This window comes from Pseudomonas azadiae (genome assembly GCF_019145355.1).
In the GTDB taxonomy this organism is placed as follows: domain Bacteria; phylum Pseudomonadota; class Gammaproteobacteria; order Pseudomonadales; family Pseudomonadaceae; genus Aquipseudomonas; species Aquipseudomonas azadiae.
Genome location: NZ_JAHSTY010000001.1, coordinates 3,549,892 through 3,606,239, shown reverse-complemented (window position 1 = coordinate 3,606,239; position 56,348 = coordinate 3,549,892). Strand labels below are relative to the sequence as shown.

The 56,348-nt window shown below is 62.3% G+C and carries 54 protein-coding genes (2 of these 54 only partly in view); 35 read left to right on the top strand and 19 right to left on the bottom strand.

The window, feature by feature from the left end:
• The 4 genes from purH to KVG91_RS16305 form a co-directional block, all read left to right on the top strand.
• Positions 1-492, top strand: the end of a protein-coding gene (gene purH, locus KVG91_RS16320; protein WP_169378796.1) for a bifunctional phosphoribosylaminoimidazolecarboxamide formyltransferase/IMP cyclohydrolase. Its footprint begins 1,116 nt before the window's first position; the window shows 492 of its 1,608 coding nt (coding positions 1,117-1,608); the start codon falls outside the window, past its left edge; the stop codon is at positions 490-492.
• Between the two features lie 168 nt (positions 493-660).
• A complete protein-coding gene (purD, locus tag KVG91_RS16315) occupies positions 661-1,953 on the top strand; it encodes a phosphoribosylamine--glycine ligase (protein WP_169378797.1) in 1,293 nt (430 codons plus the stop codon).
• 113 nt (positions 1,954-2,066) lie between these two features.
• Positions 2,067-4,838: a hybrid sensor histidine kinase/response regulator gene (locus tag KVG91_RS16310; RefSeq protein WP_169378798.1), complete on the top strand. Its 2,772-nt coding sequence runs from the start codon at positions 2,067-2,069 to the stop codon at positions 4,836-4,838.
• A gap of 269 nt (positions 4,839-5,107) precedes the next feature.
• A complete protein-coding gene (locus KVG91_RS16305; RefSeq protein ID WP_003171467.1) occupies positions 5,108-5,704 on the top strand; it encodes a MarC family protein in 597 nt (198 codons plus the stop codon).
• Here KVG91_RS16305 and KVG91_RS16300 read toward each other — a convergent pair.
• The 5 genes from KVG91_RS16300 to cobG all read right to left on the bottom strand — a co-directional run bounded on the left by KVG91_RS16300 (position 5,701) and on the right by cobG (position 11,051).
• The gene (locus KVG91_RS16300; protein WP_169378636.1) at positions 5,701-6,480 is read right to left on the bottom strand and encodes a hypothetical protein; all 780 of its coding nucleotides are present in this window, start codon (positions 6,478-6,480) and stop codon (positions 5,701-5,703) included. The genes KVG91_RS16305 and KVG91_RS16300 overlap by 4 nt on opposite strands.
• 237 nt (positions 6,481-6,717) lie before the next feature.
• The gene (cobJ, locus tag KVG91_RS16295) at positions 6,718-8,355 is read right to left on the bottom strand and encodes a precorrin-3B C(17)-methyltransferase (protein WP_169378635.1); all 1,638 of its coding nucleotides are present in this window, start codon (positions 8,353-8,355) and stop codon (positions 6,718-6,720) included.
• Positions 8,355-9,086 carry a precorrin-2 C(20)-methyltransferase gene (locus KVG91_RS16290; RefSeq protein ID WP_169378637.1) on the bottom strand — a complete coding sequence of 244 codons (732 nt, stop codon included), beginning with the start codon at positions 9,084-9,086 and terminating at the stop codon, positions 8,355-8,357. Before KVG91_RS16290 ends, cobJ begins: the two co-directional genes overlap by 1 nt.
• Positions 9,086-9,712: a precorrin-8X methylmutase gene (locus KVG91_RS16285; RefSeq protein WP_169378634.1), complete on the bottom strand. Its 627-nt coding sequence runs from the start codon at positions 9,710-9,712 to the stop codon at positions 9,086-9,088. Before KVG91_RS16285 ends, KVG91_RS16290 begins: the two co-directional genes overlap by 1 nt.
• The gene (gene cobG / locus KVG91_RS16280; RefSeq protein WP_169378633.1) at positions 9,705-11,051 is read right to left on the bottom strand and encodes a precorrin-3B synthase; all 1,347 of its coding nucleotides are present in this window, start codon (positions 11,049-11,051) and stop codon (positions 9,705-9,707) included. Before cobG ends, KVG91_RS16285 begins: the two co-directional genes overlap by 8 nt.
• A gap of 38 nt (positions 11,052-11,089) precedes the next feature.
• On the opposite strand from cobG, the gene cbiE reads away from it, so the two are divergent.
• Complete coding sequence (gene cbiE / locus KVG91_RS16275; protein ID WP_169378632.1) at positions 11,090-12,295, top strand: precorrin-6y C5,15-methyltransferase (decarboxylating) subunit CbiE; 1,206 nt, start codon at positions 11,090-11,092, stop codon at positions 12,293-12,295.
• Positions 12,292-13,023, top strand: coding sequence for a cobalt-precorrin-6A reductase (locus KVG91_RS16270; RefSeq protein ID WP_169378631.1), 732 nt, complete (start codon positions 12,292-12,294; stop codon positions 13,021-13,023). Before cbiE ends, KVG91_RS16270 begins: the two co-directional genes overlap by 4 nt.
• Before the next feature lie 105 nt (positions 13,024-13,128).
• On the opposite strand, the gene KVG91_RS16265 is transcribed toward KVG91_RS16270, so the two are convergent.
• The gene (locus tag KVG91_RS16265) at positions 13,129-13,380 is read right to left on the bottom strand and encodes a DUF6124 family protein (protein ID WP_169378630.1); all 252 of its coding nucleotides are present in this window, start codon (positions 13,378-13,380) and stop codon (positions 13,129-13,131) included.
• Positions 13,381-13,879: 499 nt separating this feature from the next.
• Here KVG91_RS16265 and KVG91_RS16260 point away from each other — a divergent pair, with 499 nt between their 5' ends.
• The 7 genes from KVG91_RS16260 to KVG91_RS16230 all read left to right on the top strand — a co-directional run bounded on the left by KVG91_RS16260 (position 13,880) and on the right by KVG91_RS16230 (position 19,482).
• Complete coding sequence (locus tag KVG91_RS16260) at positions 13,880-14,182, top strand: type II toxin-antitoxin system RelE/ParE family toxin (protein ID WP_169378629.1); 303 nt, start codon at positions 13,880-13,882, stop codon at positions 14,180-14,182.
• 3 nt (positions 14,183-14,185) lie between these two features.
• A complete protein-coding gene (locus KVG91_RS16255) occupies positions 14,186-14,473 on the top strand; it encodes an addiction module antidote protein (protein ID WP_076954520.1) in 288 nt (95 codons plus the stop codon).
• Positions 14,474-14,569: 96 nt separating this feature from the next.
• The gene (locus KVG91_RS16250) at positions 14,570-14,962 is read left to right on the top strand and encodes a DUF2946 domain-containing protein (RefSeq protein ID WP_169378628.1); all 393 of its coding nucleotides are present in this window, start codon (positions 14,570-14,572) and stop codon (positions 14,960-14,962) included.
• A 46-nt stretch (positions 14,963-15,008) separates the two neighbouring features.
• Positions 15,009-15,491, top strand: a complete 483-nt coding sequence (locus KVG91_RS16245; protein WP_169378627.1) for a copper chaperone PCu(A)C — start codon at positions 15,009-15,011, stop codon at positions 15,489-15,491.
• 11 nt (positions 15,492-15,502) lie between these two features.
• Positions 15,503-15,892 (top strand): DUF2946 domain-containing protein, encoded by a 390-nt coding sequence (locus KVG91_RS16240; protein WP_169378626.1) that lies wholly within the window; start codon positions 15,503-15,505, stop codon positions 15,890-15,892.
• A gap of 92 nt (positions 15,893-15,984) precedes the next feature.
• Positions 15,985-18,018, top strand: coding sequence for a TonB-dependent copper receptor (locus tag KVG91_RS16235; RefSeq protein WP_217894903.1), 2,034 nt, complete (start codon positions 15,985-15,987; stop codon positions 18,016-18,018).
• A gap of 114 nt (positions 18,019-18,132) precedes the next feature.
• Positions 18,133-19,482 (top strand): PepSY-associated TM helix domain-containing protein, encoded by a 1,350-nt coding sequence (locus tag KVG91_RS16230; RefSeq protein WP_169378663.1) that lies wholly within the window; start codon positions 18,133-18,135, stop codon positions 19,480-19,482.
• Here the strand turns inward: KVG91_RS16230 and KVG91_RS16225 are convergent.
• Positions 19,479-24,023, bottom strand: coding sequence for a DUF4329 domain-containing protein (locus tag KVG91_RS16225; protein WP_169378662.1), 4,545 nt, complete (start codon positions 24,021-24,023; stop codon positions 19,479-19,481). The two genes, KVG91_RS16230 and KVG91_RS16225, sit on opposite strands and share 4 nt — an antisense overlap.
• Positions 24,024-24,326: 303 nt before the next feature.
• Here KVG91_RS16225 and urtA point away from each other — a divergent pair, with 303 nt between their 5' ends.
• The 11 genes from urtA (at position 24,327) to ureC (ending at position 34,621) form a co-directional block, all read left to right on the top strand.
• Positions 24,327-25,592, top strand: a complete 1,266-nt coding sequence (urtA, locus tag KVG91_RS16220) for an urea ABC transporter substrate-binding protein (protein ID WP_169378661.1) — start codon at positions 24,327-24,329, stop codon at positions 25,590-25,592.
• 151 nt (positions 25,593-25,743) lie between these two features.
• A complete protein-coding gene (gene urtB / locus KVG91_RS16215; RefSeq protein ID WP_169378660.1) occupies positions 25,744-27,246 on the top strand; it encodes an urea ABC transporter permease subunit UrtB in 1,503 nt (500 codons plus the stop codon).
• Positions 27,246-28,313 carry an urea ABC transporter permease subunit UrtC gene (gene urtC / locus KVG91_RS16210; RefSeq protein ID WP_169378659.1) on the top strand — a complete coding sequence of 356 codons (1,068 nt, stop codon included), beginning with the start codon at positions 27,246-27,248 and terminating at the stop codon, positions 28,311-28,313. Before urtB ends, urtC begins: the two co-directional genes overlap by 1 nt.
• The gene (urtD, locus tag KVG91_RS16205; protein ID WP_169378658.1) at positions 28,310-29,143 is read left to right on the top strand and encodes an urea ABC transporter ATP-binding protein UrtD; all 834 of its coding nucleotides are present in this window, start codon (positions 28,310-28,312) and stop codon (positions 29,141-29,143) included. Before urtC ends, urtD begins: the two co-directional genes overlap by 4 nt.
• Positions 29,144-29,481: 338 nt before the next feature.
• Entirely contained in the window at positions 29,482-30,180 is a 699-nt protein-coding gene (gene urtE / locus KVG91_RS16200; protein ID WP_169376636.1) for an urea ABC transporter ATP-binding subunit UrtE, read from the top strand.
• 30 nt (positions 30,181-30,210) lie between these two features.
• The gene (locus KVG91_RS16195) at positions 30,211-31,050 is read left to right on the top strand and encodes an urease accessory protein UreD (protein ID WP_169376637.1); all 840 of its coding nucleotides are present in this window, start codon (positions 30,211-30,213) and stop codon (positions 31,048-31,050) included.
• Positions 31,051-31,134: 84 nt separating this feature from the next.
• A complete protein-coding gene (gene ureA / locus KVG91_RS16190) occupies positions 31,135-31,437 on the top strand; it encodes an urease subunit gamma (RefSeq protein WP_003171437.1) in 303 nt (100 codons plus the stop codon).
• A gap of 9 nt (positions 31,438-31,446) precedes the next feature.
• On the top strand, positions 31,447-31,959 hold the full coding sequence (locus KVG91_RS16185; protein ID WP_169376638.1) for a GNAT family N-acetyltransferase: 513 nt from the start codon (positions 31,447-31,449) through the stop codon (positions 31,957-31,959).
• A 5-nt stretch (positions 31,960-31,964) separates the two neighbouring features.
• A complete protein-coding gene (locus tag KVG91_RS16180; RefSeq protein WP_169376639.1) occupies positions 31,965-32,498 on the top strand; it encodes a GNAT family N-acetyltransferase in 534 nt (177 codons plus the stop codon).
• Positions 32,495-32,800, top strand: coding sequence for an urease subunit beta (locus KVG91_RS16175; protein WP_169376640.1), 306 nt, complete (start codon positions 32,495-32,497; stop codon positions 32,798-32,800). The genes KVG91_RS16180 and KVG91_RS16175 overlap by 4 nt, the downstream gene beginning before the upstream one ends.
• A 120-nt stretch (positions 32,801-32,920) precedes the next feature.
• Positions 32,921-34,621 (top strand): urease subunit alpha, encoded by a 1,701-nt coding sequence (gene ureC / locus KVG91_RS16170; protein WP_169376641.1) that lies wholly within the window; start codon positions 32,921-32,923, stop codon positions 34,619-34,621.
• A 47-nt stretch (positions 34,622-34,668) separates the two neighbouring features.
• Here the strand turns inward: ureC and KVG91_RS16165 are convergent, their stop codons facing one another.
• On the bottom strand, positions 34,669-35,607 hold the full coding sequence (locus KVG91_RS16165; protein WP_169376642.1) for a DnaJ C-terminal domain-containing protein: 939 nt from the start codon (positions 35,605-35,607) through the stop codon (positions 34,669-34,671).
• A 238-nt stretch (positions 35,608-35,845) separates the two neighbouring features.
• On the opposite strand from KVG91_RS16165, the gene KVG91_RS16160 reads away from it, so the two are divergent.
• Complete coding sequence (locus KVG91_RS16160) at positions 35,846-37,114, top strand: Hsp70 family protein (protein WP_217894902.1); 1,269 nt, start codon at positions 35,846-35,848, stop codon at positions 37,112-37,114.
• Between the two features lie 518 nt (positions 37,115-37,632).
• Positions 37,633-37,902: a hypothetical protein gene (locus KVG91_RS16155; protein ID WP_178115225.1), complete on the top strand. Its 270-nt coding sequence runs from the start codon at positions 37,633-37,635 to the stop codon at positions 37,900-37,902.
• A 43-nt stretch (positions 37,903-37,945) separates the two neighbouring features.
• On the opposite strand, the gene KVG91_RS16150 is transcribed toward KVG91_RS16155, so the two are convergent.
• The 3 genes from KVG91_RS16150 to KVG91_RS16140 all read right to left on the bottom strand — a co-directional run bounded on the left by KVG91_RS16150 (position 37,946) and on the right by KVG91_RS16140 (position 40,093).
• On the bottom strand, positions 37,946-38,524 hold the full coding sequence (locus tag KVG91_RS16150; protein ID WP_169377788.1) for a hypothetical protein: 579 nt from the start codon (positions 38,522-38,524) through the stop codon (positions 37,946-37,948).
• A 58-nt stretch (positions 38,525-38,582) separates the two neighbouring features.
• The gene (locus KVG91_RS16145; RefSeq protein ID WP_027607720.1) at positions 38,583-39,596 is read right to left on the bottom strand and encodes an AI-2E family transporter; all 1,014 of its coding nucleotides are present in this window, start codon (positions 39,594-39,596) and stop codon (positions 38,583-38,585) included.
• A gap of 194 nt (positions 39,597-39,790) precedes the next feature.
• Positions 39,791-40,093 carry a PsiF family protein gene (locus KVG91_RS16140; RefSeq protein ID WP_169377789.1) on the bottom strand — a complete coding sequence of 101 codons (303 nt, stop codon included), beginning with the start codon at positions 40,091-40,093 and terminating at the stop codon, positions 39,791-39,793.
• A gap of 122 nt (positions 40,094-40,215) precedes the next feature.
• Between KVG91_RS16140 and KVG91_RS16135 the strand changes: the two genes are divergently transcribed.
• Positions 40,216-41,103, top strand: coding sequence for a DMT family transporter (locus KVG91_RS16135; protein WP_169377790.1), 888 nt, complete (start codon positions 40,216-40,218; stop codon positions 41,101-41,103).
• 129 nt (positions 41,104-41,232) lie between these two features.
• Here the strand turns inward: KVG91_RS16135 and KVG91_RS16130 are convergent, their stop codons facing one another.
• Positions 41,233-42,123 carry an esterase/lipase family protein gene (locus tag KVG91_RS16130; protein ID WP_169377791.1) on the bottom strand — a complete coding sequence of 297 codons (891 nt, stop codon included), beginning with the start codon at positions 42,121-42,123 and terminating at the stop codon, positions 41,233-41,235.
• 176 nt (positions 42,124-42,299) lie between these two features.
• Here KVG91_RS16130 and KVG91_RS16125 point away from each other — a divergent pair, with 176 nt between their 5' ends.
• Complete coding sequence (locus tag KVG91_RS16125) at positions 42,300-42,830, top strand: ferritin-like domain-containing protein (protein ID WP_076954546.1); 531 nt, start codon at positions 42,300-42,302, stop codon at positions 42,828-42,830.
• A 140-nt stretch (positions 42,831-42,970) separates the two neighbouring features.
• Here KVG91_RS16125 and KVG91_RS16120 read toward each other — a convergent pair whose 3' ends face one another.
• A complete protein-coding gene (locus tag KVG91_RS16120; RefSeq protein WP_169377792.1) occupies positions 42,971-45,040 on the bottom strand; it encodes an AsmA family protein in 2,070 nt (689 codons plus the stop codon).
• A gap of 359 nt (positions 45,041-45,399) precedes the next feature.
• On the opposite strand from KVG91_RS16120, the gene KVG91_RS16115 reads away from it, so the two are divergent.
• Positions 45,400-45,771, top strand: coding sequence for a hypothetical protein (locus KVG91_RS16115; protein ID WP_169377793.1), 372 nt, complete (start codon positions 45,400-45,402; stop codon positions 45,769-45,771).
• 184 nt (positions 45,772-45,955) lie between these two features.
• Positions 45,956-46,588 (top strand): TetR family transcriptional regulator, encoded by a 633-nt coding sequence (locus tag KVG91_RS16110; protein WP_169377794.1) that lies wholly within the window; start codon positions 45,956-45,958, stop codon positions 46,586-46,588.
• Positions 46,589-46,593: 5 nt separating this feature from the next.
• Here the strand turns inward: KVG91_RS16110 and KVG91_RS16105 are convergent, their stop codons facing one another.
• On the bottom strand, positions 46,594-47,091 hold the full coding sequence (locus tag KVG91_RS16105) for a C40 family peptidase (RefSeq protein WP_169377795.1): 498 nt from the start codon (positions 47,089-47,091) through the stop codon (positions 46,594-46,596).
• Positions 47,092-47,367: 276 nt separating this feature from the next.
• On the opposite strand from KVG91_RS16105, the gene ureE reads away from it, so the two are divergent.
• The 5 genes from ureE to KVG91_RS16080 all read left to right on the top strand — a co-directional run bounded on the left by ureE (position 47,368) and on the right by KVG91_RS16080 (position 51,051).
• Positions 47,368-47,868 (top strand): urease accessory protein UreE, encoded by a 501-nt coding sequence (gene ureE / locus KVG91_RS16100; RefSeq protein WP_169377796.1) that lies wholly within the window; start codon positions 47,368-47,370, stop codon positions 47,866-47,868.
• Positions 47,865-48,539: an urease accessory protein UreF gene (locus KVG91_RS16095; protein ID WP_169377797.1), complete on the top strand. Its 675-nt coding sequence runs from the start codon at positions 47,865-47,867 to the stop codon at positions 48,537-48,539. The genes ureE and KVG91_RS16095 overlap by 4 nt, the downstream gene beginning before the upstream one ends.
• A gap of 10 nt (positions 48,540-48,549) precedes the next feature.
• Entirely contained in the window at positions 48,550-49,164 is a 615-nt protein-coding gene (gene ureG, locus KVG91_RS16090; protein WP_169377798.1) for an urease accessory protein UreG, read from the top strand.
• A 22-nt stretch (positions 49,165-49,186) separates the two neighbouring features.
• A complete protein-coding gene (locus tag KVG91_RS16085; protein ID WP_169377799.1) occupies positions 49,187-49,759 on the top strand; it encodes a HupE/UreJ family protein in 573 nt (190 codons plus the stop codon).
• Positions 49,760-49,941: 182 nt separating this feature from the next.
• Positions 49,942-51,051, top strand: coding sequence for an AGE family epimerase/isomerase (locus KVG91_RS16080; RefSeq protein WP_169377800.1), 1,110 nt, complete (start codon positions 49,942-49,944; stop codon positions 51,049-51,051).
• Between the two features lie 175 nt (positions 51,052-51,226).
• Here the strand turns inward: KVG91_RS16080 and KVG91_RS16075 are convergent, their stop codons facing one another.
• From KVG91_RS16075 to KVG91_RS16055, 5 genes are all read right to left on the bottom strand, one after another.
• Positions 51,227-51,994: an SDR family oxidoreductase gene (locus KVG91_RS16075; protein ID WP_169377801.1), complete on the bottom strand. Its 768-nt coding sequence runs from the start codon at positions 51,992-51,994 to the stop codon at positions 51,227-51,229.
• An 824-nt stretch (positions 51,995-52,818) separates the two neighbouring features.
• Entirely contained in the window at positions 52,819-53,535 is a 717-nt protein-coding gene (locus tag KVG91_RS16070) for an ABC transporter ATP-binding protein (protein WP_169377802.1), read from the bottom strand.
• On the bottom strand, positions 53,532-54,407 hold the full coding sequence (locus tag KVG91_RS16065) for an ABC transporter ATP-binding protein (protein ID WP_169377803.1): 876 nt from the start codon (positions 54,405-54,407) through the stop codon (positions 53,532-53,534). The genes KVG91_RS16070 and KVG91_RS16065 overlap by 4 nt, the downstream gene beginning before the upstream one ends.
• Positions 54,404-55,696, bottom strand: a complete 1,293-nt coding sequence (livM, locus tag KVG91_RS16060; RefSeq protein ID WP_169377804.1) for a high-affinity branched-chain amino acid ABC transporter permease LivM — start codon at positions 55,694-55,696, stop codon at positions 54,404-54,406. Before livM ends, KVG91_RS16065 begins: the two co-directional genes overlap by 4 nt.
• Before the next feature lie 3 nt (positions 55,697-55,699).
• Positions 55,700-56,348, bottom strand: partial view of an ABC transporter permease subunit gene (locus KVG91_RS16055; RefSeq protein ID WP_048727385.1) — the 3' portion only. It continues 266 nt past the right edge of the window; only the last 649 of its 915 coding nucleotides appear in the window; its start codon lies beyond the right edge, outside the window — the gene reads right to left on this strand; it ends in the stop codon at positions 55,700-55,702.

Below are 56,348 nucleotides of genomic sequence, written 5' to 3'. Positions count from 1 at the left end.
GGCGAGTGGTCGGCCGACCGTGCGGCTGCCTGGGACTACAAGCGCGTCAACGGCGGCTTGCTGGTACAGAGCCGCGACACCGGCATGATCGGCAGCGATGACCTGAAAGTCGTGACCCAGCGCGCCCCGACCGAGCAAGAGATCAACGACCTGATCTTCGCCTGGAAAGTGGCCAAGTACGTCAAATCCAATGCCATCGTCTACGCCAAGAACCGCCAGACCATCGGCGTCGGCGCCGGCCAGATGAGCCGCGTGAACTCGGCGCGTATCGCCGCGATCAAGGCTGAACACGCCGGCTTGCAGGTGGTGGGTTCGGTGATGGCATCCGATGCGTTCTTCCCGTTCCGCGATGGCCTGGACAACGCCGCGAAAGCTGGCGTGACCGCCGTGATCCAGCCGGGTGGTTCGATGCGTGATGCTGAAGTCATCGCCGCCGCCGATGAAGCTGGCATCGCCATGGTCTTTACCGGCATGCGCCACTTCCGCCACTGATCCAACATGGCCTGATGGGCGCTGGCTTTATGTGGGAGCTGGCTTGCCTGCGATAGCATCACCTCGGTGCACCAGATACACCGAGGCGCCAGCATCGCAGGCAAGCCAGCTCCCACAAAAAAGCAGCCTGCAGTGTTTCCAAGAATTGCGTCATCCGAGGTTTTTGAAATGAATGTTTTGATCATTGGCAGCGGTGGCCGTGAACACGCTCTGGCCTGGAAAGTTGCCCAGGACCCGCGCGTCCAGAAAGTCTTCGTCGCCCCCGGCAACGCCGGTACCGCCACTGAAGCCAAGTGCGAGAACGTTGCCATCGACGTACTGGCGCTCAAGCAGTTGGCCGATTTCGCCGAAAAGAATGTCTCCCTGACCATCGTCGGTCCGGAAGTCCCGTTGGTTGCCGGTGTGGTCGACCTGTTCCGCAGCCGTGGCCTGGACTGCTTCGGCCCCACCGCCGGTGCTGCTCAGCTGGAAGGCTCCAAGGCATTTACCAAGGATTTCCTGGCGCGCCACAAGATCCCGACCGCCGACTACCAGAACTTCACCGAGATCGAGCCGGCCCTGGCTTACCTGCGTGAAAAAGGCGCGCCGATCGTGATCAAGGCCGACGGCCTGGCCGCCGGCAAAGGCGTGATCGTGGCGATGACCCTGCAGGAAGCCGAAGATGCCGTGCGCGACATGCTCGCCGGCAACGCATTTGGTGACGCCGGTTCGCGCGTGGTGATCGAGGAATTCCTCGACGGCGAAGAAGCCAGCTTTATCGTGATGGTCGACGGCAAGAACGTCTTGCCGATGGCCACCAGCCAGGACCACAAACGCGTCGGCGACGGCGACACCGGCCCCAATACCGGCGGCATGGGTGCCTACTCCCCGGCCCCGGTGGTCACCAGCGAGGTGCACCAGCGCGTGATGGACCTGGTGATCTGGCCGACCGTGCGTGGCATGGCCGATGAAGGCAATGTGTACACCGGTTTCCTGTACGCTGGCCTGATGATCGACAAAGCCGGTAACCCTAAGGTAATCGAGTTCAACTGCCGCTTCGGCGACCCGGAAACCCAACCGGTGATGCTGCGCCTGCAATCGAGCCTGGTGCTGTTGGTGGAAGCCGCGCTGGCCCAGGCCCTGGACAAGGTTGAAGCGCAGTGGGATCCACGTCCGAGCGTCGGCATTGTGCTGGCCGCCGGTGGCTACCCTGCCGACTACGCCAAGGGTGACGTCATTGAAGGCCTCGACGCCGCCGCCAAGCTGGAAGGCAAGGTGTTCCACGCGGGCACCGCGCTCGAGGATGGCCAGGTCGTGACCGCCGGTGGCCGTGTGTTGTGCGCCACCGCCATGGGTGCCAGTGTCGACGCCGCGCAGCAACAGGCGTACGAACTGGCCTCGAAGATCGATTGGCAGGGCTGCTTCTACCGCAAGGACATCGGCTATCGGGCCATTGCCCGTGAGCGTGGCGAAAACAGCTGATCCGCCGACGTCAGTGCTATCCGTTCGGCCAGGCAGGGGCCCATGGCCCTTGCCGTATACAGGCCTCCCCGCGCATAGTTAACGCGTGCATCAACCTACGAAGGGATTTCGCCGTGCGCTGGCTCAGGATCGCCATAGGTTTTACTGTCAGCCTGCTGACACTGCTCTGTTTGCTCCCGGCCCAGGCCGCGGCGCAAGGCAGTGGCTGGGCAGTATTGCTCGATGAACAGGCTGACCTGCAACTGAGCGACATCCGCTCCTCGCGCTACACCAATCAATTCAGCCCCACCGAACTGGACCGCATTACCGCAGCGACGCCGGATGGCGCGTTGTGGGTACGTTTCAAGCTTCAACCCGGCAAGCACGAGCAAGTGCTGCGGATATTCGCCCCGGATCTGTCGCACCTGAGCCTCTATGTACTGGACGGCGATACCCTGGTGGAACAACAGAGCACCGGCACACGCCAACCGCAGGCTGAACGACCACTGCCCAGCAGCGACTTCATGCTGCCGATGCCCCAGAGCCAGAAGCCACTCGACGTCTACCTGCGCCTGGTCTCGGAACACGAACTGCGCCCTTACATCACCCTGGAACCGGCCGTGCTCGCCGCGGCCGACCAGACCCAGACGCTGATCTACGGGCTGCTGTTCGGTTGCCTGCTGATGCTGATCCTGCACAACCTCACCCGCTTCGCCTATCACCGTTCGCGCAGCAGCCTGTGGTTGGCGGCCTGCGAAGTGTTGTTGATGCTCAGCCTGGCGCTGCTGCTGAACCTGGTGGGCCCGTGGCTGCCGAACTGGCACGCGGTCCAGACCCCGGGCGCCTACCTGGCGCTGCTGCTGACCGCGCCGTGCGGGCTGATGTTTGCCTACCGCTTCTTCATGCCCCTGGGGCCGCATCCCCTGAACAAGCTGTTGATGGCCGACATCCTGTTCATCGTGTTGTGCGGCTTGCTGCTGTTGTTCGTCAATACCCTGCCCCTGAACATCATCACCTACGTCCTGGTGGCCCTGGCCGGCTTGAGCATGCTGTTTGTCTCGGCCTATCACTGGCAGCAGGGCTACCGCCCGGCCCGTCTGTTCGTGGCGGCGATGGTGGTGTTCAACATCGGTACGCTGATCATCCTGCCGGCGTTGCTGGGCCTGACAATGGTGTCGCCCCAGGGCCTGATCGTCACGCTGCTGGCGTTTATCTGCCTCAGCGGCCTGTTGATGAGCCTGGCGCTGGGCGAGCGCCAACGGGCGCTGGTCGAGGCGCGTTTCAGCCTCAGCCGCGACCTGGCGGCGAGCAATGCCGAGATCGCCGCCAAGGCCGAGTTCCTGGCCAAGATCAGCCACGAGATCCGCACGCCCATGAATGGTGTGCTGGGCATGACCGAGCTGCTGCTGGGCACCCCGCTGTCAGTGAAACAGCGCGACTACGTGCAGACCATCCACAGCGCGGGTAATGAGTTGCTTACCCTGATCAACGAAATCCTCGATATCTCCAAGCTGGAATCCGGCCAGATCGAGTTGGATGACGTGCAGTTCGACCTCAATGCGCTGATCGAGGACTGCCTGAGTATCTTCCGCGCCAAGGCCGAACAGCAGAACGTCGAACTGATCAGCTTTATCCAGCCCCAGGTGCCGCGCGTGATCAGCGGCGACCCGACGCGCCTGCGCCAGGCCATGTTGAGCCTGCTGGAGAACGCTCTGCAAAAAACCGATGAAGGCGAAGTGCTGATCGTGGTCGCCCTGGACGATCGCAGCACCCAGCCACGCCTGCGCATTGCCGTACAAGACAGCGGCGTGCCGATGGAAGCGGCCGAACGCGACGCCCTGCTGCACAGCGAACTGCACAGTAAGAATTTCTTCTCGGCCACCCGCTTGAACGGCCACCTGGGTCTGGTCATCGCCCGCCAGTTGATCCTGTTGATGAACGGCGAATTCGGGATCAAGAGCGGCAGCCATCAGGGCAGCACCCTGTGGCTGACCCTGCCGCTGGACCCGGAACGCCTGGAGCACCCGACCTCCGACCTCGACGGCCCGCTCAAAGGCGCTCGGGTGCTGGTGGTGGACGACAACGACACCTGCCGCAAAGTCCTGGTGCAGCAATGCTCGGCCTGGGGCCTTAACGTCAGCGCCGTGCCGTCCGGCAAGGAAGCCCTGGCGCTGCTGCGCACCAAGGCGCACTTGCGTGATTACTTCGACGTGGTGCTGCTGGACCAGAACATGCCCGGGATGACCGGCATGCAGCTGGCGGCGAAGATCAAAGAAGACCCGAGCCTGAACCACGATATCCTGCTGATCATGCTCACCGGCATCAGCAATGCCCCCAGCAAGATCATCGCGCGCAACTGCGGGATCAAGCGCATCCTCGCCAAACCCGTGGCCGGGTACACGCTCAAGACCACCCTGGCCGACGAACTGACCCAGCGCAGCAAGGGCAACGTAACGCCTCGCGCGGTGCCCGGCGCACCGACAGCCGTCACCGTACCCAGCGATTTCCGCATCCTGGTGGCCGAAGACAACAGCATTTCCACCAAAGTGATCCGCGGCATGCTCGGCAAACTCAACCTCGACCCGGACACCGCCAGCAATGGCGAAGAAGCGTTGGAAGCAATGAAGGCCCAGCGCTATGACCTGGTGTTGATGGACTGCGAAATGCCGATCCTCGATGGCTTCTCGGCCACGCAACAACTGCGCGCCTGGGAAGTCAGCCACCAGCGCATCCGCACGCCGGTGGTGGCGCTGACGGCGCATATCCTGTCGGAACACAAGGAGCGGGCACGACAAGCCGGGATGGACGGGCACATGGCCAAGCCGGTGGAGTTGTCGCAGCTGCGTGAACTGGTGGAATTCTGGGTGGCGCAGCGTCAGCAGAAGCTGGAACACGCCCCTTCCTGACTTGAAATACGATCTCCTGTGGGAGCTGGCTTGCCTGCGATAGCGGTGTGTAGTGAGCGGGCTTGCCCCGCGCTGGGTGGCGAAGCCGCCCCAAACCAGGCGACTCGGTTCTACCTGGAGGTCGGAGGTGTCTTTATTGGGGCCGCTTCGCCACCCAGCGCGGGGCAAGCCCGCTCACTACACACCGCATTCGCGAGCAAGCCAGCTCCCACATTTGACCGGTTTCGCCTGATAGACTCGACCCATCTCCCCTGCCGCGAGCCACCTCCATGCTCCACGTGTTATTCAGCGTCTACCTGAAAATGCTCGTGCTCTACAGCCCGTTCTTCGTGCTGTCCTGCTTTATCAGCCTCACCCGTGGCTACTCCAGCAAAGAGCGGCGGCGCCTGGCCTGGAAGGTAGCGCTGGCAACCTTGGTCTCGAGCGTTTTGCTCTACCTCTTCGGCCGGGTGATTTTCAGTGTGTTCGGCATCACCGTGGACGCCTTTCGCATCGGCGCCGGCAGTGTGCTGTTTATCTCCGCCCTGGGGATGGCGCAGGGCAAGTCGGCCGTGCAGACCGACAACGTGCAGCAGGACGTGACCATCGTGCCGCTGACCATTCCCCTCACCGTCGGCCCCGGCACCATCGGGGCACTGTTGGTGATGGGTGTAAGCCAGCCACACTGGGACGACAAGCTCACCGCCATCCTCAGCATCGCCCTGGCCAGCCTCACGGTCGGCGTGGTGCTGTACCTGTCCAACCGTATCGAGCGTATTCTCGGCGACCAAGGCTTGCAGATTGTCAGTCGGTTGATGGGGTTGTTCGTGTGCGCCTTGGCCGCGCAAATCATCTTTACCGGCGTACGTGGCTACCTGGTGCCCTAGATCCGGTACTTGGCGATGGCCAGTTGCACTTTGTCACCTGCGCTCTCGCGCATCAGTTGCAGGGTTTTATCGTTGATCAGCGAAGTGTTCAGGACCAGGCACGTCTGCCCACTGAAAGCTTCGAACGAAGAGCTGTCCCACTCCAGAAATGGCAGCCCGACCTGCTTGCTCACGCTGTGTGTGCTGTAGGTCACCAGCACCATCATCAATTCGCCCTCCAGTTCGGCACAAGACGCCAGGCCGAAATCGCCGCCCTGGTGCACCGTGCTGTTGCGCTTGAACAGTTCGAACGTCGCCGGCGTCTGCTTCAACGCCTCCAAGGCATCAGCCGCCAACTTCGGCAGGGCCGCAAGCAACGGCACAGACAAGGACGTCGACGCCAGCAGGGCGGCGATGATGCCCAGCACCTGCGACTGCACGGTCAGCCCCTTGCCTGAACGTGACACCCGCTCGAAGCGGCTGCGCACCGGCAGCCAACCCAACCCGGTCATCACCTTGATGAACTCTTCGTACCACCCCTCGGTGCCGCGCTGGATGTTCAACACATCGCTGACGTAGCTGCTGGCCAGCAGATAGCTTTTGCGGATGTATTCGCGGTTTCGACCCGACAGGCCCTCGGCAAACGAGATCACGCCGTTGTTGACCACCGCCGCGTTGAAGTCGTCTTCGGTGTCCGACGCTGAAGCCTTAAGCAATCCGGGCGCTCCGGGCAACTTGTAGGCGGCAATCAACTTGCGCCTTTTGGTCGTGTTGATCCTTCTATGATGTCGCTCCATTTTGATTCTCCACAAGCACCCCGCATTCGGGGCTTGTGTTCACCCTAGTCCACCCGCCGACGAGCTTGCCAGACCACAAACATGCCTTAAGGCAGCACGTCAAACCGCAGTGCCCAGCGATCACGCGGGGTCGCTGGCAAGCGTGCAGAAGTCTTCGCAAAAAAAAGAAAAAGCCCCGGACAACGCCAGGAAATTCCCCGGGTCGTTCGGAGCTTTCCGGCGCCTGGCGGGCCGGTTTCAGCCGGCGGGCTTCTCGCCGTACCAGCGCGGCGTGTACACCCACTCACCGCCACCGGCGCGGGGGAATGTGCAGGTGGTGGACGAGCCGATCAGCACCATGGTGCGCATGTCCACCTGCTCCGGCGTCAGTTGCCCGAGCGTGGTGACACGCAGGGTCTGCCCCGGGCGGCCGACATCGCGGCCCAACACGACCGGCGTCTGCGGCGTGCGATGCACTGCGACTATTTCCAGCGCCCTTCCCAGTTGCCACGGCCGCGAACGGGAGATCGGGTTGTAGAACGCCAGCGCCAGGTCGGCCTGGGACGCCAGGTCCAGGCGCTTTTCGATGATCGACCAGGGCTTGAGGTTGTCCGACAGCGACATCACGCAGAAGTCATGGCCCAGCGGAGCGCCGGCCTGGGCGGCCGTGGCCAGGGAGGCCGAGACGCCGGGCAGGATTTGCAGGTCAACCTGATGCCAGGCCGGGTCGCTGGACTCATGCAAGGCCTCGAGCACCGCCGCAGCCATGGCGAATACGCCGGGGTCGCCGGACGACACCACCACCACCGAACGGCCTTGCGCGGCCAGTTCGAAAGCATGGCGCGCACGCTGCATTTCTTCGCGGTTGTCGGTGCAGTGCTGCACCTGATCGTCGCGAAACGGCCCGGCCATGCGCACATAGGTTTCGTAGCCCAGCACATCGGTGCAGCGCGCCAGTTCGACCTTGACCGCCGGCACCATCAACTCGGCGGCGCCCGGGCCCAGGCCGATCACAGCGAGGCGGCCACGGGCGCGACCGACTTGCGACAGGTCCAAGGGCTGCTCGGCGACGCTGACGACGATATCGGCGTCCTGAGCGAGATCACTGAAACGCAGCGGCACGCCCAGTTCCAACGCGGCTTCATGCAACGACGCTTCGGCCATCTGCGTGTCACTGGCCAGCAGGCAGGCCAGGGATTGCACGGCGATACCCGCGTCATGCAACGCAGCCCGCACACGCTCCGCCAAGTGCGCGCCAGGCTTGCACGCCACGCACACCGTCTTCGGATAGATCAGCAATTCGTCGGCCGCAGGTACCCGCTTGGCACTGCCCACATGAATGGCCAGGCGCGCCTGTTGATCCTGCGGCAGGTTGGCTTGCTCCAGCCACGGCGCCACGCCTTCGATGCGCACGCTCTCGCCGGCCAGCAAGTCCGAGACAAAGCGCTTGCCCAACTCCAGATCTGCCAACGCGTAACCCGCGGGCGGGTTGAGCAGGCAGGTGCCGAAACGCAACTCGCCGCTGGTGGTAATGGCAGCCGCCACGCCCAGCGCAGCGGCAATTTCACGCGCCATCACATTCACGCCGCCCAGGCCGCCGAGCAGCGGCACCACGGCGCTGCCGTCTTCGGCCACGGCGAGCACAGCGGGCTCTTCGCCCTTTTCCAGCAGCAGCGGCGCCAGCGTGCGGATCACAATGCCGGCGGCACACAGCGCAATCAGCGGTGTGCCTTGCTGGTAGAGCTGACGCAGTGTGGCGCCGAATTCGATGTAGGCGTGGTCAGCGCCTTCGACCCGTGCGGCCAAACCGTGGATCGCAGCACCGGGGTACAGCTGCCGGATCTTGCGCGCAGTGGCCAGGCTGCCCTGGCCGAGGATGACAATCGCCGGGCGCATCAACCTTGCCACCGAACGCCGGGCACGATGATCAGCGAGAAGTACGGCGACGACATCGGCTCCACCTGGTCCAGCGGCACGATTTTCTGGTTGGCCATGGTCGCGCGCTCCACGTACAGCGCGCGCTCGGCGAGGCCAAGTTCTTCAAGGACCTGGCGCACCTTCGGGAAATTGCGCCCCAGCTTCATGATCACCGCCGCGTCGGCGTCCGCCAAACGGCGCTTGAGGTCTTCATGGGGCAATACGCCGGAGAGCACCGACAGGCTCTGGTTGCGATACACCAGCGGCGCGCCCAGCACCGAGGCACCGCCGAGCATCGAGCACACGCCGGGGATCACCTGGGCTTCGTACCGTTCGGCCAGACGGTCATGCAGGTACATGTAGGAACCGTAGAAGAACGGGTCGCCTTCGCAGATCACCGCCACATCGCGGCCCGCATCCAGATGTGCGGCCACATCGACGCTGGCGGTGTCGTAGAAATCGCTGATCACCTGTTCGTAGGACAGCGGTGCAGGCAATGCCTCGGTGGTCACCGGGTACACCAGCGGCATCAGGGTTTGTTGCGCCACCAAGTGGTCTTCGATGATGCCAAAGGCATTGCCCTTCTTGCCCTTGGCCACGAAGTACGCCACCACCGGCGACTCACGCAGCAAGCGCAGGGCCTTGAGGGTGATCAGTTCGGGGTCGCCGGGGCCCACGCCGAGGCCGATCAAACGTCCGCGTGCGTGCATCATTCGACCTCCGTGGCCAGGGCATTCACCGCGGCGGCGGCCATCGCGCTGCCGCCCAGGCGGCCCTGCATGATCACGAACGGCACGCCACGACTGTCGGCCGCCAGCATCGCCTTGGATTCGGCGGCCCCCACGAACCCCACCGGGAAGCCAAGGATCAACGCCGGTTTCGGCGCGCCGGCATCCAGCATTTCGAGCAGGTAAAACAACGCAGTCGGCGCGTTGCCGATCACCACTACGCTGCCTTCCAGGTGCGGGCGCCACAGCTCCAGCGCGGCGGCGGAACGGGTGTTACCCAGTTGCCGCGCCAGCTCGGGCACGCTGTCGTCGCGCAAGGTGCAGATCACCGGGTTATTGGCCGGCAGGCGCGCACGGGTCACGCCTTCGGAGACCATCCGCGCATCGCACAGGATCGGCGCGCCAGCGGCCAGGGCATCGCGGCCGGCCTTGCCGGCGCCTGCGGAAAATTGCAGGCCGTCGATGGCATCGACCATGCCGCAGGCGTGAATCACCCGCACCGCGAGTTTTTCCAGGTCGGCCGGGATACGCTCCAACCTGGCTTCCGCGCGAATAATGGCGAAGGAGTTGCGATAGATCTCCTGACCGTCGCGGATGTAATCAATCATCGGTGTTGCTCCGTGGGCGAGCGCGCAGCAGGGCGCCCGCCGCTTCAATAGAAAGGTTGCGCGCGTGCAGCCGGCCGAAACCTGGCTGGGCTGCCTCGCGAAAATAGAGGTCGTAGTGGCCGGGGCTCACCGCCAGCAAAGTGACCGGCGCGGTGTGCGCGGCGGCACAGGAGCGCGGGCAGCCGGACAGGTGAACGTCGTGGTCGGTATGCAGAGCGGCGAGTTGCGCCGCATCGGCCTTGGTGTCGGCCAGGCCTTTGGCGCAGCCGCTGGAACCGGTGCAGGCGGTCATGCGCGCCAGGGGCTGGTCGGCGGAGCAGAGAAAGCCCAGTTGCGTCAGGCGTTCGGTCACGACGCCAGTTTTTTCAACATTGGGCAGCAGCACGCCTTGCCAAGGGGTGAAGCGCAAGGTGCCGTCGCCATAGTCGTCGGCGAGCTGCGCGGCGCCCTTGAGCATCGTCGAATCCAGGCGGCCCAGGGGCGCAACGGCCGCGACATAGAACTGATTCTTTTGCGGCTGTGGATAAGTGCCCATGTGCAGCGAAGCGCCACTGGCAGGACGTTTGAAGCCATTCGCGGACAGCAGCGACAGGCTCAGGCGGCTCAGCACTTTATCCACAACCAGGTGGCGCATGCGTGTTTGTTCCGGCGTAGCCACGTCGAGAAAGGCTTCCAGCACCGCAGTTACCAGCGCATGGCCCTGCTCCAATCGAACGGCGCCCAACGGCGCATCCAGGCCCGGGCAACCCGCCAGGCCGAACGCGAGCAGCGTGTCGCCATTGCGCACGAATGCCGACAGCCACAGGTCATGGTGATGTTCGAGCATTGCCAGGGCTTCACCGCCGTCCAGTTGCACGGCGAACTTGGCCGACAGCTCATGAAAGCGCGGGTTATTTTCCAGCGTGGCAAGGATCTGTCCGGCCAGCGGGCGCGTGTCGAACAGCATCTGCTCGTCGATCCCGGCGCTAGGGCTGAGCATCAAGTTGCGCACGTCATCACCGGCGGCGTTGCTCGGGCCCAGGCCTGCGGCCAGCAGCAGGGCGATCAATGCGTCTTCTTCGGCGCCTATCCCGCGGATCTGCAGATTGGCGCGGTTGGTTGCCTCGATCACCCCGCCGGCATAGGCCTGGGCCGCATCCGCCACCACGTGGGCCTGGGCGGCGCTGATCGAGCCACCGGCCAATTTGATCCGGCAAATCCCGCCGTCCAACGCCTGGACAATACGCAGCAACCCCGGACAAGCCGAGGGGCGCAAGGTATTCACAGCGGGCGTCTGGTTCACAGGGCTACCGGTTGACGGGTAAAGGCGCGGTATTATGCCTGCTTTGTCCGGCGGCATGAAAAGCCTGCCCGTCGGATGTCGTTCAAGGAATGGTTATGTCGCCCTGGCTGACGGTTGTAGGCATCGGTGAAGACGGCTTCAAGGGGCTGGGCAGGAATGCCCGGCACGCCCTGTTGCGCGCCACGCGGATTATAGGTGCTCAGCGCCAGTTGGACTTGTTGCCGGCGTGTATTCGGGGCGAGCGTGAGCTGTGGCCGAGTCCGTTTTCACTGGCGCCGCTGCTGGCAAGGCGCGGTACGCCGGTGTGTGTGCTGGCCAGCGGCGACCCGATGTTCTATGGCGTCGGGGCCAGTCTGGCGCGTCAGGTCGCCGCCGATGAGTTGCTGATCCTGCCGGCGCCGTCATCGGTGTCATTGGCGGCGGCGCGGTTGGGCTGGCCGTTGCAGGACGCGGTGACGCTGTCCGTGGTGGCACGGCCGTTGGCGGCGCTCAATGCGCACCTGGCCAGCGGCGTGCGCTTGCTGGTGTTGAGCAATGACGGCAGCAGTCCTGCGTCGATTGCCTCGCTGCTGGCTGAGTCTGGGTTCGGGCCCAGCCGGTTGACGGTGTTTGAACATCTGGGCGGCGCGCATGAGCGGCGTATCGACGGTCTGGCTGCGGATTGGCAGCACGCTCGGGTCGCCGACCTGAATCTGGTGGCCATCGATTGCCTGGCGTCTATCGACACCCAGCCTCTGTCGCGCCTGGCCGGCCTGCCGGACTCGGCGTTCAAGCACGATGGCCAACTGACCAAACGCGATGTGCGCGCCATGACCCTCGCCCGCCTCGCGCCGATGCCCGGCGAGCTGCTGTGGGACGTGGGCGCGGGCAGCGGTTCCATCGGTATCGAGTGGATGCGTGCGCATCCGAGCTGCCGCGCCATGGCGATTGAAGCCGACGCAGGCCGCCAGGGCCTGATCGAACACAACCGCGACGCCCTCGGCGTGCCCGGCCTGCAACTGATTCGCGGCAAAGCCCCCGACGCGTTGCACGGCCTGGAGGCGCCGGACGCCGTCTTCATCGGCGGCGGCGTCACTCGCGACGGCGTGCTCGACACCTGCTGGCAGCACCTGCGCCCCGGCGGCCGACTGGTCGCCAACGCCGTGACCCTGCAAAGCGAAATGACCCTGATGAACTGGCGCGCGCAGCATGGCGGCGAACTGACCCGCATCCATGTGGCCCAGGCGCAGCCATTGGGGGAGTTTGATACCTGGCGCCAGGCGCTGCCGATCACGCTGCTGGAAGTGGTCAAGCCGCTATGAAAAGAATCCTGCTGCTGGGTGGCGTAACTGAAGCGCTGGCCATTGCGCGGACCTTGGGGCCGGAGCACGTCTACAGTTTGGCGGGGGTGGGCCGCGTGCCTACCGATCTCACCTGCCAGGTACGTGTCGGCGGTTATGGTGGCGCTGAAGGATTGGCGCAGTATGTTCGCGATGAGCGGATCAGTTTGATCCTCGACGCGACCCATCCGTATGCGGCGCAGATCAGCCAGAACGCGGCCCAGGCGGCGCAGCTATGCGGCGTGCCGTGCTGGGCGTTGCGCCGCGCCGCGTGGCAGCCCCAGGCGGGGGATGATTGGCGTGAAGTCGGTGATTGGGCCTCGCTGATTGAAGCATTGAAACCCTTCAAGCGCCCCCTCTTCACCTTGGGCCGCGAGCCGTTGCAGCACCTCGATGAAATCCCCGCCAACCAATTCTGGACGTTGCGGGCGCTGGATGTTTATCCCGGGAACGAGCGCTGTGAAGTAATCGGCGCGCGTGGGCCGTTTCTGATCGAGGACGAGCGAGCGTTGTTTGAGCGCCGGCAGATTGATGTGTTGATCAGCAAAAACAGCGGCAGCACGGCGACGGAGCCGAAGCTGGAAGTGGCAAGGGAGCGAGGCGTGCCGGTGTTGGTGTTGAAGCGGCCGGTGTTGGCTGCGGTAGATCGAGAATTCACCACCGTAGCTGCGGTGCTACAGGCAATCACCGCTCTCTCTAGACACCACTGACTCCATGTGTGCGGGCTTGCTCGCGAAGGCGGTGGATCAGTTATATATCCGGCGCCTGACACACCGTATTCGCGAGCAAGCCCGCTCCCACATTTTAGAGCGGCGTCATCCAGCTGTTGCTGTCGCCTGTCCTACGCCATCTTGCACACGATCAGCCAGCAACTGCGCCAGCTCTATCAACTGCGCAACGCCGAGCAATTCCTCTCGTTTCGGGCCTTCCAAATCAAACGCCAGGTCGCAACTCAGCGCATTGGCCGAGGCGAGTGTTTCGCTGAGGTTGACCAGCAGGTCTTCGGTGCTGAATCCGTCGGCTACGGTGAATAGCCGGATGGGGGGATTGGGGGTGGGTTTAATCATTGTAGATTTCCTTAATCTAAGTGGAGCTGCCAACTAATCGCCGCGATGCGATGAGGGGTGGCAGCTGTGCGCAGGTTCGCGGACCGGAGATTAAGGAAGCCGGCATACCCGAAGGTATCCCGCGCACAGCCACCATAGCGCCCACAGTAGACGATAAAAAAGCGTCAACTGAAAGGAGGCAGTACTTAATCAATACGAGCCGCGACGCCCGACCGCTGAGTTTGCAGCGGTGTACGGAGACTAGAGATTGAGTGTCCTAGGGACAACCTCAAAGACTTGTCGGAAATTTCTATTTATACGGATAACCAGTCCTATCAGGCTTCACCACCGAAAGCCGAATCCCCCTACAAACACTTCCGAACAAGCTGGCTGGCTCAGCCAAAAGCCCCCGCCCTAACCTCCCCTCTCGCGGTTTTGCTCCGGCGCACGCGATGGGGATGCGCTGCTTTTGCAGCGCGTCACAACTTGCCAATATGTATCCCAAGGAATACGATCCGAGATGATTCACTTCAAGAGATCTGATGAGTTTCAGGAATGGCTTTATTCGCTACGCAGTAAACCCGCCCATGGACGCGTGCTGACAAGATTGGATAACGCAGGAATGGGCAATTTTGGAGACTGCGAAAACGTCGGAAATGGCGTATCCGAAATGCGCATCCACTATGGCCCTGGATACCGGGTGTACTTCAAGCGTATAGGTGAAGTGGTTTACCTACTGTTGATAGGTGGCGATAAATCAACGCAAAAACGCGACATCGAGCGCGCTAAAGAAATTGCCGATGAATTTGAAAAAAAGGAGTGACCCATGACTCAATTTAAAGATTTCGACATAGCCGAGCATCTGACGACCCCTGAGGACATGGCGGAGTATCTCGAAGCTTCTTTCGAAGAAGACTCCGGTGACGGATTGCTGATTCGCTCAGCGCTCAACAATATCGCCCGCGCCCAAGGCATGACCCAAATAGCCCGCGACGCCGGCCTCGGACGAGAAAGTCTGTACAAAGCCCTCTCCAGCACTGGCAATCCCGAATTCGCGACTATCATGAAAGTCATGAAAGCTCTGGGCCTCAAGCTTCACGCCACGGCGGTCTGACTCACTGCGACACCAAACCACACCGCCCTTTTTTACTTATCCCCCCCGATCAGGCTAAATACCCGCCTGATCGTTTAACCCTACGGATTGTCCGCCATGGCCCGTCAACGCTTCGCAATCGCCTGGATCGCCTGCCTTGCAGTGTTGTTCAACGCCTTTGCCATGCCGCTGGCCGGTGCGATGCAGCAGGCCGATGACCCGGTCAAGCGCTTGCTGTGGGGCAGTTTCTGTTCCTCCAACGGCGCCAGCCTCAAGGCGATGGCCCTGGGTAAGCTGGAGATTCCGGCGTCGCAGGATGATCACTCCGCCATGCAGCATTGCTGGTGTTGCTCCGGCTCAGCGTCGCTGGTGGCGTTGCCGGGGCATGTGCCGCAGTTGTATGTCACACGGTTCGCGGCGGTGCAGAGCCTGCCGCCAACCCGACGGCAAAACCCAACCCCGCGCCAGCAATGGCCGAGCCTCAACCCCCGCGCCTCTCCGACGGTCTGATTTCTTCGCAAGTGAACTGCGTTTAGAACCGTTCTGGAGAACTGCCATGCTCAAATCTTCCCTGCTTCTGGCGGCGTTGCTGCTGCCGGTGTTCAGTGCCGCCAATGCAGAAGACTACAAGGCCGGCGACTTGCTGGTCAGCGATCCCTGGTCCCAGGAGTTGCCGCCCAACGCGCCCACCGTCGCGGCGTATTTCGTGATTCATAACACCGGTGCCACCCCGGACCGCCTGCTCAGCGCCGACACGCCGCTGGCGGAAAAAGCGCAGCTGCATGAGCACGTGATGCAAGGCGACCTGATGAAGATGCAGCAAGTGCCCAGTGTCGCGGTCCCGGCCAAGGGTGAACTGACCTTCGCGCCGATGGCTTACCACGTGATGCTGCTAGGCCTCAAAGACCGCAGCCTGTTGGCCGACGGCAAGCAATTCCCGCTGACCCTGACCTTTGAAAAAGCCGGCAAGGTCGAGGTGCAAGTGTCGGTACAAAAGGTACCGCCGATGGCCGCCCACGCGCATAAGCACGCCCAGTAGGCGGTTACTCGATGGGCGCCCCACGCGCCAGGTTCTCTCCACACTCGCGCGTGAGACGCGGCAGTTGGATCAGCCTGTTCGCCATGCTGATGATCTTTATCGGTCCGCTGATTTCCCAGGCGATGCCGATGGACCATCACGTCGGTATGTCGATGAGCATGCCGATGGACCACGGCGATGCTCATCACCAAAAAGCGCCTGACGAACACCACGCCCTCTGGTCCAAGTGCGGCTATTGCGATCTGCTTTACAGCTGCCCTGCCCTGCCTGGCGGTATTCCAACGCTCACCCTGAGCAGCCCGCCACCGGTTAACGCCCTAAAGCCCGCCACCCGCCTGGGCCATGCCCGGCAGAGCATCTTCCCGGGCGCCCGCAGCCGCGCGCCGCCCATCGCCTCGTAAGCCCTGACACCGTTACTTCACCCCGGCCGACTTTAGACAGACAGCCGCAGGCTGCTGGCCGTGTTGTTTACGATTGATAGATGGAAGTTGTCATGTCCAGGTTTTCTGCTGACACCCGTTTGGGATGTACCCCTGTGCTCGTCGCTTTATGCGGCGCACTCCTGGCGCCACAGGCCAGGGCCGACGCGCAAGAGCTGAGCCCCACCGTGATCACCGCGATCGCCCCCAGCTCACCGCTGACCGTGGTCACCAACCCCAAGGACCCGCGCCAGCCGGTGCCCGCCAGCGATGGCGGCGACTACCTCAAGACCATCCCCGGCTTTGCCCTGGTGCGCAATGGCGGCACCAATGGCGACCCGGTGCTGCGTGGCATGTTCGGCTCGCGCCTGAATATCCTCACCAACGGCAGCATGATGCTCGGCGCCTGCCCCGGTCGGATGGATGCGCCCACCTCGTATATCTCCCCGGAAACCTACGACCAGCTCACCGTGATCAAGGGCCCGCAAACCGTGCTCTGGGGCCCTGGCGCTTCGGCCGGCACCGTCCTGTTCGAGCGCGAGCCGGAACACTTCGGTGAGCTGGGCACGCGGCTCAACGCCAGTGTGCTGGCCGGTTCCAACGGGCGCTTCGACAAGGTCATCGATGCCGCCGCCGGCGGGCCGCTGGGCTACGTGCGAGTGATCGGTAACCAGGCGCATGCAGACGATTACAAGGACGGCAATAACGACACCGTCGCCTCGCGCTATGACAAGTGGAATGGCGACGTGGCCGTGGGTTTCACCCCCGACCCCGACACCCTGCTGGAACTCACCGCCGGCCGTGGCGACGGCGAAGCGCGTTACGCCGGGCGCGGCATGGACGGCTCGCAGTTCCTGCGCGAAAGCCTGGGGCTGCGCTTTGAAAAATCCAACCTCGGTGAGGTACTGGACAAGGTCGAGGCCCAGGTCTACTACAACTACGCCGACCATGTGATGGACAACTACAGCCTGCGCACGCCCTCGGGCACCGGCATGATGGCGGGGCCGATGGCCTCCAACGTCGACCGCCGCACCCTCGGCGCGCGGATCAAGGCCACCTGGCGCTGGGCCGATGTGCAGCTGATCGGCGGCCTGGATGCGCAGACCAACGAGCACCGCGCCCGCAGCAGCATGGGCATCGACACCTACAAGGCTCTGCCGCGTACCAAGGACGCCGACTTCCATAACTACGGCGTCTTCGGCGAACTCACCTGGTACGCCGCCGAGCGCGACCGCCTGATCAGCGGCGCGCGCCTGGACCGCGCCTCGGCCAAGGACTATCGGCAGACCAGCGCAACCGTCGGCGACACTCGCGCCGATACCCTGCCCTCGGGCTTTATGCGCTACGAGCACGACCTGGCCGACAGCCCCACCACGGTCTATGCCGGCCTGGGCCATTCCGAACGTTTCCCGGATTACTGGGAACTGTTTTCGCCCAACACCGGGGCGCTCGGCTCGGTGAACGCGTTCGACGGCGTCAAGCCGGAGAAAACCACCCAGCTCGACATCGGCGCGCAATACGAGGCCGAAGACCTTGAAGCCTGGGCCTCGGGTTACGTCGGCCAGGTACGCGACTTTATCCTGTTCGACTACCGGGCCGGCATGATGGGCACCACTTCCCAGGCCCGCAACGTCGACGCCCGCATCATGGGCGGCGAACTGGGCGCGGCGTACAAGCTGACACGCCACTGGAAAGCCGACGCCACCCTCGCCTACGCCTGGGGCAAGAACAGCAGCGACGGCAAGGCCCTGCCGCAAATGCCGCCGCTGGACGCGCGCCTGGGGCTCAGCTACAGCGAGGATGACTGGAGCGCCGGTGCCCTGTGGCGCGTGGTTGCCGCACAGAACCGCATCGACCCGAACAGAGGCAACGTAGTCGGCAAGGACTACGACAAGAGCGCAGGCTTTGGCGTGTTCTCGCTGAACGCGGCGTATCGAATCAATAAAAACTTCAAGGTCAGTACCGGTGTCGACAACCTGTTCGGCAAGGCCTATGCCGAGCACTTGAACCTGGCCGGCAACGCGGGGTTCGGCTATCCGGCCAGTGACCCGCAAGCGATCAAGGAGCCGGGGCGAACCCTCTGGACCAAAGTGGACATGAGCTTCTAAGAGCATCGCAGGCAAGCCAGCCCCCACACGCAAATGCATTCCAACTGTGGGAGCTGGCTTGCCTGCGATAGCGGTGTAACGAACACAAAAAATCAAAGCCTTGCGGAGCCCCAAATGAGCACCCAAAAAATCTCTTTCTACAACCTGGCCTGGCGCTGGCATTTCTACGCCGGCCTCTTCGTCGCCCCTTTCATGGTGTTGCTGGCCCTGACCGGCATCATCTACCTGTTCAAACCCCAGCTCGACCCGCTCATGTACGGTGACCTGCTCACCGTGCCCGCCGCCGAGCACGCCTTGAGCGCCGATGAGCAACTGCAACGCGCCCAGGCCGCCTACCCCCACGGCGCGATCAGCAAATACCTGCCCCCCGCTGACGCCAGCAGCAGCGCGCAATTGGTGATGCACAACGGCGGTCGCGAAGTCACCGTGTTCGTGGACCCCTATCGCGGCACCGTACTCGGTGAACAGGACGCCCAATACAACCTGCAAGCCATCGCCCGCGCATTGCACGGCGAACTGATGATCGGCACCGTCGGCGATCGCCTGGTGGAACTCGCAGCCGGCTGGGGCGTGGTGCTGGTGGTCTCGGGCCTGTACCTGTGGTGGCCGCGCGGCAAGTCCTCGGCGGGCGTACTGTGGCCGCGCTTCAACAGCCGTGGCCGAGTGTTCTGGCGCGATATGCACGCGGTCACCGGCTTCTGGGGGGCGTCGCTGTTGCTGGTGATGCTGCTCAGCGGCATGACCTGGACCGGCTTCTGGGGCAAGCAATACGCCGACCTGTGGAACACCTTTCCGGCAGCGATGTGGAACAACGTGCCGCAGTCCGACCAGCAGGCGCGCAGCCTGAACACCGCCAGCCAACAGACCGTGCCCTGGGCCATGGAAAACACGCCGATGCCGATGTCCGGCGACCATGCCGAGCACATGAACCACGGCGCCCTGCATTCAGCCCCCGCCGCGCCCACGATAAGCCTGCAAAAAGTGGTCGACCTGGCCACCGCGCGCAACGTCGAACCCGGCTACAGCATCACGTTCCCCACCACCGCCGAAGGCGTGTTCACGGTCGCAGTGTTCGCCAACGACCCGCGCAACGACGCCACCCTGCATGTGGACCAGTACAGCGGCAAAGTGCTTGCCGATGTGCGCTGGGAACACTACAACACCGTGGCGCGCGCCACCGAGACCGGCGTGATGCTGCACGAGGGCAAGATGTTCGGCTGGGTCAACCAACTGATCGTGCTGCTGATCTGCCTGATGATCCTGCTCAGCGCCGTCAGTGGCGTGGTGATCTGGTGGAAGCGCAGGCCTGTGGGCGGCCTTGGCGCGCCGCCGCTGCGCCATGACCTGCCCAAGTGGAAAACCGCGATAGTCATCATGCTGGGGCTGGCGATTATTTTCCCCTTGGTAGGGGCGTCGTTGATCGCCGTATGGGCCCTGGACCGCCTGATGCTGTCACGGCATTAAAGCTCATCGCGCGCGCGGATGCCGGCCGGCCTATCCGGCAGTTTCAGAGCGGCGCTCAGGCGGCCGCGCGCCGTCCAGAAATCGCCGCTGCGCACCACGCGTAGCTCACCGATACGCGCCAGCTCCGAGATAACCTGGGAGGGGCTGGGGGCGAACGCCGTGTAGCCGCCTTCAGCCGTCCATTTACCGGTGCTCCCCAGCAAGTTGTATTCGTCCTGACTGAAGCTGGGGACATAGCTGAGCAAGGCGCCGTCGCGAGCCGTCAGGTAGAAACCGCTGATTGGCAGCCCTTGCTTTTTCAGGGTGTGCAGGTAGAACTCCAGTTCGCGCCACGACACGAAGTATTCGCGGTAGGACGCTTCACTTCCCAACTGCGGTTGATCCAACCCGGCGTGATACAACAGATGCGCCGCGCTGATGCGGTAACCGGTCGGCCACTGTGGCAGGCTGCTGACGCTGGCGGCCGGGAACAGGCGCGCCGCCACGGTGGAAGGAAACCCCTCGTCCGCTACTGCCAGTACCGGAACATGGCTGTCGGCAGTGCCGGTTTTTTCCAGCAACGCGGCGATCGCCTGCTGGCCAATGAAGCGGCCGGCGTGCCGATGGGTAAACTCCGCAGCATCATCCCGATGCGCATGGATCGGTCCCTGCGCCCAGGTGTTTTCGCCAGCCGGCACCACGCCCCGCGAGCGCCCCGGCTGCCACTGGGCATCCACCACGCCAGTGCCTGGCCAATTGGCGCTCGGCAACAGGATGCGCAGCTCGCCGGCGGCCGCAATGCGCCGGATATACGCGCGTGGGGTGAGCCCCCGGGTCTGCAGTTTGACCAGGTCGTTCTGCTCAAAAACGATCCCGTTGCGCACGGTGAACTTCAGCAAGGCGCCATCCGCACACGACAAATAGATCGGCAACGCCGCACGTTTGGTCGTCGCATGCGCCTGACGGATCGCCGCTTGAAGGGCGACGGGCGAAATCAGCCCCCGGTAGATATCATCGCCATCGGCCACTCGGCCGGCGGGCCGCAGCTCATCGTTGTGCGGCCCGCACAGGTACACGCCACAGAGCTCATAGCGATAGGGGTAGCCCGCATCCGAAAAGACCCGGCGATGGGCCAGGTCCGAGCCATCGTCGGTAACGGGCAGGGTGGCCACGAAATGACCGTTACCGATCGCCTGCAATACATAACCGAACTGCAATGTGCGCTGCGCGCCAGCCAGCTCATGGGCATAACGCGCCGCGTCATCGGCGTGAGCGTGCACGGGGCTGCACGCCGGGTCTATCCGCGCCTGCAGGTACGTGCCGGTGCCGGGCCGCGCGCTGGGAAATGCGCTCCAGCCGTTGACCGGACCGGGCTCACCCCACATTGCGCTGCCCTCTACCACCTGCAACTCGAACGTGCGCGCCACGCGGTTGACGTATTCGCCGGGCGTCAATTGCCCACTGCGAATCTGCACCTCAAGCGTGCCATGCAGCCAATCATGATGATTGCGCGGACGCATGATCAGGGCAGCCTGTGTAATGAGCGGGTACTTCAATTCGGGACGCGGTCGCAAGCGGATCACCGCACCGTCCGGCGCCAGCAGGTAGTGATAGTGCCGCGCTTGATCCGCCGACAAGGCCTGGGCGAGCAGACGCGTGGAAAACATATTGCCGTACACCGTCGACTCCGCCGGCGAAAGCACAAACGGCCATTGCCGGCGCGGTCTTGAGTGGTAACTGGCAACCACCGCCGTGCGCGGTGGGTAGAGGCCGCGGTTCACCAACTCATCGGGGAAAATCCACTTGATATCGAACACGTCATCGAGCACCCGCACCGGTTCGGTGACGACAAACCAACCGTCATCGCGCCGCAGGATAACCCCACCGTAGGCGTCCTTCAGCGTCGGCAGTACGCGCCGCCGGGCATAACGCGCGGCGTCGTCCATGGTTAAAAATGCCGGACTCAGCCGCCGCCGTGGCAGGTGTTCAAAAGCCTGCCACAGCGCCGGCACGGTGCCACGGCGATCCCAACAATGGCTCGTCTGGATCACCTGCAGATGGCCCGAGGCCGCGACCCGTCGTACCACCTGCTCCGGCGTCAACGTGCCCACGTCCAGCATGCCTTGCAGGGTCACCGCATCGTCTGCTTCGCTCAGCGCTTCGAATATCGCCTTCACCGTCGGCGATTGGTAACACAGTAATGCGCCGGCGGGCGGTGCGATATACACCGGCGCACCCAGTGGCGGCAGGGTTGCGTTGGCACGCGCCTGGGTGATGGCTTCGCTCAAGTCGCGTAGTTCAATGAAAAAACGTTGCAACCAATACGCCGAACCACTCCTCGCCAAAGGGCAGGCGTAATACAGCGCGTGGCACGCGAAGCCTTCCGGCAGGCGCGTTCCATACAGACTGGTGAGGGACAGCAGCGGCGACTTAGTGGTGACCGGAATCAGCTCGCTGGCAACGTATTCTTCGCGCAGGCGATGCTTGAGGATAAAACCGAAATAGCGGCCGACATAACGCTCGCCGTGGTCGAGGGGGTCGCTGCGCAGCACATCGCTGGCGGCCAAATCGGCGCTGGCGAAAATCGGCCCGTGGCTGACCGTCTCGGGTCGCTGGAACCGCAGTACCCGTTCACTTGGCACCCAATCCATTTCGACAAAACCCGCCGGCCCCCACAGCGCATTGCCGATCACCACACGCAGCGTGCCGCATTCGGCCAGTGTCCTGACCACATCGGCGCTGGTTCGGGTGCCATCGGCGAGGCTCTTGGCGATGGCGCTGTCGCCTCCCGTCGAACCGGCTTGCCACACTTGCCGCCACGCCGCCGTGGTGGTGGCCGGCGCCAGCGCAATCAGGCTGTCTTCGGTGCCGGAAAGATAACCCACACACTCCGCGGCCAGCAGGTCGGCGACGTCCTGGGGATGGAACATCTGGCCGTAGAGTTCGGTGCCTTCGCGGGTCCATTTATACTTCGCGGCGTAGCTGGGCTCGGTAAGCGACAGCGCCAGCCGCGACCCGTAGCGCCCGTGCAGGCGATGGTTTGGGTTGAGGATGATCGGTTTGTTCTGGCGATCCAACGGGCACCGCCCGGCAAACGTGAAGGGCCGCACGCCCGTTGGCGCCGGCTCGGTAATCGCGAAACGACCGTCGCGGCGCTGCAGGATCAGCCCACCCATCTCCTGCTCGCGCAGCGTGCCGATCCGCGTGTGTGCATAACGGGCCGCATCGTCGGCCGATAAAAACGCCGGGCTCAACGTGAGCAAGGGCACCGTCGAATAGGGCACCCAATGCTCATCGACCACACCGGGCAGGTCCCACAACGCGCTGGTCTTTTCCACGCTCAACTCACCGGCGGCGGCCACCAGGGCGACAAAGCCGCGCGTCAATAGCGAACCGTCTTGCAGCGTGGCCTGGATGCCGTTGTCACGCACTACGCCGTCTTCGTCTTCGATAAACAACTGAGACTCCAGCGCCGAACCGGAAAAACGGTAGCGCAGGACCGCTTCGTCACGCATGCGGATATACAGCGAGACGCCAAGGGTCGACTGCGGTCCCAGGCTGTACTGACGAAACTGTGCGATGTGCTGCGCCAGTTCCAGCGGGCTGATGAAGTTTTTGTACAGCCAGGCTTCGTATTCCGGGTAATTGCCCGGCAGGGGCCGCGAATGCACGTAGATAGCGTACAAGTGGTACCCAACCGGCAACACCGGCAAAGCCTGCGCCGCACCCTCGACCTGCTCGGGCTCAGTGGCAACGTAATTGTCCAGTGTATCCGCCTGCAGGATCAGCACGCGTTGGCGAACCGTGGGCTTGCGCTGGATTCGTGACCAGGCCAGCGCCACCGCGCCGTCCACCTCCTTGAAGACTGGCCAGGGCTGGTAAGGTTTCCAATTGGCTGGCACCGCTCCCAGCGAACCGCCCCAGTAAGGGCTGGAGTGTAAAAACACTAGTTGCCCAACCGAAGCCAGTTTTTTGTAGAAGCCTTCCAACGTGCCGTCATGGGCATCGAGAGAATCGAAACTACCTTCGGTCTGGAGCCAGCGCACATAGTCGGACGCGCCGGGAGATTCATTAAATTGGAATTTGAGCAGCGTGCCCTGCGGCCCCGACAAATAGGCGGTTCTGAACTCGTGACGATGTTGATGGTTAAAGATGATGTCCGGCGTGGAATAGAAATCCTGGAACGCCGTGATCTGGTGCGCGGTCCATTTGGGGTTCAGGCGTGTGACGTTCGCGGTCGTATTGGGATGCACATGCCAACTGGCGACGACCTCGTAGCCCTCGGGACTCAGGTACGCACCGGTACGTGGGTTGTGGTCGAGCAGCAGGTCAAAGCCAAACACGGTGGCGCGGTCCGGTATGGGTTCAGTGCCGAGAAACTTGCCATCGCCCAGGCGCCGCATGATAACGCTGCCGTATTCGACTTGCAGGTTGAGCCCCACGCGCCCATGAATATAGCGAGCCACATCATCGGCGCTGGCAAAGGCCGGCGTGAGCTTACCTAACTTGGCATGGCCGCGCTGCGCGGCGGCGCGTTTGTCGCGGTTTGACGGTTCTTCCAATGGGTCCACCTCAAAACATAAGTCGATGAAACAGGCCGACCCCAAGGGCAGGCGCTGAATGTGCTCACATCTTGAAAGCGAGCCCCTCCTCAAGGGCGCTACATAGATAAAAACCGGCACCACAACAGCACACAGACGTGCCCGCACCCTCCTGGCGAGCGCCACAATGGTGCGTCACACAACAGCCGCGGTCTTCGCCAGCCCCGGCGTGCACGGTTTTGCGACTTAGGCACAGCCCTTGCTATCTACTCTGCAACGCCTCCTACCTGCCGTCCAAAAACAATCGATCACGGAGATCGCACCATGCAGCGTCGCAGCTTGATCAAGGCTTTCACTCTTTCGGCATCCATCGTTGCCATGGGCCTGACCTGGACCGTGCAGGCCGCCGAGACCATCAAGGTCGGCATCCTGCACTCGTTGTCCGGGACCATGGCCATCTCCGAAACGTCGCTCAAAGACATGGCGCTGATGACCATCGACGAGATCAACGCCAAGGGCGGGGTGAACGGCAAGATGCTCGAACCAGTGGTGGTCGACCCGGCGTCGAACTGGCCGCTGTTCGCTGAAAAAGGCCGCCAGCTGCTGACCCAGGACAAGGTCGCCGTGGTGTTCGGTTGCTGGACCTCGGTGTCGCGTAAATCGGTGCTGCCGGTGTTCGAAGAACTCAACGGCCTGCTGTTCTACCCGGTGCAATACGAAGGCGAAGAGATGTCGCCGAACGTGTTCTATACCGGTGCAGCGCCGAACCAGCAGGCGATCCCGGCGGTGGAATACCTGATGAGCGAAGAAGGCGGCAGCGCCAAGCGTTTCTTCCTGCTGGGCACCGACTATGTGTACCCGCGCACCACCAACAAGATCCTGCGCGCCTTCCTGCATTCCAAAGGTGTGGCGGATAAAGACATCGAAGAGGTCTACACCCCGTTCGGGCATGCCGACTACCAGACCATCGTCGCCAACATCAAGAAATTCTCGGCCGGCGGCAAGACGGCGGTGATCTCCACCGTGAACGGCGACTCCAACGTGCCGTTCTACAAAGAGCTGGCCAACCAGGGCTTGAAAGCGACCGACGTACCGGTGGTGGCCTTCTCCGTGGGTGAAGAAGAACTGCGCGGCATCGACACCAAGCCGCTGGTGGGCAACCTCGCGGCCTGGAACTACTTCCAGTCGGTGGAAAACCCGGTGAACCAGAAATTCGTCGCCGACTGGAAGGCCTACGCCAAAAAACACAACCTGCCGGGCGCGGACAAAGCCGTGACCAACGACCCGATGGAAGCCACCTATGTGGGCATCCATATGTGGGCGCAGGCGGCCGAGAAAGCCAAATCCACCGACGTCGACAAAGTGCGTGAAGCCTTGGCCGGACAAACCTTCGACGCGCCGTCGGGTTTCACCCTGACCATGGACAAGACCAACCACCACCTGCACAAACCCGTGATGATCGGCGAGATCCAGGCCGATGGGCAGTTTTCGGTGGTGTGGCAGACCCAGGAGCCGATCCGCGCACAGCCGTGGAGCCCGTACATTCCTGGCAATGACAAGAAGCCGGACCATGCCGTGAAAAGCAACTAAGCCAAGGGGTGTTGGCCCAGGCTGAACACCTGAAGCCAACACAAACCCTGTGGGAGCTGGCTTGCCTGCGATGAAGGCAACTCGGTGTGCCTGGCGCTGCGCTATCGCAGGCAAGCCAGCTCCCACATTTGTTCGAGCAAGGCTCAAGACTATGCCCACTGCCCTTTATCGCCTCATTCTCGCCGCCTTGCTATTGCTGCCTTTAGGCGCACACGCCGGCGACGCCGAAGACTTCCTGTCCGCCAACCCGGCGCAACAAGCCAAACTCCTCCAGGACTGGGCCGCCCAGCCCGACCCGGCGCGCATCGAGCTGGTGGATGCCCTGCAGCAAGGCCAACTCACACTCAACGGCGAAGTAAAAACCGTACGCCTGAATAACCGCCTGCGCGGCCTGATCGACAACGTAAGGGCCAGCCAGCAACTGCTCGCCGCCGACCCCAAGGTACGCCTGGCGGCCGCGCAAACCCTGCAAAAAAGCGCGCAACCGGCGCAACTCAAATTCCTCGACCAGCGAGTCGCCGCCGAAACCGACGAGGACGTGCACACCGCCCTCAGCCTGGCCCTGGCCAACCTGCAACTGGTGGACCCTGACCCGGCGGTGCGCCTCGCCGCCGTGCGCTTGCTCGGCAACACTGGCGACCCGCTGGCCCGCACACGCCTCGAAGCGCTGCTGGCGCCGGGCGTCGAAACCGACGCCGCCGTGCACACTGCCGCCGAAACCAGCCTGGCCCAAGTCAAACGCAAACTGATGATGGGCGAGATCCTCGGGCAGGCCTTCAGCGGCATGTCCCTGGGTTCCATACTGCTGTTGGCCGCCCTGGGCCTGGCGATCACCTTCGGCCTGCTCGGCGTGATCAATATGGCCCACGGCGAGATGCTGATGCTCGGCGCGTATTCCACCTACGTGGTGCAACTGATGATGCAGCGCTATGTGCCGCAAGCCATCGAGTTCTACCCGTTGATCGCGCTGCCGGTGGCGTTTTTTGTCACGGCCGCCATCGGCATGGCCCTGGAACGCACGGTGATTCGTCACCTCTATGGGCGCCCGCTGGAAACCCTGCTCGCCACCTGGGGCATCAGCCTGATGCTGATCCAGCTGGTGCGCCTGGTGTTCGGTGCACAGAACGTCGAAGTGTCCAACCCCGCGTGGTTGTCCGGTGGCATTCAAGTGCTGCCCAACCTGGTGCTGCCCTACAACCGCATCGTGATCATCGCATTCGCGCTGTGCGTGGTGCTGCTGACCTGGCTGCTGCTGAACAAGACGCGCCTGGGCCTCAACGTGCGCGCCGTCACCCAGAACCGCAACATGGCCGCCTGCTGCGGCGTGCCCACCGGGCGCGTGGACATGCTCGCGTTTGGCCTGGGTTCGGGCATTGCAGGCTTGGGCGGCGTGGCGCTGAGCCAGATCGGCAACGTCGGCCCCGACCTCGGCCAGAGCTACATCATCGACTCGTTTCTCGTCGTGGTACTCGGTGGCGTGGGCCAGTTGGCCGGCAGCGTGCTGGCGGCCTTCGGCCTGGGCATCGCCAACAAAATCCTGGAGCCGCAGATCGGCGCCGTGCTCGGCAAGATCCTGATCCTCGCGCTGATCATTCTGTTTATCCAGAAACGCCCGCAGGGACTCTTCGCACTGAAAGGACGGGTGATCGACTGATGAACCAGCCACTGATGCTTACGGCCACGCAAAAGGCCGGTCCCAAGGTGACGATTGCCGCCGGTGCGATCATCCTGATCCTGCTGCTGGCCTTGCCGTTGTGCTCCCTGCTGTCGCCGGAAAACCCGCTGCACGTGTCGGCCTATACGCTGACGTTGGTGGGCAAGATCCTGTGTTACGCCATTGTCGCCCTGGCGTTGGACCTGGTGTGGGGCTACGCCGGGATGTTGTCCCTCGGCCACGGTTTGTTCTTTGCCCTGGGCGGCTACGCGATGGGCATGTACCTGATGCGCCAGGCGTCCGGCGATGAGTTGCCGGCGTTCATGACGTTCCTGTCGTGGACCGAATTGCCCTGGTACTGGGTCGGCACCCAGCACTTCCTCTGGGCCTTGTGCCTGGTGGTGCTGGCGCCAGGCGTGCTGGCGCTGGTATTCGGGTTCTTCGCCTTCCGTTCGCGGATCAAGGGCGTGTATTTCTCGATCATGACCCAGGCCCTGACCTTTGCCGGGATGCTGCTGTTTTTTCGCAACGAGACCGGCTTCGGCGGAAACAACGGCTTCACCAATTTCCGCAGCATCCTCGGCTTCGGCATCACCGAACCGGGCACGCGCGCGGTGTTGTTTGTCGCCACGGTGCTGCTGCTGGTCACGAGCCTGTTCATCGGCTGGCGCCTGGCACGCAGCAAGTTCGGCCGGGTATTGACCGCCTTGCGCGACGCCGAGAACCGCCTGATGTTCTGCGGCTACGACCCGCGTGGTTTCAAGCTGTTCGTGTGGGTGTTGAGCGCGGTGCTGTGCGGTTTGGCGGGCGCGTTGTATGTGCCGCAGGTGGGCATCATCAACCCCAGCGAAATGTCGCCGACCAACTCCATCGAAGCCGCCGTGTGGGTGGCCCTGGGTGGGCGCGGCACGCTGATCGGGCCGTTGCTCGGCGCCGGCGTGGTCAATGGCATGAAGAGCTGGTTCACCGTGGCCTTCCCGGAATACTGGCTGTTCTTCCTGGGAGCGCTGTTCATCATCGTCACCCTGTATGTGCCGAAGGGCGTCATCGGCCTGCTGAAGAAATGAGGAACGTCATGCTTGAACCTATTTTCGATGCGGGCAGCGGCCGCGATGCGATCGGCCTTGGCCAGGCCGCGGGCAAGGGCCTCGACACCCGCCACGGCACCATTTTGAGCCTGGAAGACATCAGCGTCAGCTTTGACGGTTTCAAGGCGCTCAACGACCTGAACCTGTACATCGGCGTCGGCGAATTGCGCTGCATCATCGGCCCCAACGGCGCAGGCAAGACCACGCTGATGGACGTGATCACCGGCAAGACCCGCCCCAGCCACGGCACCGCCTGGTTTGGCGAGAACCTCGACTTGACCCGCCTGAGCGAAGTGCAAATCGCCCAGGCCGGCATCGGCCGCAAGTTCCAGAAACCCACGGTGTTCGAAGCCCTCAGCGTGTTCGAAAACCTGGAGCTGGCGCAGAAGACCGACAAGTCGGTATGGGCCAGCCTGCGCGCGCGCCTGAGCGGCGAGCAAAAGGACCGCATCGGTGAAGTGCTCGACACCATTCGCCTCACGGCCTCGCTGCATCGCCAGGCCGGCTTGCTGTCCCACGGCCAGAAGCAGTTCCTCGAAATCGGCATGCTGCTGATGCAAGACCCGCAACTGTTATTGCTGGATGAACCGGTGGCGGGCATGACCGACGCCGAAACCGAGTTCACCGCCGAACTGTTCAAGCGCCTGGCGGGCAAGCACTCGCTGATGGTGGTGGAACACGACATGGGGTTTGTCGGCTCGATTGCCGACCATGTGACGGTGTTGCACCAGGGCAGCGTATTGGCCGAAGGCTCGCTGGAGCAGGTGCAGGCCGATGAGCGCGTGATCGAGGTGTACCTCGGCCGCTGACCCGGCCGCAAACTTGCTTTATGTGGGAGCTGGCTTGCCTGCGATAACCATAGGTATCTACACAATGTTCAAAGGCTGACAAATCTCCTTGTAGTGAGCGGGCTTGTCCCGCGCTGGGCTGCGAAGCCGCCCTAATAAAGACACCGCTCAGTTTCAGAAAAACCCAATTCGCCTGGTTTGGGGCCGCTTCAGCCCAGCGCGGGACAAGCCCGCTCACTACAAAAATGTGTAGATACCTATGCTGAGATAACGGTGTTGTATTCGCCACCGCTATCGCAGGCAAGCCAGCTCCCACAGTTGATTCGGTTCCCTCAGGGGGAGTCGAGGAGGTTTTGAGAATGTTGCAAGTCGACAAGCTGCACCAGTACTACGGCGGTAGCCACATCCTGCGCGGGCTGTCGTTTGACGTGAAGATCGGCGAAGTCACCTGCCTGCTCGGCCGTAACGGCGTGGGCAAGACCACTCTGCTCAAGTGCCTGATGGGTTTGCTGCCGGCCAAGGAAGGCACGGTGAATTGGGAAGGCCGTGCCATCACCGGCTTCAAGCCGCACCAGCGCGTGCATGCGGGGATCGCCTACGTGCCCCAGGGTCGGGAAATTTTCGGGCGACTGACGGTGGAAGAAAACCTGCTGATGGGCCTGTCGCGCTTTCCCGGTTCCGAGGCCAAGGAAGTCCCGGCGTTTATCTACGAACTGTTCCCGGTGTTGCTGCAGATGAAACATCGGCGCGGCGGCGACCTGTCCGGTGGCCAGCAGCAACAGTTGGCGATTGGCCGTGCCCTGGCCAGCCGTCCGCGCTTGCTGATCCTTGATGAGCCCACCGAAGGCATCCAGCCGTCGGTGATCAAGGAGATCGGCGCGGTGATCAAGAAGCTCGCCGAGCGCGGCGATATGGCGATCCTGCTGGTCGAGCAGTTCTATGATTTTGCCGCCGAACTGGCCGACCAGTACCTGGTGATGTCCCGTGGCGAAATCGTGCAGCAGGGCCGCGGGGAAAATATGCAAACCGAAGGTGTACGTGGTCTTGTAACCATCTAATCTGTGGCGTCCCGACAATAAGCACACACCATGAACCTGCCCGTTTCCCCTGCCCTGTTCACCCCCAGCTGGCACGCCGCGCTGGAACTCGGCTACGCGCGTTTCGGCGAGACCACGCGGCCGGTGATGCGCCGCCACCTCGGCCCGTTGCGCGTGCAAAAACACCTGTACGCCGAAGGCCCCGAGGTGTGCCAGCACATCATCGTGCACCCGCCCGGCGGGATTGCCGGTGGCGACCGCCTGGACATCAGCGCCCATGTCGGCGCGGGCGCCTGGGCGCAATTGACCAGCCCTGGCGCGGCCAAATGGTATCGCGCCCAGGGCCCTGCGTTCCAGCAGTTGGACCTGACCGTGGAAGCCGGCGCCACGCTGGAATGGCTGCCCCAGGAAACCATCGTCTTCAGCGCCGCCCAGGCCGAACTCACCACGCGCATCGAGCTGCACGGCGATGCGCGCCTGTTCTACTGGGACGTAGTCGCCCTCGGCCGCCCGGCCAGCGGCGAGCGTTTCGACCTGGGCCATTTTCAATCGCACCTGGATATCCGCCGTGACGGCCAGTTGCTTTGGCATGAGCGCCAGCGCATCGTCGGCGCCGACGGCTTGCTCGACTCGCCCATCGGCTTGGACGGGCAACCGGTGTTTGCCACGCTGTTGCTTACCGGCGAAATCGACAGTGACTTGCTTGAACAATGCCGCGCCCTGCCCAATGCCGTGCGCGGGGATTTGACCCAACTGCCCGGCTTGCTGGTGGCGCGCTGCCTGGCCAGTGAAGCGCTGCTGGCGCGGGCCTGGTTGATTGATTTATGGCGGCTGTTGCGCCCTGCCGTATTGGGCCGGGAAGCGGTATCACCGAGAATCTGGAGCACATGAAGATCAAAACTGTGGGAGCTGGCTTGCCAGCTCACACATTGAATCTGCGGTGTATTTAAGAATGCATTTAAAGGACCTTGAACCATGGACCTGACCCCACGGGAAAAAGACAAACTGCTGATCTTCACCGCCGGTTTAGTCGCCGAACGCCGCCTCGCACGCGGTGTGAAGCTCAACTACCCGGAAACCATCGCCTACATTTCGGCGGCCTTGATGGAAGGCGCCCGCGATGGCCGCACCGTGGCCGACCTGATGCACTACGGCACCACGTTGCTCAGCCGCGAACAGGTCATGGAAGGCATCCCGGAAATGATCCCGGATATCCAGGTGGAAGCCACGTTCCCCGACGGCACCAAACTGGTCACCGTTCACCAGCCCATCGCCTGAGGCGCCGCCATGATCCGTGATGCAACCGAGAACGACCTGCCAGCGATCCGCGACATCTACAACGATGCGGTGCTCAACACCACGGCGATCTGGAACGAACAACCGGTGGACCTGAGCAACCGCCTGGCCTGGTTCACTGCCCGACAGGCCCTGGGTTATCCGATCCTGGTTGCAGTCGAAAACGCTGAGGTCACCGGCTACGCCTCGTTTGGCGACTGGCGGCCCTTCGAGGGTTTCCGCTACAGCGTCGAGCACTCGGTATACGTGCGCAACGACCAGCGGGGCAAAGGCCTGGGCCCGCGCTTGATGCAAGCCTTGATCGAACGCGCGCGCGCCGGCGGCAAACACGTCATGGTCGCCGCCATCGAGAGCGGTAACCAGACGTCGATCCGCCTGCATGAACGCCTGGGCTTCATCACCACCGGGCAGATGCCCCGAGTGGGCATCAAGTTCGGCCGCTGGCTGGACCTGACCTTTATGCAACTGGCCTTGAACCCGGGCGCCGAACCGCCCAAGGAGTGACGTCGATGAACGCCGCGCAATTGCGTCGAGTCAATGCTGAAAGTTTTGCCCACTACCGCCTGGGCTTGATCGAGCTATTGCTGGACGCGGTCAGGCACGGCGCTTCGGTCGGGTTCATGGCCGACTTCGACGAGGCCCAGGCACGCGACTATTTGCACGGCGTGCAGGCCAGCCTCGAAGACGCCAGCCTGTTGCTGTGGGTGGTGGTGCGTGACGAGCAGGTCATCGCCAGCGTGCAGTTGGCGCTGTGCCAGAAAGCCAACGGCCGCAACCGCGCCGAGGTGCAAAAGCTGCTGGTGCACAGCAGCGCGCGCCGCCATGGCCTCGGCCAGCAATTGATGAGCGCCCTGGAACTCGCCGCGCGCCAGCACCAGCGCGGCCTGCTGTACCTGGACACCGAAGCCGGCTCGCCGGCCGAAGCCTTCTACCAGTCGCTGCGCTACACCAAGGTCGGCGAACTGCCCGACTACTGCCAAAGCCCGGACGGGCGCTACAGCCCGACCGCCATCTACTTCAAGACCCTGGGGCAACCTGCATGATTCCTGGTGAATTTCAGATCCAGCCTGGCGACATCGAACTCAACGTCGGCCGGCGCACCGTCACGTTGAGCGTGGCCAACCGTGGCGACCGGCCGATCCAAGTGGGCTCGCATTACCATTTTTTCGAGACCAATGACGCGCTGACGTTTGACCGCGCGGCAAGCCGTGGCATGCGCCTGAATATTCCGGCGGGCACGGCGGTGCGGTTTGAACCGGGGCAGAGCCGTGAGGTGGAGTTGGTGGATTTGAGCGGAGGAAGGCGAGTGTTCGGGTTTGCGGGGCGGATCATGGGCGACCTTTAGGGCCTCTTCGCAGGCAAGCCAGCTCCCACATTTTGACTGTATTCGCAGCTCAAAATGTGGGAGCTGGCTTGCCTGCGATAGCGATCTCACATTCAACACAATTTCTCAGAGCTCACAGACATGAAAATCAGCCGCCAAGCCTACGCCGACATGTACGGCCCCACCGTCGGTGACAAGGTCCGCCTGGCCGACACCGAGCTGTTCCTGGAAGTCGAACAGGACTTCACCGTCTATGGCGAAGAGGTCAAGTTCGGCGGCGGCAAGGTCATCCGCGATGGTCAGGGCCAGAGCCAACTGCTCGCCCATGAAGTGGTCGACACCCTGATCACCAACGCGCTGATCATCGACCATTGGGGCATCGTCAAGGCCGACGTCGGCCTCAAGAACGGCCGCATCCACGCCATCGGCAAGGCCGGCAACCCGGACATCCAGCCCGGCGTGACCATGGCCATCGGCGCCAGCACCGAAGTGATCGCCGGCGAAGGCATGATCCTCACCGCCGGCGGCATCGACAGCCACGTGCATTTCATCTGCCCGCAACAGATCGAAGAAGCGCTGACCAGCGGCGTCACCACCATGATCGGCGGTGGCACCGGCCCGGCGACCGGCACCAACGCCACCACCTGCACCTCGGGCCCGTGGCACCTGGCGCGCATGCTCCAGGCCAGCGATTCGTTCCCGATGAACATCGGTTTCACTGGCAAGGGCAACGCCAGTTTGCCCGAGCCGTTGATCGAACAGGTCAAGGCCGGCGCCATCGGTTTGAAGCTGCACGAGGACTGGGGCACCACACCGGCCAGCATCGACAATTGCCTGAGCGTTGCCGATGAATATGACGTGCAGGTGGCGATCCACAGCGACACCCTCAACGAATCCGGCTTCGTCGAAACCACCCTCGCCGCGCTCAAGGGCCGCACCATTCACACCTACCACACCGAAGGCGCCGGTGGCGGCCATGCGCCGGACATCATCAAGGCCTGTGGCTTGCCCAATGTGCTGCCCAGCTCGACCAACCCGACGCGGCCGTTCACCCGCAACACCATCGACGAACACCTCGACATGTTGATGGTCTGTCACCATTTGGACCCGAGCATCGCCGAAGACGTGGCCTTCGCTGAAAGCCGTATCCGCCGCGAGACCATCGCCGCCGAAGACATCCTGCATGACCTTGGCGCGTTCTCGATGATCAGCTCCGACAGCCAGGCCATGGGCCGCGTCGGCGAGGTGATCACGCGCACCTGGCAAACCGCCGACAAGATGAAACGCCAGCGCGGCGCCCTGCCCGGCGACGGCGCGGGCAACGACAATTTCCGCATCAAGCGCTACATCGCCAAGTACACCATTAACCCGGCGATCACCCACGGCGTCAGCCATATCGTCGGCTCCATCGAAGTCGGCAAATGGGCCGACCTGGTGCTGTGGCGCCCGGCCTTCTTCGGCGTCAAACCTACGTTGATCCTCAAGGGCGGCGCGATTGCTTCAAGCCTGATGGGCGACGCCAACGCGTCGATTCCCACCCCGCAACCGGTGCACTACCGCCCCATGTTCGCCAGCTTCGGCAGCTCGCTGCACGCCACCAGCCTGACCTTTATCAGCCAGGCCGCCCAGGACGCCGGCCTGCCCGAGGCCCTGGGCTTGAAAAAGCAGATCGCCGTGGTCAAGGGTTGCCGCGACGTGCAGAAAACCGACTTGATCCACAACGACTACCTGCCGGACATTGAAGTCGACCCACAAACCTATCAGGTCAAGGCCGACGGCGTGCTGCTGTGGTGTGAGCCGGCGGATGTACTACCGATGGCGCAGCGCTATTTTCTGTTCTAAGCCGCGGCGTTTGTGGGTACGCCGCTTTCCGCCGGCAAACGCCTGGTTCAGAAATTTTCGCGCGGGTTGAACGCGGCCTTTTTTGCCAGTTCCTGCCACAGCGCGAGCGTTTCATCGTCGGCCTGCTTGGGCATCACGGCCTTGAGCTGGATGTACAGGAAGCCGCGCTGCCCGGCCTTGTTCAGCAACCCGTGGCCCTTGGCGCGCATACGCTGACCGTTCTGGCTGCCGGCCGGCACCTTGAGGTTGATCCTGCCGGTGAGGGTCGGCACCGCCACTTCCGTGCCCAACGCCAATTCCCACGGCGCCAGGGGCAGGTTGATGATCAGGTTTTCACCGTCCACTTCAAATTTAGGGTGCGGGGCAAACTTGATGATCAGGTAGAGGTCGCCATTGGCCCCGCCGCCGATACCCGGCGCGCCCTGCGCCTTGAGGCGAATGCGCTCGCCGTCGGCCACGCCGGCGGGGATCTTCACGTTCAGGCTCTTGGTGGTGTTGCTCACGTGCCGGCCCGAGGGGTCGTATTGCGGCACCTGGAAGCTGATCTGCTTGGACTCGGTGGACAGCGTCTCTTCCAGGGACACGGTCAGTTGCATCTCCACGTCCTGGCCCTTGCGCCCGGCAGGACGGCGCTGGCCGCCGCCAAAGGCATCGCTGCGGTTGCCGAAGATCGAGCTGAAAAAGTCCGAGAAGTCCTCGGTGCCCGCGCCGCCGCCAAAGCCGCCACGGCTCTGCCAGCCCGGTGGCCCCTGGAACGGCTGGCCATGCTGGCCGTATTTGCGCAGCTCGTCGTATTCGGCGCGCTTGTCGGCGCTCTTGAGCGCCTCATAGGCTTCGGACGCGTCCTTGAACTTGGCTTCGGCGTCTTTTTCCTTGCTGACGTCCGGGTGGTACTTGCGCGCCAGCTTGCGGTAGGCCGCCTTGATTTCCTTGTCGTCAGCCGAAGGCTCGACGCCAAGTATCTTGTAGTAGTCTTTGAAATCCATCGGGGTTTCACCATCCTTTAATCGAGATCGCACCGCTCGCGGGCCCAAGGTGCGCTGGTCTGCACGTGTCGAGTCTTGGGGCCGGGGGGCGTCAAAGTGTGATCGGCACTTGCCGTATGCAGCAGATGTGGGGGCAAATCCCCAGGATTCAAGCATGATTTAACGGATGGTCGGCCTACGCATCCGCCTTCGACTGACATACACTGCGCGGCCGTTTTTCAACCGGAACCTGATTGTCATGGAAAACCCATCCCCAGCCCGTGCCTGCGGTATCGACTTCGGCACGTCCAACTCCACCGTCGGCTGGATCCGTCCCGGCATGGAAACGCTTATTGCGCTGGAGGACGACAAAATCACCCTGCCGTCGGTGGTGTTCTTCAACTTCGAAGAGCGCCGCCCGGTGTACGGCCGCCTGGCGCTGCACGAGTACCTGGAGAACTACGAAGGCCGCTTGATGCGCTCGCTCAAGAGCCTGTTGGGTTCCAAGCTGATCAAGCATGACACCAGCGTGCTCGGCACCGCGATGCCGTTCACCGACTTGCTGGCGCTGTTTATCGGCCAGCTCAAGAGCCGCGCCGAAGCCACCGCCGGCCGTGAATTCGAAGAAGTGGTGCTGGGCCGTCCGGTGTTTTTCGTCGATGACGACCCGATGGCCGACCAGGAAGCCGAAAACACCCTGGTGGATGTGGCGCGCAAGATCGGCTTCAAGGACATCTCATTCCAGTACGAGCCGATTGCCGCAGCCTTCGACTACGAGTCCACCATCGCCAAGGAAGAGCTGGTACTGATCGTCGACATCGGCGGGGGTACCTCCGACTTCTCGCTGGTGCGCCTGTCGCCGGATCGTCGCCACAACGACAACCGCCAGGACGACATCCTCGCCACTGGCGGCGTGCACATCGGCGGTACCGACTTCGACAAACAGCTTTCCCTCGCTGGCATGATGCCGTTGTTCGGCTATGGCAGCCGCATGAAAAGCGGCGCCTACATGCCCACCAGCCACCACATGAACCTCGCCACCTGGCATACGATCAACTCGGTGTACTCACAGAAATCCCAGCTGGCCCTGGGCAGCATGCGCTACGACATCGAAGACACCGGCGGCATCGACCGCCTGTTCAAGCTGATCGAACAGCGCGCCGGTCACTGGCTGGCGATGGAAGTGGAAGAGACCAAAATCCAACTGACCCACGCCGACAGCCGCCATGTGCCGCTCGACCGCGTGGAACCGGGCCTGAGCGTTGACCTCACGCGGGCACTGTTCGAGTCGTCCATCGAAAACCTGCTGGAGCGCGTGCGCGGCAGTGTTACGCAGTTGCTCACTGACGCTTCGGTGAGCGTCGCGCAAGTGGACACCGTGTTCTTTACCGGCGGCTCCAGCGGCATCCCGGCGCTGCGCCACAGCATCTCGGCGATGCTGCCGAATGCGCGGCATGTGGAAGGGAATATTTTTGGCAGCATTGGCAGTGGCTTGGCGATTGAGGCGAGCAAGCGGTACGGCTGCTGACTTCCAGACACCATAAATCAATGTGGGAGCTGGCTTGCCTGCGAACGCGGAGTGTCAGTCAATATTGCTCTGACTGATCCACCGCATTCGCAGGCAAGCCAGCTCCCACATTTTTGACCTGTGTACCCCCAATCCCGAGTCGCCACCGCCCCCCTTGTGGCGAGGGAGCTTGCTCCCGTTGGGCTGCGCAGCAGCCCCAAAACCTGCCTGCACAAAACCTGCGGTGGAATGTTGTAACCAAGCCGCCCTGCTCCTTGCACGATTTCCATGATGAAGCTTATAGTCCGGCCGTCGCCCTCATGGCGATCAGGTTTGGCGACCTGAAACCACATTCAAAAATGTCTGCTTCGTTGGCAGGCATTTTTGTACCCGCAAAGCTGCGTCTATGGTAGCTGTGCGCGGGAGACCTTCGGGTCTGCCGGTTCCGTGGTTCCGGTTCGCCAACCTGCGTACAGCTGCCACCCTATTGTTTGGCGACAATCGAGTGGGAGCTCCTTTTGAACTACGGAGTTTCACTTATGAATCGCTACATGCCCCTAACCGGCCACGACTGCACCATCCCCGCTTTAACCATCGATACCCAAGCCCCACTCGACGTCCTTCTCGACGCCGCTGCCTACCGCATTCGCGCGGTGACTCAGTTACTGGAAAACATCGCCTTTCGAGAAGAACTCAGCAGCGACGCCGTCGTACTCCACGACTTCGCACAACTGCTGGCCATCCCGTTGCGGGATGGGTGCGATTTGATGGATGTGATTGGCCGCAGGCTAAGTCCGCAAGCGGCCTAAGCGGGGACAGGGCGGCTTTTCAGTCGCCCTGCCGCAAGGCTGATTAACCGTGATAAATCGCCCAGAGTCCCAGAAACGTCAGGCACCACAAGACGACACCCGGCACGATTACCAAGTAATTCCACGGAGTGAAGCGATCATTGCTTTGCCCCTCGGGATCTCCCGCTGCGAAGTTGATCATGCCCTGGCATTGCGAAAGGATGTAAGCGCACACCGGTGTCCCCAGCAGCGACAAATTTTTGTAGGCATGCAAACTATCGATCCGCCCAGCGGCGGCGTCGAAAAGATTCGCGCCTACGGTCACCACGACGAAAACCGTTGCCCACTGCTCGAAGTCAAAATCGAACTTTCGACCGCTGCGGGCAACGCGATCATCTGCACGGCGGTACAGCTGATGCATAAAGAAAATGAAGAAAAAGGCGCGCGCCAAAGGCCAGATATCTACCTGATTAATTTTCTTGTACAAACTCCAGTTTTTATACGCCCAAACATAGGTATACAGCCCAAAACTGAGCAGGCCGAGGATCAGCAGCTTCCTTTTGGAAATCACATAGAACTCGGACGATGTCCTTAGCACGTCGGTCAACTCCGCCGTCGGCGGAGCGTAGAGATCGTCGGTCACCGCTTACTTCCCTCTAATTCCCTTTAAAGTCCACGAAGCGAAAGCGCTTCAGTCAGCATCACACCATCCCGCCAAGCTTCAACTCGCTCTTGAGATACGCATAATAAATCGGCCCCGCCACCACCCCCGGCAATCCAAATGCCGCTTCAAACACCAGCATCGCCAACAACAATTCCCACGACTTGGCGCTGATTTGCCCGCCCACGATCCGTGCGTTGAGGAAGTATTCAACCTTGTGGATCACGATCAGATACCCCAACGCCGCCACCGCCACCCAGATCGACAGCGACAGCGCGACGATGGTGATCAGGGTGTTGGACATCAGGTTGCCGATCACCGGCAGCAGGCCCAGGAGGAAGGTGAGGACGATCAGGGTTTTGGTCAGCGGCAGGTGGATCCCGCACAGCGGCAGTACCACGGCGAGGAACACGGCGGTGAAGGCGGTGTTGAGCGCGGCGATTTTGATTTGGGCGAAGACGATGTTGCGAAACGCCTGGACCAGCAGGTGCAGGCGGTCGAACAACGCGGCGGCCAGGGGTTTGCGCTTGGTCAGGTCGGGCACACGTTGCAGGGCGATGATGGCGCCGAGCACCATGCCGATCAGCAGGGTGACGAACATGTGCGCGGCGTCTTTGCCGACCAGTTGCAGTTCGCTCAGGTGCTTGCTCAGCCAGTCGCCGATGGCCACACGGAATTCAGCGGCGCTGGCGGGCAGGTAGGCATCAAGGAACGGCGGCAACTGGCCGCGTGCGCGGTCGACCACGCCCATGAATTTGTCGAGGGAAGCCCCGGGATTTTCCGCTTCGTGGAGCAGGAAGCTGATGGCGCCGGCGAAGATCAAGGCCAGCACGCTGACGATCAGGGTGCCGAGCAAGGCCACCGCCAGCCAGCGCGCGCGGCGCCCCTCGATCAGCCGTTGCAGTTGCGGGGTGAGCATGTTGACCAACTCATACACCAGCAGGCCGGCCAAGAGGCTGGGCAACAATTTGAGCGGCAGTACCAGCAGCAATCCGCCGAAAATGATGATGTAGCTGGCCAGCAACAACACATGACGCTGAGAAAACGTTGGCATACAGCCTCAAAACGAGCGGCGTTAAAGGATGGGCAGTCTGCCAGCGTTGAGCGAATCAAGCGAGTGGTCTTCATGTTGCCAACACCGTCAATGTGGGAGCGGGCTTGCTCGCGAAAGCGGTTGTTCAGACACCGTTGTGTTGAATGACACACCGCTTTCGCGAGCAAGCCCGCTCCCACAGGGAATTCGCGGTGTCAGCTACCTTTGAGGCACGTACTCATAAAGGTTTTACGCGCATCACCGGCCAGCGCCTTGGTCTTGGCCTCGGCATTGCAATCCTTCATCTTCTGCTGCTGCGGAGTCAGGGTCTTGGCGTCGTTGGCCGCCGGGGCCGACAGGCAGGTCTTCATGAAGGCCTTGCGTTCGTCACCCTTGAGCGTCTTGGTGGTGGCCTCGGCGTTGCAGGTGGTCATTTTGTTTTGCTGGGCGGTGGCGGCAAAGCCTTGGGAACACAGCAGCAGGCCCATCATAAACAGCGCGGTTCGCAGCATCTTCATGGCGTTTTCTCCCTGTTACCGGGCCGAGAGGCACGGTCTTTCGAGAGTGTAGTCAAACCCTGTTACACCTTCCTGCGCAGACAGGGGATAATCCCCGTCCGTTACGCTGCTCGGCGATTTCCATGCCATACGCTTATCCTCTGCTGGCCATTTTTATCTGGGCCGGCAACACCGTCATCAACAAGCTGGCCGTGGGTTCGATCTTCCCCGCCGAGATCGGTTTTTACCGCTGGCTGCTGGCGGCGCTGCTGTTTACGCCGTTCATGATCAAACCGGTGATCGCCCAGTGGGCGCTGATCCGCCCGAATCTTGGCAAGATATTCATCCTCGGCGTGCTGGGCATGGCGGTGTACCAGAGCCTGGCGTATTACGCCGCCACGCTGACCACGGCCACCAACATGGGCATTATCCTGTCGCTGATGCCGTTGATGGCCCTGACGGCGGCGATCATCAGCCTCGGCCAACGCCTGACCTACGGCGCGTTGACCGGTGCGGTGCTGTCATTCTCAGGCGTGGTCGTGGTGGTGTCGGCCGGCAGCCTCGGCGCGCTGTTGCAGCATGGCGTCAACCTGGGCGACGGCATGATGCTGATCGCGACCCTGGCCTATGCGGTCTACAGCACCCTGCTGAAAAAATGGCAGCTGCGCCTGCCGCCCCTGGTGTTGCTGTACCTGCAGGTGCTGGTGGCGGTGGTGGTACTGTTTCCGCTGTTCCTGTTCTCGGCCAAGGCAGGCCTGGGCTGGGCGAATATCCCGCTGGTGCTGTACGCGTGCCTGCTGGCCTCGATGCTCGCGCCACTGGCGTGGATGCATTCGGTGAAGACCCTGGGGCCGAGCCGCACTACGCTGTTTTTCAATCTGCTGCCGTTGCTCACCGCGCTGATTGCCGCGGTGGTGTTGAAGGAAGCGCTGGCGCTGTATCACCTGGTGGGCGGCTTGCTGACGTTGGGTGGGGTGGTTTTGTCGGAGCGTTGGACGACGCCGGTGCGCAGGAAGGTCAGTGTTGTCTGATCGATCGCTATCGCGGGCAAGCCCGGCTCCCACATTTGATCCCATTCCAAAGGATGAACACGGTCGACTGTGGGAGCTGGCTTGTCGGATCGCCGCATCGCTGCGATGAACGATAACGCGGTATGCCTGCTAAACCCCGGCGGCCTTCAGCCTCTGCGCATGCTCCACGAACAAGCGGATCGGCTCCGCGCCCTTGCCCACCAGCCCCAGGGACTGGTTGACGATATCAAAATGATCCAGCGCGTAATCGTCACCGATGACCCTCCCCAAGTGTGAACTGTAGCGCCCCACCATCCCGTCGCACTGGCCCTTTTCGCGCACAAAGCTGCGGGCGAACAAACGGCAGCTGCGGTGCGTGCCGTCGAACAGGTTGCGGCCATGGTCGGTGATGCCCGGCTGCAAGATGCCGGACCACGAGTAATAGCGCACGCCATTGACCTCTTCCATGCCTTGCCCGCCCCATGTCTGCGGCAGCCCCTGTGGATAGTGCTGATTGAACAGCGCCACGCCCTGGCTAGTCAGGGAGAGGTGTGACGCTCGCAGATCCGCCTTGAAACGCGGCCCGCGATAGCCGGTTTCCAGCACGCCCATTACCCAGGCGACGAGATGAAACAACGCGCTCATGATCCGCCCCTTCACACCGTCGATAGGGTAATGGCGGTGGATATGGTCGGCCAGTTCCGAGCCATGGTTGGGCCCGGCCACCGACGTCACCGACGCTACCCACTCCGGGCGCTTGGCCGCCGCATAGCGGGCGGTGAGTGAACCCTGGCTGTGACCGATCAGGTTGACCTTGTCGGCGCCGGTTTCGCGGCGAATGCGCTCGATCTGCACCAGCAATTGCTCGCCGCGCACCTCGCTGGAATCGAGCGGCGCGACCTGCACGGCAAACACCTGCGCCCCGCCCGCTTGCAGCGCCGGGACGATGCCGTACCAATACGGGAACAGCCCCAGGCGCACGAAGCCGAGCATGCCGGGCACCAGCACCAGGGGATAACGCGTGGCTAACGACTGCGGCATGTCGCGAACATCCTCGAAAGTGAACACCTGCCGTGCAGCCTAGCCCAGGCTGAAGTCCAGCAGATGACGCCGCCTGCATATCCAATAAAACTTTTTGCTCCGGGCAACACTCACAACCTGTAACGATCACGCCGGCAGAGCGTGGCGTAAAACCGGATTAGCCCCAGGAGATTGAGATGACTGAAGCAAACTTGACCGACGTCGCGACCCTGCGCATTCGCGCGCGCCAGAACGTGGAGAACGGTGCCGTGACCGAAGGTTATGACGCCGACCGCGAAGAGATCATTCGCCTGCTCAATGAGTCGCTGGCCACCGAACTGGTCTGCGTGTTGCGCTACAAGCGCCACTACTTCATGGCCAGCGGTGTCAAAGCCGCCGTGGCCGCAGCGGAATTCCTCGAACACGCCAACCAGGAAGCCGAGCATGCCGACAAACTGGCTGAGCGCATCGTGCAGTTGGGTGGCGAGCCGGAGTTCAACCCGGACCTGCTGTCGAAGAACTCCCACGCTCAATACGTGGCGGGTAACAGCCTGAAGGAAATGGTCTACGAAGACCTGGTCGCCGAACGGATTGCCGTGGACAGCTACCGCGAAATCATCCAGTACATCGGCGACAAAGACCCGACCACACGGCGCATCTTCGAAGAAATCCTGGCCCAGGAAGAAGAGCACGCCGATGACATGGCGGACATTCTCGAGAGCCTGTAATCCAGCACCCAGTCTGAAATAGCACAACCATTGTGGGAGCGGGCTTGCTCGCGAAAGCGGAGTGTCAGTCAACAGATCATTGATTGACACATCGCTTTCGCGAGCAAGCCCGCTCCCACATTTGGACCTTAGCCTGCCAGTTAGCCCTTCACGGTTTTGGGTGCCTTGCCCTCCTTCATCTGTTGCAGCAACGGTGCGCATTCGTTGGGCTCGCCGCCGCTTGGGGCGACCAACGCAAGCAACCCGGCCGCCGGCCCCGCAATCACACCCAGCGCCACCATGCCCGCGCCGCGCAGTGCCAGCGGAATGGCTTTTACACCGGCATTGGGCCGGATGAACGGCCCGTTGACGTACAACGGCGAGCGCAGGGAGAACAGGCGGAAGCCTTTCGATTCCGGGTTGATGGTCAGGTCCAATTGCTCAGTGGCCATGTTCGCAGTGCCATCGATGTAGATGATGGCGTTCTCGGTATCGAACACAAACAGCCGCGTGGTCGCCAAGCCGGTCTTGATCCCGAAGTCCGCCGCCGCGCAGTTGATCTTCACTTCCTTGTCGCCAAACAGGCGGCCCACCACGTAGTTGCCCACGTTGAGCCCGGCGATTTCCATCAAGCCGCGGCTGATCGCACCGTCGTTGATCAGCATCTTCAGGTCACCGTTGGAGGTACCCAGCAGCGCCGCCACGGAGTTGCCGCGACCGGAGATATCGGCATCGCCGTTGAGTTCGCCAAAGCTGGTTTTCATCGGCTCAAACGTCGGGAACAACTGCTTGAGCTTGAAGTTGCGCGCGGTCAGCCTGGCGCGGCCTTCCATCGGCGTGGTGCGGCCGTTCAGGCGGATCTGCGCATCCAGCTTGCCGCCGGCCACGCCGAAACGCAGGGGCTCCAGGCTCAATTCGCCGTCATTGAGCACCAGGTGGGTGTAGAGGTCGGTAAAGGGTAGATCCGCGCTGTGTACGATGCGCTTGCCGGTGAATTCCACATCGGCATCCATGACGCGCCAGCGCTCGGTGCGGAACTCCTCCACCGGCAGCACTTTTGTGGCCGGCTGCTTGCTGTCGCCGCCACGGGCTTTCTGCTTGGCATTGGAGTCGGCGCCGATCAGCGGCGCAAGGTCGGCCATCAGCAACTGGTTGGACACCAGCGCACCGCTGAGCTTGGGCCGTGGCTGGCTGGCGACGTAGGCGAGGTCGCCGTGGATATCGCTGTTGCCTATCTTGCCGTTGAAGTTCTCATAGCGAAATGACGCGCCGTCGGCTTCATGCAGCTTGGCGATCAGGTGACCATCGGTGGAGTACGCCGGCGAATCCGGCAGGGTTACGCCGGTCAATGGGTAGAGATTGCCCAGGCTGGAACCTGCCAGTTTGAGGCGCAGGTCCAGGGCGCCGAGGTTCAACGGATCGGTCAGGGTGCCGGCCAGGGCGATGCGGGTATCGGCAATCTTGACCTGAGCCTGCAGCGGAAACGGCTTGGCCGCGTCCTGCAGGGCCAGCAGGCCGCCGATCTTGCCGCTGCCGTCGAGTTTCTGGCCGTGGTACTGGCCTTTGACCTTGAGGGCGAACGCGTAGTCCTGCGGTGCGGAGCCTTTTTCCAGGGCTTTTTTGGCATCGGCGTCGCCGACGATCTCGCTGAAGGGAATGGGTTTGCCCAACGGATCGATGATCACATCCAGTTGGGTCCTGAGAGTTTGATCGTCGAGGGTCACGTGGCCCTTGTCGAAACCGATGGCGCCGATGTCCACCACCCAATTGGAGGGTTCGGCGTTCGGGTCCTTGGGGTCGAACGTGAATGTCCAGTTGGCGCGGCCGTCGGCCAGGCGCTGCAACTGTGCGCTCGGCTCGGTGAGGTCGATACGCGGGATCACCACGCGCTGCACCAGCAAACCGAGAAGCGAAATGCGCAATTCGACTTTTTTGAGCGTGACCATTTGCGGGGTTTTCGACCAGTCGGGGTTGCCCAGCGTCAGGTCTTCGGCAATCACATGGGGCCACGGCACCCAGGCGCGCCAACCGCCTTCATCGGGCTCACGCGCCCACACCACCGCCAGGTTGCCGTTGATGGCAAACGGGCGATGCAACTCTTCGGAAACCTTGGCATTGAGGGGCGGCTTGATGCGATTCCAGTCAAAGAACACGAGGATCACGACCACCACGGCGATTAACACAACGAAGCTGGCGCAGCTCCAAGCGACGATTTTACGCGTGCGCGTCATTGCACAGGACTCCTGAATACGACTGGCTGGGTGACAGCCTTTGAGGACAGCTTACAGAACTACGACTGGCAATCCGCCACGGCGTTTGACTGCTCCCCAGATTTGCTTGGAAAAACCTCATTTTCTGACCCCTTCGACAGATTCTCCCTACGTTGGCGCACCATTGTTACCCGCGCGCGTGTCGAAAATACCCACTCCAGTGCAAAACCGCGTGCTTGAGAGACGCGTTCTAGAGCCTCCGGCGGGAACAATCAATTCTGTTGATTATTACCATTGTGTTTATGAACTTTTATATCGACTTATCGAGGGTAACAATAGCCCCGTACCCAATTTATCGCCCTCCCAAGGAGCAACCCATCATGAAACGCCAAGTACTCGCTACCGTCCTGTTATCCATCCTGGCTTCCAGCGCTTTTGCCCTGCCAGCCGCCGAACAGGTCACCCCACAAGTCAAAACCGACGCCGTTCACTTCAGCCAGACCGTCGCTCGCAGCGGTTCGCAAGAAGATGAAAACCGTGACTACGCCAAAGGCGCTGTTGCTGAAAACGGTTCGGAACAAGCCAACAAACGCGCTTACACCGAAGGCCTGACCGAAAACGGCCGCAACCGTCTGGAAGAGAAAGGTCTGGTTGAAGGCGGTGCTGAACGAGCCAACAAACGTGCCTACACCGAAGGCGTTGCTGAAGGCGGTGCTGACCGTCTGCAAGAACTGCATCAAGCACAGAGCTGAGCCTGTGGTGGCCCAGAAAAAAGCCCGATCCAATGATCGGGCTTTTGACTTTCTGTAAAACCTGTTACCGCTGTCCACCGCGCCTTTTCACGGCGATCCCCCCGCGCATCCCGGCCAAGTTCGACGCCGACAGAACTGTTTTGCTAGAGTGCGTCGCTGTACTTGCCAACAAAGCCCGCCGCCAATGCTGCCCCGCGCCGAACAGAAACAACAGACCCGCCTTGCCCTGATGGACGCAGCCCGCCACCTGATGGACTGTGGCCGTGGGTTTGGCAGCCTGAGCCTGCGCGAAGTGGCAAAAACGGCCGGCATCGTGCCCACCGGGTTCTATCGGCATTTTGCCGACATGGACCAGCTTGGGCTGGTGTTGGTGAGTGAAGTCGGCCAGACCTTTCGCGCCACGATCCGCCTGGTGCGCCACAACGAATTCGTGATGGGCGGCATTATTGATGCTTCCGTGCGGATCTTCCTGGATGTGGTCTCGGCCAACCGTTCGCAGTTCCTGTTCCTGGCTCGCGAGCAGTACGGCGGCTGCCTGGCCGTGCGCCAGGCCATTGCCGCGTTGCGCGAAGACATCACCCGCGACCTGGCGGCCGACCTGAGCTTCATGCCCAAGCTGCAGCACCTGGATGCCGAAGGCTTGCATGTGATGGCCGACCTGATCGTCAAAAGTGTGTTTGCCACTCTTCCCGACATCATCGACCCGCCGGCCCACGCCCTACCCGCCCACCTCACGCCCCAGGCGAAAATCACCCAGCAATTGCGCTTTATTTTTATCGGCTTGAAACACTGGCAAGGCCTGGGCAGCACTGAATAACGCAATCATCCCGCCGAGTGGAAGCGCTTGGCGGTGGTGTAATGCTTGTTCCAGTAACTGTTGCTCAAAGAGTCGATGCGGATGTTCTTGCCGGTGCGCGGCGAATGGATGAATTTGCCTTCGCCGATGTACAGGCCCACATGGCTGACCTGGCCGCGCCCGTTTCCTTTGAAAAACACCGCGTCACCGGGCTTGAGCGCGTTGCGCTTGATGGTGGCGGCCGTCGAGCGGTGCATGGCGGCCGTGGTGCGCGGTATCTGGATATTGGCTTCGGTCTTGAACAGATACACCAGGAAACTGCTGCAATCGAAACCCTGCTCCGCCGAGGTGCCGCCCCATTTGTAAGGTGTGCCCAGCAACTCATGAGCGCGGTCGACCACATCCGCGATAGACGCTTCTTTCAGTGAAGCGGTGAAAGAAGGGGGGACGCTCAGATTGGCCGAAGCCGATGAAAGCACGAAGGACAGACCGACTATAAACAGATAACAAAATGACTTGAACATGATGAACGTCGCAGTGAATTAAACACGGCGCACAGCGTAATGATCTCGCAGGTAAGTTAATGAACGCCAATTCCGCATACCCTGTAGGGAAAATCCGAAACGCTCAGCTAGCGTGCAATCAGCAACTTTGCGCACCACTTTGGCGCACACACGAAATCATTTCTCGCCCTGTTTAGTGGCGACACCGCCTTTGCCTACAGGCAATTCCCACTTCCCATCAAGGTTGGCAAGCCCCTTGCTCTAGCTGTGTCATCGCTCATAGCTGGAAGCTTCCCGATGCTGGTGATCCACCGCAGAATCGCCCCCCAAGCCCAATGGGCCGCTGAGCTGCTGCTGAATTTCGAAGCCCGCAGCAAAAGCCGCCTGCGCTGTTTCAGTGCCGACGGTGAAGACGTCGGCCTTTTCCTGGAGCGCGGCCAGCCGCCGCTGCACGACGGCGAATGCCTGCAGGCCGAAGACGGCCGCGTCGTGCGCGTGTGCGCCCGGCCTGAGCAATTGCTGCACGTCACCTGCAGCAGCGCGTTTGAGCTGACGCGCGCGGCGTATCACTTGGGCAACCGCCACGTGGCGTTGCAAGTGGGCGACGGCTGGTTGCGCTTGCTCGATGACTATGTGCTCAAGGCCATGCTCGAACAGTTGGGCGCGCAGACGCAAACCCTCGAGGCGCCCTTCCAACCGGAACACGGCGCCTACGGCGGCGGCCACCATCATTCGCGCCATGGCGATGAAGACTTCAACTACCCGCCCAAGCTGCACCAGTTCGGCGTGCGTCTATGAACCCAGCCTGGGCGCTGCTGCGTCTGGCCAGTCCGCAGTTGCCGATTGGCGGCTATAGCTATTCCCAGGGCCTGGAAATGGCCGTGGAGAATGGCCGTGTCAACGATGCCGCCAGTGCGCGCCGCTGGATCAGCGACCAACTGTTGCTCAACCTCGCGCGCTTCGAAGCGCCCCTGCTGCTCGCCCATTGCCAGGCGGCTTTCGCTGAGGATTGGCCACGCCTGGCGCAGCTGTGCCAAGCGCATCGCGCCAGCCGCGAAACCCGCGAGCTGTTTCAGGAGAGCCGGCAAATGGGCTACTCCCTGCAGCAACTGCTCAATGGCCTGCCGGAACTGGACGCCGCCGCCCGCGCCTTTTTGCAACAGTGCGCCGAGCCGCACCTCGCACTGGGCTGGGCCCTCGCCGCCCGCGCCTGGAACATCAGCCCCGCCGATGCCCTCGCCGCCTGGCTGTGGAGCTGGCTGGAAAATCAATTGGCCGTGCTGATGAAGACCCTGCCGTTGGGCCAACAAGCCGCCCAACGTCTGACCAGCCAATTGCTGCCGCTGTTGCAACAAGCCCAGCAGGACGCCGCTTGCCTTCATCCCGATCACTACGGCAGCGCCGCCTTTGGCCTGTCCCTGGCGTGCATGGCCCACGAGCGCCAGTACAGCCGCCTGTTCCGTTCCTAGGAGACAACACATGAACACACAACCCTTGCGTGTCGGCATCGGTGGCCCGGTGGGCTCCGGCAAGACGGCGCTTACCCTGGCCCTGTGCCTCGCGTTGCGCGACCGCTACAACCTGGCGGTGGTCACCAACGACATCTACACCCGCGAAGACGCCGACTTCCTGGTGCGCAACCAGGCCCTGGCGCCGGAGCGCATCATCGGCGTGGAAACCGGTGGCTGCCCGCACACGGCGATCCGCGAAGACGCCTCGATCAACCTCGAAGCGGTGGACCAACTCAACCGCCGCTTCCCCGGCCTGGACCTGATCCTGGTGGAATCCGGCGGCGACAACCTTTCGGCCACATTCAGTCCGGAGCTGTCCGACCTGACCCTCTACGTGATCGACGTATCGGCCGGCGACAAGCTACCGCGCAAGGGTGGCCCGGGTATCTGCAAATCCGACCTGCTGGTGATCAACAAGATCGACCTGGCGCCGCTGGTCGGGGCTTCGCTGGAGCTGATGAACAGCGACACCCAACGCATGCGCAACGGTAAACCCTTTGTGTTCAGCAACCAGAAAACCGGTGTCGGCCTGGAAGAGATCGTCGCCTTCATCGAACGCCAAGGCCTGCTGACCGCTGTCTGATCACCCCTTAAGGAACCTGTCCATGACCCTCAAAAAACTCCTGACCGCTGCCGCCCTGCTGCTGGCCCCTGCACTGGCGTTCGCTCATCCGGGCCACGGCGATAATGGCCTGGTGGCCGGTATCAGCCATCCCCTGGGCGGCATCGATCACTTGTTGGCCATGGTGGCGGTCGGCTTGTGGGCCGCCCAACAAAAAGGCGCGGCACGCTGGGCGCTGCCATGCACCTTTGTCGGCACCCTGCTGATTGGCGGCGTGCTGGGATTTGAAGGCCTGGGGTTGCCGCTGCTGGAAAGCGGGATTGCCGCGTCGGTGCTGGCCCTGGGCCTGGCGGTGGCGCTGGCGGTGCGTCCGCCGGTGTTCGTGGCAGTGGCCGCGACAGCATTGTTCGCGCTGTTCCACGGCGTGGCGCATGGCTTGGAGCTGCCGGACATGTCCAGCCCATGGGCGTATGCCGCCGGGTTTGTGGGGGCGACGGCTGTGCTGCACGCGGCGGGCTATGCGCTGGTGCGTTTCCTGCCGGCGGCGGCGGCGCCGTTGGTGCGGATTGCCGGGGCGGCTTCGGCGGCGACGGGGGTCTGGTTGCTGGCGGGCTGATTTGCAGCGCTATCGAGGGCCTCTTCGCGAGCAAGCCCGCTCCCACATTTGGACCGTATTCCAAGGATGTACTCGGTCAACCTGTGGGAGCGGGCTTGCTCGCGAAAGCGGTCTCAAAAACACCACAGAACCCAAGCCTGCTACCATGCGCGCCTACACCCCTGCCGTGACGACGCCAGCCAATGCCCAGCGCTTCCCTACCCGCCTTGAACTCCGTGCTCACCCACTTCCACAGCCTGATCGTGCCGCTCTGGCAAGGCCCGGGCTGGAATGCCGAGCTGGCGCTGCCCTATGAGGCGCTGGACGCCGATCACCGTCCCTTGCCGCCACAGCGTTACCGCGCCATGGCCTGCGCCCGGCAGCTGTATCTGTTCGCCAGCCTGATCGGCGAGCCCGGCGCCACCTTCGCCGAGGAGCGCGCGGCCGCCCTGTTCCGCTCACTGCAACGGCACTTCCACGACGCCGAACACGGCGGCTGGTTCTACAGCATCGACCCGGCCGGCCAACCGCTGGACACGCGCAAAGACCTCTACACCCACGCGTTCATCATCTTCGCCTGCGCCCATTACTGGGCGAAGGTGCGTGAGCCGCTGGTGGAGTCGGTGCTCAATGGCGCCCTTGAAGTGGTCGCCCAACGCTTTGCCAGCGGCGATGGCCTGTATGAAGCGGTGCTGGAGCGCAACTGGTCGTCCCTCAACGCTGGCCCGTTGCAAAACCCCTTGATGCACTTGGCTGAAGGTTTTCTAGCCACCCTGGCGGTGCGTGAAGACCCCAAGGTGCAAGCGGCTCTGCTGGCATTGGCGACGGCCATGCAGCGGCGCTTCATCGACCGCCAGCATGGCGTGATGATGGAAAAGCCGCTGGGCGCTGTGGATAACTGGTTTGAGCCGGGGCATCAGTTCGAATGGTTCTTTTTGCTGGAATCGTCCGATGTGCTGCGTGGCACTGCGCTACACGCCTCGCTGACGCAGGCATTTGCCTACGCCGAACAAAACGGTGTGGATAAGTTGAGCGGTGCGGTCAACGGCATGCTTGCCCTGGACGGCACCGTACGGGACGCCACCCAGCGCATCTGGGCCCAGGCCGAGTACCTGCGGGCACTGACCTTGCGGCCCCACAGTGAAGCGTTGCTGCAGCGCCAATTGAAGGCACTGCAAGCGCATTTCCTGCACGACAAGGGATGGCATGAATGCCTGGATGCCGAGAGCAGCGTGAGCCGACGGGACATGCCGTCGACCACGCCGTATCACTTGGCGACGTGCTATCAGGGATTGACCAATTATCTCGGCTGAATGAAGGTGCAGGAGAGGCCTGTAGTGAGCGGGCTTGCCCCGCGCTGGGTGGCGAAGCCGCCCCAAAACCAGGCGACTCGAGTCAATCAGGTGTGCCGCAGTGACTTTACTGGGGCGGCTTCGCCACCCAGCGCGGGGCAAGCCCGCTCACTACAAGCCCATGCCTGACGCGGTCTTAGCCCTTGGCCCCACGCTCAATGGCAAACCCAGCCCAAGTCTGACTCACCGGCATCAACTCCAGGCGATTGATATTCACATGCGCCGGTGTATTCATCACCCAGAAAATCGTGTCGGCAATATCCTGCGGCTGGATCGGCTCGGCACCGGCATAGGTCGCGTCGTAGCGTGCCTTGTCACCGCCAAAGCGCACCAGCGAAAACTCACTTTCACACAGGCCCGGCTCGATGTTGGTCACGCGTACACCGGTGCCTTGCAGGTCGCAACGCAGGTTCAGCGAGAACTGTTTCACGAACGCCTTGGAGCCGCCATACACATGGCTGCCCGGGTACGGATAACTGCCGGCGATGGAACCCAGGTTGATGATCCCGGCGCCACGGCCGTGGGCGATCAAGCGCGGCAGCAGCAGGCTGGTGGTGGTCAGCAGGCCCTTGATGTTGGTGTCGACCATGGTTTCCCAATCGTCGAGGCTGCATTTGGGCGCCGGGTCGGTGCCCACGGCCAGGCCGGCGTTGTTGATCAGCCCGCGCAGTGTGGCGAACGATGGCGGCAGGTTGGCGATGGCGTCTTCCATGCCCTTGCGGTCACGCACGTCCACGACCAGGCCATGCACTTCGGTCTGCTTGGAAAGCTCTTGGACCAATGCATCCAGGCGCTCGGCACGACGGCCGGTGAGCACCAGCTTCCAGCCGGCTTCGGCAAAACGACGCGCGCAGGCTTCGCCGAAACCTGAGGTTGCGCCAGTAATAAACAGCGTGTCGGACATGGTGTTCTCCTTGAGGGCATCGGCAAAAAAGTTGCCAGCAGGATGCCCTTACGCCGCGTTTGCGGCAACCGCTAAGCGCATGACCGCATACAAACCTGATCAATTTTTAACCACTACGCGCAAAGCCTTATAACCCGCGGCTTGCAGGCATATACGCGCAGGTTATCCACAACTGCGCCCACAGTCTTTGGGGGCAAGTGCTAAAAGCCAAAAGCCTTTATAAACAAGGGCTACAGGCGCTTCTGCAAAGTTTTTTGCTTGACCTTGGCCGGAGCGTATGTAGCCCCTTTGCAGCATAAGAATTCAGAACGATGGCTCCAGGCCAGTCATTCCGGCCTCTGCGGAGGTATTTCCAGAGTTTAGTCACAGACTTATCCACAGGCTGGCAGGACATATTCCGGTCATATACCTGTGTCTTTAAACAGGTTGACAAAGCCCTCGACAGGTCACAAAAAAGCGCCTGATCAAAAAACAACCGTCACGCTGTAAGCCACGGTTTTAAAGGCTTCCAGCCAGCTACTCCCACGTTACCCACAGCCGGTTCCACAGTGGATGGGGACAAGTCAAAACTGTGACAAAACAGGGATTTGCGGCGGCTATATGTCGCGCTTTGGAGGGAGGCTGGATTTGTTTTCCACAATTTGGGATGGGCATCGAAAGCGCCACAAAAACAACTGTGGGAACCGAGTTCTATGTGGGAGCTGGCTTGCCTGCGATGCAAGCACCTCGGTCTGTCAGGTAGACCGAGGGGATGCCATCGCAGGCAAGCCAGCTCCCACATTAAGAGCCGGGTTCCCACATAAGGTATGCATCAAGCTGTGAGGTCAGTGCCCACCCAGGTAGGCGTTGCGCACTTCCTCATTCACCAGCAATTCCTTACCGGTGCCCGTCAGGCGAATCTCACCGTTGACCATCACATACGCCCGGTCCGACAAGCGCAGCGCATGGTTGGCGTTCTGCTCCACCAGGAAGATGGTCATGCCGGTGGATGCCAACTCGCGCAGGGTCGAGAAAATCTGCTTCACCACAATCGGTGCCAGGCCCAGGCTCGGTTCGTCCAGCAGCAACAGCTTGGGCCGGCTCATCAGCGCGCGGGCGATGGCGAGCATCTGCTGCTCGCCGCCGGACATGGTCATGGCACGCTGGTTACGGCGCTCCTTGAGCCGTGGGAACAGCTCGAACATGCGCTGCATATCCTCGCTGGCGAACTTGTCGCCAATGGGGATGGTGCCCATCAGCAGGTTTTCCTCGACGGTCATGTCGGGGAACACCCGCCGCCCTTCCGGCGACTGCGCAATGCCGTTGGAGGCGATGTAGTGCGAGGACTTGTGGGTAATGTCGACGCCGTTGTAGAGGATCTGCCCCGACTCGGCCCGTGGTTGGCCGAAGATCGACATCAGCAACGTGGATTTGCCCGCGCCGTTGGAGCCGATCAGGCTGACGGTTTCGCCTTCGTTGATGTACAGCGAGACTTTCTTCAGGGCCTGGATCGGGCCGTAGAACACGTCCAGGTCTTTCATTTCGAGGATAGGTCCGCTCATACCAGTTCCTCTTCGTCGGCGCCCAGGTAAGCGGCAATCACTTTCGGGTCGTTGCGGATCGCGTCCGGCCCGCCTTCGGCGATCACGTTGCCGTGGTCGAGCACCACGATGTGGTCGGAAATACTCATTACCATGCCCATGTCGTGTTCGATCAGCACCACCGTGAGGTCGTGTTCGTCGCGCAGCAGGCGAATCATCGCGCTGAGGGCTTCGGTTTCCTGGGGGTTGAGGCCGGCTGCCGGTTCGTCCAGGCAGATGATCTGCGGGCGGGTGCACATGGCGCGGGCGATTTCCAGGCGCCGCTGCTGGCCGTAGGAAAGCTCACCGGCCAGGCGGTTGGCGCAGTCCACCAGGTCGACCACTTCAAGCCAGTAGAACGCGCAATCGAGCGCGTCGCTTTCGGCCTTGCGGTAGCCCTTGGTGTTGAGGATGCCGGCGAGCATGTTGCGGTTGACCCACATGTGCTGAGCCACCAGCAGGTTTTCCAGCACCGACATTTCCTTGAACAGGCGAATGTTCTGGAACGTGCGCGCCAGGCCCGCGCGGTTGACCAGGTGGGTACCGCCGAACATTTTGTAGTACACGCGGCTGAAGAAACTTTTTGGCGACACAAAGTCGACGGCCTTGAAACGCTCGCCGAGCAGTTGGATCACGTCAGTCTGCTTGCCACGCACGTTGAGCTGGATCTTGCCGCCACTGGCTTTATAAAAGCCGGTAAGGCAGTTGAACACCGTGGTCTTGCCGGCGCCGTTGGGGCCGATCAGGGCGAAGATCGAGTTGCGCTCGACCTTGAGGCTCACATCGCTCAAGGCCTTGATGCCGCCGAAGTGCATCATCAGGTGTTCCACGGACAGCACGACTTCCTTGCTCATGGCGTCTCTCCTTTCACAAAGACGCCTTTACGTGGCGTCACACCGGTACGGCTGATCCGAATCAGGCCACGCGGTCGCCAGATCATCATCACCACCATCAACACGCCAAACAGCAGCACGCGGTATTCGGAGAAGCTGCGCAGCAGTTCCGGTGCGACGGTCAATACGAACGCCGCGATCACCACGCCGACCGTCGAGCCCATGCCACCCAATACCACAATGGCCAGGATCAGCGCCGACTCGAAGAAGGTAAACGACGACGGGTTGACGAAGCCCTGGTAGCTGGCAAAGAACACCCCGGCCAAACCGGCGGTGGAGGCCCCGATGGTGAACGCCGAGAGCTTGACCAGTACGTGGTTCAGGCCCATCGAGCGGCAAGCGATCTCATCTTCGCGCAAGGCTTCCCAGGCGCGGCCGACCGGCATGCGGGTCAGGCGGTGTTTGATGTACAGCACGGCCAGTACCACCAGGAACAGCACGATGTAGATAAACAAAAACTTGATATTGGGGTTGTAGTCGATGCCGAAGAACTCATGGAACGGAATCCCGCCATCCTTCGCACGCCTGCCGAACTCCAGGCCGAGAAAGGTCGGCGATGGCACCGGCATGCCGTTCGGCCCGCCAGTGAACGACAGCCAGTTGTTGAGCACCAAACGGATGATTTCACCAAAGCCCAGGGTCACAATGGCCAGGTAGTCACCGTGCATTCGCAGCACCGGGAACCCGAGTATGCACCCCGCTAGAGCCGCCGCGATGGCGGCCAGTGGCAGCACCGTCCAGAAGCCCAGGCCGAGGTATTGATAACCCAGCGCCAACCCGTAGGCGCCGATGGCGTAGAACGCTACGTAACCCAGGTCGAGCAAACCGGCCAGGCCGACCACGATGTTCAGGCCCAGGCCCAGCAGTACGTAGATCAGGCCGAGGATGACCACGGTGAGCAGGTATTTGTTGGCGAAGATCGGGAACACGATGGCGATCACGATCAGCGCCGGGATGATCCAGCGCAGCCGCGACTTGTAGTCCGGCGCCAGCACGTGCACGCCGGAGCCACTGCTCTCGAAGCCCTGCAGGATCTTCACGCCCTTGGGGGTTTGCAGGAACAGACTCATGGCAAAGCGGCCGACCATCACGATGGCGACCAACAGGCCCACGCGGGCCGGTTCCAGGTTGAAGCTGTAGCCGTCGAGTACAACGCCGACGATCGGACCGAACACGATCAGCGAAATCAGCCCGGCAAGGACCGTATCGACCACACTTTTCTTGATATCGATGGGTTTGGCAGCAGACATGTTTTACACCTTCGCCACGAGTGGGCGACCAAGCAGGCCCTGGGGACGGAAAATCAGAATCACCACCAGCAGGGAGAAACTGAACACGTCTTTGTAGTCAGAGTTGATCAACCCCGAGAACAACGACTCGGAGATACCGAGGATGATCCCGCCCAGCATCGCCCCAGGCAGGGAGCCGATGCCGCCGAGTACCGCTGCGGTAAACGCCTTGATGCCGATGATGAAGCCGGCATAGAAGTCGAAAGTGCCGTAGTTGAGCGTGATCAGCACGCCGGCCAATGCAGCCATGGCGGCGCCGATGACGAACACATAGGAGATCACCCGGTCGGTGTTGATGCCGAGGATCGAGGCCATCTTGCGGTCTTGCTGGGTGGCGCGGCACATGCGGCCGAGCTTGGTGTACTTGATGATGTAGGTCAGCAACGCCATGCCGGCAAACGCCGCCACGAGGATGAACACCTTGGTGTACGTGAGCTGCACGAACCCTGTGCCGATGTCGACACGCCAGGCCCCGGCCAGCAGGGTTGGAATCCCTTGTTGCTTGGCGCCCTGGGCGATCTGCGCGTAGTTCTGCAGGATCAGAGAGATACCGATGGCGCTGATCAGCGGTGCCAGGCGGGTGGAGTTGCGCAGCGGTTTGTAGGCGACACGC

Excerpts from the sequence above, each read along its gene's own strand:
- purD (WP_169378797.1), top strand. The coding sequence starts at position 661 with ATGAATGTTTTGATCATTGGCAGCGGTGGCCGTGAACACGCTCTGGCC.
- KVG91_RS16305 (WP_003171467.1), top strand. The coding sequence starts at position 5,108 with ATGCTCCACGTGTTATTCAGCGTCTACCTGAAAATGCTCGTGCTCTAC.
- KVG91_RS16300 (WP_169378636.1), bottom strand. The coding sequence starts at position 6,480 with ATGGAGCGACATCATAGAAGGATCAACACGACCAAAAGGCGCAAGTTG.
- cobJ (WP_169378635.1), bottom strand. The coding sequence starts at position 8,355 with ATGCGCCCGGCGATTGTCATCCTCGGCCAGGGCAGCCTGGCCACTGCG.
- KVG91_RS16290 (WP_169378637.1), bottom strand. The coding sequence starts at position 9,086 with ATGCACGCACGCGGACGTTTGATCGGCCTCGGCGTGGGCCCCGGCGAC.
- KVG91_RS16285 (WP_169378634.1), bottom strand. The coding sequence starts at position 9,712 with ATGATTGATTACATCCGCGACGGTCAGGAGATCTATCGCAACTCCTTC.
- cobG (WP_169378633.1), bottom strand. The coding sequence starts at position 11,051 with ATGCCGCCGGACAAAGCAGGCATAATACCGCGCCTTTACCCGTCAACC.
- cbiE (WP_169378632.1), top strand. The coding sequence starts at position 11,090 with ATGTCGCCCTGGCTGACGGTTGTAGGCATCGGTGAAGACGGCTTCAAG.
- KVG91_RS16270 (WP_169378631.1), top strand. The coding sequence starts at position 12,292 with ATGAAAAGAATCCTGCTGCTGGGTGGCGTAACTGAAGCGCTGGCCATT.
- KVG91_RS16265 (WP_169378630.1), bottom strand. The coding sequence starts at position 13,380 with ATGATTAAACCCACCCCCAATCCCCCCATCCGGCTATTCACCGTAGCC.
- KVG91_RS16260 (WP_169378629.1), top strand. The coding sequence starts at position 13,880 with ATGATTCACTTCAAGAGATCTGATGAGTTTCAGGAATGGCTTTATTCG.
- KVG91_RS16255 (WP_076954520.1), top strand. The coding sequence starts at position 14,186 with ATGACTCAATTTAAAGATTTCGACATAGCCGAGCATCTGACGACCCCT.
- KVG91_RS16250 (WP_169378628.1), top strand. The coding sequence starts at position 14,570 with ATGGCCCGTCAACGCTTCGCAATCGCCTGGATCGCCTGCCTTGCAGTG.
- KVG91_RS16245 (WP_169378627.1), top strand. The coding sequence starts at position 15,009 with ATGCTCAAATCTTCCCTGCTTCTGGCGGCGTTGCTGCTGCCGGTGTTC.
- KVG91_RS16240 (WP_169378626.1), top strand. The coding sequence starts at position 15,503 with ATGGGCGCCCCACGCGCCAGGTTCTCTCCACACTCGCGCGTGAGACGC.
- KVG91_RS16235 (WP_217894903.1), top strand. The coding sequence starts at position 15,985 with ATGTCCAGGTTTTCTGCTGACACCCGTTTGGGATGTACCCCTGTGCTC.
- KVG91_RS16230 (WP_169378663.1), top strand. The coding sequence starts at position 18,133 with ATGAGCACCCAAAAAATCTCTTTCTACAACCTGGCCTGGCGCTGGCAT.
- urtA (WP_169378661.1), top strand. The coding sequence starts at position 24,327 with ATGCAGCGTCGCAGCTTGATCAAGGCTTTCACTCTTTCGGCATCCATC.
- urtB (WP_169378660.1), top strand. The coding sequence starts at position 25,744 with ATGCCCACTGCCCTTTATCGCCTCATTCTCGCCGCCTTGCTATTGCTG.
- urtC (WP_169378659.1), top strand. The coding sequence starts at position 27,246 with ATGAACCAGCCACTGATGCTTACGGCCACGCAAAAGGCCGGTCCCAAG.
- urtD (WP_169378658.1), top strand. The coding sequence starts at position 28,310 with ATGAGGAACGTCATGCTTGAACCTATTTTCGATGCGGGCAGCGGCCGC.
- urtE (WP_169376636.1), top strand. The coding sequence starts at position 29,482 with ATGTTGCAAGTCGACAAGCTGCACCAGTACTACGGCGGTAGCCACATC.
- KVG91_RS16195 (WP_169376637.1), top strand. The coding sequence starts at position 30,211 with ATGAACCTGCCCGTTTCCCCTGCCCTGTTCACCCCCAGCTGGCACGCC.
- ureA (WP_003171437.1), top strand. The coding sequence starts at position 31,135 with ATGGACCTGACCCCACGGGAAAAAGACAAACTGCTGATCTTCACCGCC.
- KVG91_RS16185 (WP_169376638.1), top strand. The coding sequence starts at position 31,447 with ATGATCCGTGATGCAACCGAGAACGACCTGCCAGCGATCCGCGACATC.
- KVG91_RS16180 (WP_169376639.1), top strand. The coding sequence starts at position 31,965 with ATGAACGCCGCGCAATTGCGTCGAGTCAATGCTGAAAGTTTTGCCCAC.
- KVG91_RS16175 (WP_169376640.1), top strand. The coding sequence starts at position 32,495 with ATGATTCCTGGTGAATTTCAGATCCAGCCTGGCGACATCGAACTCAAC.
- ureC (WP_169376641.1), top strand. The coding sequence starts at position 32,921 with ATGAAAATCAGCCGCCAAGCCTACGCCGACATGTACGGCCCCACCGTC.
- KVG91_RS16165 (WP_169376642.1), bottom strand. The coding sequence starts at position 35,607 with ATGGATTTCAAAGACTACTACAAGATACTTGGCGTCGAGCCTTCGGCT.
- KVG91_RS16160 (WP_217894902.1), top strand. The coding sequence starts at position 35,846 with ATGGAAAACCCATCCCCAGCCCGTGCCTGCGGTATCGACTTCGGCACG.
- KVG91_RS16155 (WP_178115225.1), top strand. The coding sequence starts at position 37,633 with ATGAATCGCTACATGCCCCTAACCGGCCACGACTGCACCATCCCCGCT.
- KVG91_RS16145 (WP_027607720.1), bottom strand. The coding sequence starts at position 39,596 with ATGCCAACGTTTTCTCAGCGTCATGTGTTGTTGCTGGCCAGCTACATC.
- KVG91_RS16140 (WP_169377789.1), bottom strand. The coding sequence starts at position 40,093 with ATGAAGATGCTGCGAACCGCGCTGTTTATGATGGGCCTGCTGCTGTGT.
- KVG91_RS16135 (WP_169377790.1), top strand. The coding sequence starts at position 40,216 with ATGCCATACGCTTATCCTCTGCTGGCCATTTTTATCTGGGCCGGCAAC.
- KVG91_RS16130 (WP_169377791.1), bottom strand. The coding sequence starts at position 42,123 with ATGCCGCAGTCGTTAGCCACGCGTTATCCCCTGGTGCTGGTGCCCGGC.
- KVG91_RS16125 (WP_076954546.1), top strand. The coding sequence starts at position 42,300 with ATGACTGAAGCAAACTTGACCGACGTCGCGACCCTGCGCATTCGCGCG.
- KVG91_RS16120 (WP_169377792.1), bottom strand. The coding sequence starts at position 45,040 with ATGACGCGCACGCGTAAAATCGTCGCTTGGAGCTGCGCCAGCTTCGTT.
- KVG91_RS16115 (WP_169377793.1), top strand. The coding sequence starts at position 45,400 with ATGAAACGCCAAGTACTCGCTACCGTCCTGTTATCCATCCTGGCTTCC.
- KVG91_RS16110 (WP_169377794.1), top strand. The coding sequence starts at position 45,956 with ATGCTGCCCCGCGCCGAACAGAAACAACAGACCCGCCTTGCCCTGATG.
- KVG91_RS16105 (WP_169377795.1), bottom strand. The coding sequence starts at position 47,091 with ATGTTCAAGTCATTTTGTTATCTGTTTATAGTCGGTCTGTCCTTCGTG.
- ureE (WP_169377796.1), top strand. The coding sequence starts at position 47,368 with ATGCTGGTGATCCACCGCAGAATCGCCCCCCAAGCCCAATGGGCCGCT.
- KVG91_RS16095 (WP_169377797.1), top strand. The coding sequence starts at position 47,865 with ATGAACCCAGCCTGGGCGCTGCTGCGTCTGGCCAGTCCGCAGTTGCCG.
- ureG (WP_169377798.1), top strand. The coding sequence starts at position 48,550 with ATGAACACACAACCCTTGCGTGTCGGCATCGGTGGCCCGGTGGGCTCC.
- KVG91_RS16085 (WP_169377799.1), top strand. The coding sequence starts at position 49,187 with ATGACCCTCAAAAAACTCCTGACCGCTGCCGCCCTGCTGCTGGCCCCT.
- KVG91_RS16080 (WP_169377800.1), top strand. The coding sequence starts at position 49,942 with ATGCCCAGCGCTTCCCTACCCGCCTTGAACTCCGTGCTCACCCACTTC.
- KVG91_RS16075 (WP_169377801.1), bottom strand. The coding sequence starts at position 51,994 with ATGTCCGACACGCTGTTTATTACTGGCGCAACCTCAGGTTTCGGCGAA.
- KVG91_RS16070 (WP_169377802.1), bottom strand. The coding sequence starts at position 53,535 with ATGAGCGGACCTATCCTCGAAATGAAAGACCTGGACGTGTTCTACGGC.
- KVG91_RS16065 (WP_169377803.1), bottom strand. The coding sequence starts at position 54,407 with ATGAGCAAGGAAGTCGTGCTGTCCGTGGAACACCTGATGATGCACTTC.
- livM (WP_169377804.1), bottom strand. The coding sequence starts at position 55,696 with ATGTCTGCTGCCAAACCCATCGATATCAAGAAAAGTGTGGTCGATACG.